The sequence below is a fragment of the Marinobacter sp. KMM 10035 genome (assembly GCF_046537445.1).
GTDB lineage: Bacteria > Pseudomonadota > Gammaproteobacteria > Pseudomonadales > Oleiphilaceae > Marinobacter > Marinobacter sediminicola.
Window position 1 is genome coordinate 403,701 of sequence record NZ_JBBVMG010000002.1, and the last position, 57,671, is coordinate 461,371.

The window sequence follows — 57,671 nt, forward strand, 5'->3', positions numbered from 1 at the left end:
AACCGATAACCACCGAGGTTCTGGCTCCGGAGCCGGAGCTGGCCTGACGGCCTTTGTGCCCGCTGAGAAACTCAGGGTTGCGGGCACAGAGGAATTTCGAGGTTCAAAACGAAAAAGGCAAATCAGTAAGTTACTGATTTGCCTTTTAATATGGTAGCGGGGGCAGGATTCGAAGGTTATGAGAATGACGCACAGCGTCCACGAAATATGTTCTTAATAGCCATTAATTGACCAAAATCCACATGTTAACTATGATTTTAATAATTAGAGGGCGCAGACGAGAAGACGATTAATGACCAATGACAACATTCGTGCTGGGCACAAAGTGTCAGAAGGAAGCTCGAACAAAGTGACCGTAAGGCTAAAAACTAGCATAACGGAATTACGGAGCTGGGCCAAGCGAGAAGACTTAGCCGAAGCGTTTGACATAATAGCGCAAACATTTGGGCAAACAGAAGCTTTCACTGTCATTGGGAACTTGAGCCAAGAGCTTTCCCACCCTGAATCCACTGTGGTTTTAAACGATTGGGCAGACAACCCTATCGTTACCATGCTATCCAAAATTCACACTACCTATCAAAGTTCCACACACGTTAGTACCCATTATCCGCCCCTCTCACATAGCGGAAACACCACTCAAACGGCCAGCACGCTCAGGCAACTGGGAGCCGATATCGCTAAAAGACATTTTTTACTTTATCTGATCGTAACCCCCCTATCGGGTGGATGTTCAGATCACGAATATCTGTTGCGGCGAAAGCTGCGAGTCTGGTTAATCATTCAGGCGGTGACTCGGTCTGCATATCACCAGTGCCCGCACGACACGAACATACAGAAAGTTGCAGGATACATCACCAAAGATATCCACGACGCGAACTGGGAAATAGTTGATGCCCTGCTCGATCGCACTGAACAGTTATTGCCTCGATCGTCTTCTCCTTATCAGTATTTTTCGATTGCTTTGGAGCAAGCTGCCCTTGAAGTAAAACAACGTGATTTCGGACTCGGCCCGACACGATTCCTAAATGCCACTATTGATATTACGAGAGGGCATTGCTCCCCAATAAAACCTGAATTAGAAACAACGACCGTATTGACAAGCTTTAGCCAGGCACGCACCAAACAAAGACCTCCTCCGTTTCTACAAAGCAATAACACAATATACGAGGAAATCGAGCTCCGCCCAGAAAATTCAGTATTCCACGACGATGATCAAGCAGCAATCGTTCATGACGTTGACCCAGCTGCGACTCCGGCTCAACAGAGGCTCACTGGACAAAGCATTCTTATACAGAACGCTGAACTCTCTCACTACTTGCCATGGAGCTGGGGTAGAGCGCTTCCGCCAGAAACAAGTGATCTCGAGACCTGGATCGAAAACGGCCTTGCTTCAACAGAAGAAGAGCAGCAGCTTGGAGCGGCAATTGTTTGGTTAGCGAAACATTTATCCCGATCGCTCGCATTCCTGATGGAGGTCACAATCAGTGACTCACCAAGCTCCGAATGGACGCTCTCAACAGACTTCAGCTCTATTCAGAGACAACCTCCAAGACGCCACGACGCCTGGTTTCCCAAGAGCAAAGCTGAGCAGGCGTCTATTGCCCCTTTTGTAGATACTCTATCTGTAAAGCTGCCACTTCCTATTCAAACCGCCCTGAGCTCTGCTTTTGTAAAAGCTGAAAAGCAGACTCCGGATTTACACGAACTCTGGCACGTTATTATTCCGGAAAAACCAGAAAGCTGGTTCAGTGAGCAGGCTCGCAAACACTTTCCTCGCCTTTCAAGTGGCAAGCTTGCAAACGTTCAGCCGCAAAAGACATTCGAATTGAGCGCCGACCACTCTCTGGCGCGCTTAATTTCAGCGCACCCACGCACCGCACTCCCGGCGGCATGTGGCTATTCAAACTGGGATATTGAAAAAGTTGAGTCAGGATTCGGTTTATCACTCAATACACAAACGAACGAGCGCCAGCAAAATGCCAGCTTACTGGGCAGTTTACTTGTTCCTCTGGAGTCAATGCTAGTTGAGCAAATCAGGCGCGCTACCGAAGCAATCAACGCCAATCCAATTGAAGGCAGCATCTATTACCACAACACGCTCACCCACTACACCGTCATGGCCTTGTATGCTGCAACTGGCTGCCGTTATTTATCAGATCCGTTCGAGTCAGCATCGCACTTCTGCTCCTCTCTGCCCTCTGTTTTCATTAACGATAAGAATGATGGAGGCGTTCACAGCGGCCGCTTGGTGCCGCTACCGAATCGTGCGGTTTCAATTGTGAAAGCGTATAAAAAGCACTTGGTCCACCTTGCGGAGGCAGCAGAGCCTGTTCGTCCAGATCTAGCGCAGAGTATTCGAGACCTACCGTCCGGTAAGTCTACCGCACTGCCTTTTTTCTTCCTTTTAGACAGTCACTGTCGATGGCATTCAGTGACGGAGCAGGAGCTTCCGGGCAACTCGCTGTTCGACTGGCCATTGCCCCCCAACCTATTCCGCCACGGGTATGCGCAGCAGCTTGCCGTAGCCGGAGTGGATGCAGAAGTAATTGAAGGTTGGATGGGGCACGCAGAGCGCGGTGCGGCCAGTTATGGTGATGTTTCGCCGCGGTGCTGGGCCGATGATTTTTATAATTACCGAAGCTCTGTTAATACCGTCTTCGATCGCCTCGGCTTTGAAGTGCCATCCAGTGTTGGTCGATTGCCAGAAATACAGAGTCCTGCGTCTAAACACTTCTCTTACCGCGAGCCGTCAAGGTTTGGCCAAAACAGGCGCGCTGACAATCGTCGCATTGCCATAAAACGCGCCATTAATGACGCCAAAAAAGACCTGAACTTTTTAGCGGGCAACAAGCCAATCGATGAGCTTGAGACTGATCAGATTCAACAGATGGTCAATTTGATGATATTGCGCGAAAACGGGCTTCCCCACCCACAGGCCGCAATCCGTTTATCTGTCTTAACTAAACAGCTGGAAGCTTCTGAGAACCCGAAAAAAAGACACGTTCGAAAGCGCATGGCAATGATCAAGAATGAGCGCTCTTTGGTCTCTGTCCATTGCCCTAGGGCAATGGATCTAATGCCAGACCTAATGAAATGGTCTGACCAAATCAAACGGGAAATATACAAATCAAAGCTCTCAAAATTCGAATCGCTTGCAATAGCGACCATGTGTCTAGCCATTGATAAAAGGCTTACATACGCACGCTTGCTAAACGATGTGATCCAAGGGAAAAACTACCGTCTCATACAGCACAAGAAGTTGATCTTTCTAGAATACAGTGAGCGCTTAGACGAGGATGCCGACAACTTTTTTATTCCCGTTCAACGCCATCAAATCGACTACAAAACGGCCAGTTTGTTGAGCCATGGCCGCAGGATCAAAACTACCATCGATCTATGCAAAGCCAATTACCCGAAGCGATTGCATCCATTAGCAAACGTGCTTCAACGCTTTCACCCAAATAAAGAGCCTGGTACAAACACAGCGACACTAGGCTGGCTTATGCCGGAACTACAACGCGTAGTATCACAAGCAAACCTGGCCCAACTGCCAGGTGTTGTTGCAGGGGCTCTCAGTGAACGAAGGCCGCCAACAAGCCTGTATATTTACGACTATTTGAGGCTGCGCGAAGGCGTTCGGTACCAGCTCCCAACTCCAATAGCAGACTCAGCACCGTTCAGGGGGCTTAAGCCATTTTTAGCTCCGACATTGGGCAAAGGCCCTGCCAATAACGAGCGGCTTTTCCAAAATGCGAAAGCCTTTTTCCAAGGCATGCGCCAACTACTGGATTGCTATACCAAGCCTACAGCAAAACAAACAGCTAAAAACCTGGAAACATTTTGCCAGGCAAAAATGACGGCGGTGAGCCCGGCAGTCCTCCTAGTTGGTTACTGGTTAGTTCACCTAATTCGAGCTGGCAAGGGCCGCAAAGAGACACGCCACAACCCCTATGCGGCGAGCTCGCCGCATCGATACCTCAGCGCTCTGGCTGAGGCATTTCAAGGGCTTGCTTTTAATGTTGACCTAACCAAACTCGATGAAGATGAAGCAACAGAGCTTTGTTCTGACATGCTTACATTTACTCGAACAAAGCAAACGGATGTTGCGTACTTTGCAGCGCGGTTACAGGAGTTCTTCCGCTGGGCTGGGGAACAAGGAATTGCAGAACCTTTGTGGGATGATCTGGATTTAGGGGACTCATCGCGGACGGTTAAACCCGGGCTTTTCACTGAGTGCGAATATTTACAATCCATGGAACTGATACAGAAACGACCTTCGGAACATCCAGACCATCCTTTACTGATCAGCTTTGTTCTCCTGCTCGGTTTTCGCTTTGGGCTCAGATCCAGCGAAGCCATCGGTCTTATGCGGCAGGACTGGTGCGAATCAGGCAATCTTGTTTGGATTCTGGTCAGAAATAACAAGTATCGTGAGCTCAAGCGTCCGAGCAGCCGAAGGGCCATCCCGCTACTCTTTGAGTTAACGGATGCTGAACAACAGCTAGTGGATTCCGTGTTAGGACGCTACGAGGCCATCGCCGCCCGGAAAAACAACCTTCCCATTCTCTGTCAGGTGGTCAAGGGGAAGCCGACCATTACGCCCCTACGTAGCGTTATACCCTCGGCCATCGCGAGTGTATTAAAAGAAGTGACAGGCAGCTCAAAAACCTCTCTGCATGATGCCAGGCACTCATTTTATAATCGGCTCGCTCCCGAACTTGAGGGCTATGAGACACCTGCTACCAAGCGCCTGAATGCAAATATAGATTCTGATTCAGTTAGAGAGGTTATCCTTGGAGCAACACGCACTGTATCTCGACGAAGCACCATGGCTTTGGCGAGAACCATGGGTCATAGTACTCCTCATACGGGCATACGATCCTATGACCACCTGATGACAGACTGGGCCGACGCACTAACGCCGGTGACCAGTTCTCGAACGCATCGCCTGCAAAACGCAATCAACACTGCGGATTGGCCGATACAGAAGCCATTACTGCCTTCCTCAGACAAACCACTCCTATGCCGAAACCTGCCGTCTCCAGAAACAACTGTCGCAGCGCTTCGACTTATGTCTCTGGGCTATAACACCGAACGCATTGAGACGCGTATGAGGTTAGAGCCTGGATCGACAGACCTCCTGGACAAGCTCGTGGAGCGAACTAATCGTAAATTACGATTCAGAGTGCTGGACGCGGAAACGGAAAAACCGGTTTGGATCTATGGCGCGGAAAAACCACGCCTGCTTTTGAAAAAAATCAATGACGGTGCCTGGACTCGTTTTATTGAGCAGGCTCAAAACTTCGCCAAAGCGGATGATCTGGATTTGGAAAACAGCCTACCATGCGCGTCCGAAATGCCAGACCTGGTCGGCCGAAATGGGCACATTCTTGTGGCTAACCCTGACGAATGCCAACTGGTAAAACTGATGCTAGAGACATTCCATATTCCTGAAGCTCAGTACCGCATTATTGCTCGCGCAGACGATCCTGATACGACTGAACTCCTAACAGATTACGGTTGGAAGGTGTCTCAGAGCGCAGGGCATCAGCTCGACTCACATCAGGTTGGGTTCAAAAGCGCCCAATACCGCGGAGCGTCATCTGGCGGCCTGATTTTCAATCAGGCCGCTGTGGGCTGTGTCAGGAATCGGTATGAGCTGGTTTTAGCGCTACTGATCACGGCGGCAGCTTACTGCCTGCGTTAAAGGAGGGCACATCTTTATCTTCGCATACATAGAGATTTTAAGTTATTGAGGTGTTAGCCCAAAATTCTCTTCACCCTTGGTATCAGCTGGCGCTAACTCGACAGAGTTCAGTCGCCATTGATCTTTTTTACCCGTGGCACTTGTGATCCGGCAACCGCGATATCTGACCCGAGAGCGTTCTAGGCGTGCCCGCGCCAATATGTCGTAGACCTCTGTGTGGCGGCATTGAAAACTGATTTTTGTCGTCTCTGAGTCTGCCCCATCAATGATTTTCAGAAAAGCCAGATTAGAAAACTCATCGTACCCGGCCGACCATGCCAAACCATCTAGAACTTCCGTCACGGCTTCCCCACTAGCAACATGTGGCAGTTGACCACTAACGGCCAATCCGGCGTCATCGTCCAAACTGCTATAAACTGCAAACTCGCTAGTAATTCGTTTCCCTGAATTTTTCACCGAAAATACATGGCACTCCTCTGATAACAGAGCCAACTCTCCTTCAGTTAAGTGATGCGTCAACGATTCATGAAACATCGACGACTGAGCAGTAATCTCACTGGTGATAAACACCATTGCCGCCCTAAATTTACTGATTTTTCTCTCGTTGACTCCTGCCCCCTGCAAACTGAAAACAGTAAATAGCGGGAAGCCCGTTTCCTTGCTCGGATCCAGGTAGAGCGAAGTCGTTACGACCAACTTTTTTTCCTTACCAAAGTGACGAGCCAAAGCATTCAGCGTATTGCTAACAAAATCCTCATAGCTGCGCTGTTTAGGGTCGGCGGCTAACTCGCACCCCTTCGTTTTGACCAGTTTTCCTACCAACTCCATACGGGGCGGTATTGACGGTCGGATAATCCCTACCGCCTCCTTTAAGAAGCTGCCATCGCTCACTATTACCTGTCGGTCTGCAAGTTCATGTTCCATAAATACGGCCTCAAAATAACATTTCAAAATGGCAAGCTCACCTAACATCACCGAGTGATCCTGGATAGCTGGCTACCATTCATCCCAGGTCCATTTTTTCAGGGTTTAGCAGCCGAGTTGTGCATGAAAGCGGCCCTTTTCAGGCACTGTTTGTGGTGTGTTAGGCTGATGCCATAATCCGCAAGGACGGAATCTGGCTGACTCCACAACGCTGTAAACAAGAAATTAAAAAGGTGACGAGAACGCAGATCTGCCCCAAAAAGCAGAGAGCACTGGCGTCAGATGATTTGCCGGATATGTTCGGAGGGGGCGGAAAGCCGGTTTGGTTAGAATGTCGATATGGCCGGGAAGGCCGAACTCTCGAAGAGTTGCAACAACCATGGGAAGGTTGTGTTTCTGTACTATGCCCCGCAAAACTCTGGCTGTAAATGCGGTATTATTTCAGCTTGGGACGCAGCTCACACCGCCAGCCCAGACCACTGCACTGATCATCCACGCATTCATTGAGGCCAATCTACGGTCGTTGCTGCAGGTAAACACGTGCAAGCTCTGCGACCCGCCCAACTTCGCCACTCCGAACCAGATCCATCGGGGTATCATTGGTAAACTCTGGTTCATACCGTACCAATAAAAAGCGTATGCGTTCCATAGCTGACCAGCCCGGTGTTTCGCCCAAAAAATCCAAAAGGCCCGGAATCACGCAGCGCTTTTTGTCATCGAACTGGAAACGGGGAAATTGCAAAACATTTGAGGAGGTTCGAAAGCCAAGCATCTGGACATTTCCCAGCCTTTCTAGCACCGTCTTTTCAGAAACCCCCAAAAAAACCGCCACCTCAGAAATAGAAAGGGTTCCTCCCGAGGTTTCAATCAATTTCATAAAACGAGCTGCCCCCTTAGAGATCATTAACCCCTTCTCCTCGTTCCATTTCAATCTCACGAAACCACTCTGCAAAATAAACGATTGAACATTCAGTCTACCCCGCGGCAGCATAGCGACTTGTCCTCAAGAATAGCAGCTCCCGCATTTATTTCGAGGAATCCAAATTTCCTTCTCCCAGCCTAGCTATGCAGTTGTAGCATGACTATTTCAGAGAGAGTTTTGGTGCAGCGGAATAGACACCGTGGGTTATGTAGACACGATGGCAACGACAAACAAAACGGAAAGCAGCCTGAACGCACTCCGATTTCCGGAACCTGCCCCGCTCAAAAAACATCAAATATTTGCCCCCACACCACTTGCAGATAATAAACCTCATGAGATGGTCATAGCCAACACACCAAATATCAGGAGCCAGGCTATGAATCACAACTACGTATCTATTTCATTCCCGCGACAGAAAGTGAAGCTGTCGGACTGGGAAATTTCGCAGATAAAAGAGGCTGTCGACAATCAAACCGCTCACATCAAAAAGCTCATAGTCAGAGCGGTCGCGGCGATAAATCAAGGTGCCTCCCCGCCAGCGAAAGCTGCTATGAAGCCAATACAAAATCTGCAGGGTGCGCATCTGCCGGAGGGCTGGGTTGCCCCTGACTTAACCTACGAACTCGAAGAACTGTTCAAATACACTCAGAGTTCCAGTGAACCTGCTGCAGCACAGGATTCCCTGGATGAGTTAAAAGCGATTTTTTGGTGTATCGATCTTAGCGGTTCCGGTGGAGAAGCAATTGTCCAAGAGTTGAACGCCAGCCTAGACCGGCTTGTTGAACTATCAGATAACGGGCTCTGCCACGCCATAGCTGGTCATTGGGTTATGGGCTCTATCGAGCCTGACGATCATGACGACAGCTCGAACCATGAATTCTGGCAACTCATACACCAGATGGCGGCACTCCCATTAGAGGTGCGCCAATTAATGAGCATTGGGCTCCCGGACGGTGACGCACTGCATGTTAGGCCGCCAGCCAGCTTCTACCTATCCTTGCACTAGCCTTGGTTGCCAGCCAACTGTTTCTCTGGGGCGGCAGAGAATTTAGAGCCATTAGCAGTGCGATATACTCAATGCTAGGAGACGTATTTGGAGAAGCACTTTGAGGTATGTTTGTATTTATGACACCCACATTCCTAGTCTGGGCATTCAGGCTGGATCGCGGGCAGGCTCTCCATGATCGGTGGATGCAGATTCCCGACAACACCAACATGCTCATTACTCACGGCCCGCCAAAAGGTATTGGGGATGAGGCGTCCCTGGGGATTTCGGTGTCAAAATGTAAGATGCGTGGATTTGCTGCGCCGCATTCAACAGTTACAGATGAAAGCTCATATTTTTGGCCACGTTCATGAAGGCTATGGAGCGTAAACTCTGGGAAAGACCCGGCTTATTAATGCCAGTAAATGAACCGTTCGATATGAACCAACGAACCCGGCGATTGTTTTGGATATCTGAACCGGAGGACACTATTTATGACCGTTGAGGAATTGATCAAGCACCTGAATCGCCTGCCTGCTGATACACGGGTGCTCGTTGAGGGCTATGAAAATGGCTATGACGATATTGTTGGGCTGCAGAATCTGGAAGTTTTTCAATACAAAACGGCACAGGAATGGGACGGTGAATACAAGACGACCGGTGTGCAGTCTGGTTTTCGGGATAAAGAGACCTTTCCAGTAGTAGTAATTCAGGGTCGCCGCGGACATTTGAGGTGAAATGATGAGTATGGCAGCAGGTACGCTCACGGCAATGGCGATAGGCATTACCGGTGGTGCGCTCTTAACTACATGGTGCCTGTGGTCTCGGTACCAGGAAATAAAAGAAATGCGATACGATAACCAGCAGCAGGATGAGGAGAAGTGACCAGCCGGGTTATTCTCTTCGTTCCGTTCACACTCAGCGGCCGTCTCTACCAGCTAGCTATCTGACCAGTCCTTTAATACTGCGATTAACGGCCTCAAGAACTGCTTCAGAAGGATTTTGAAGTAAGTAATCCCGGATAGAGAGATGCGGAAATTCGGGGAACAGATTTGTGGAACGCTGAAACCACTCAAACGCCATCTGTTTATTTCCGTCAGGAGTAATCTCTACCAGCCCTCTGTAAACCCCAAGCAGCAATCCAAGTCGTTGGGCCACCCTCGTTGGCACCGGCTCTTTCCCAGTAAGCCAGGCGTCTAAGGCGAACTCAGATTCCGCTCCTGAAAGGCGCGCAAGTTCTCGCTCATTCACGCCAAAGTCTTGGCGGTGCTCCAGAAACCATCGCAAAGCCGCAACGCCGTGTTCGTTCGTCAGCTCCGTCAAGAAAACGACCCCCGCTCAATTTTCGCTAGCGCCTGAGATATCCAACAGCGACCCTCATAGGTATCGACCAACTTGAAAGGCTCAACACCTCCCAAGGCTGCTACGGGAAGGTGCAACCAGCGCATGGCTTGCGCATTGGACTCCCATACAGACTCACATAATCGTAACAGCCGGACAATATCCAGGATGATCTCCGATGTTCGTGAATCCAAATGCTGTTTGTTGAAAAGAGACTTCACCTTCTCTGGGGATACCTGCAGAGCCGAGGCAAACAGGTCAACATTGCTGCTAGCATCGACGGCACTTGCCAGCCAGGCTCCGGGAATACCGCCCCTCACGGCTTCGACAAAAGCTTTTGGATCATCGAAAAGCTCCACTGGTATCACACCAAGCACCAGAGGCGTTTCCATAAAATCGTCACCGGCGCGCTTTACAGTGTCAAAAGACTCATCCCAAACGGGGTCGGTTGGACGGTCATAGTGTTTAACCGATCCTTTAAGCCTTTCCAGCGGATCAAGCTCGTGCGGGAGCGGTTCAGCTAACTCATCTGCATGAGCATTGGCGGGGTTCAGGCCAGCAAGAAGCTCCTCTTCCGTCATGCGTTTTTTGCTCATACCGCTCTCCAACTTTATCTGAGTAGTTCAAACAGGTTACGGCTGCTTTCCTCTTACCACAATATCACCGCAAACCAAACTACCAGTTCCTAAAAGCATCCTTTCGATAAACCTTGCCATCATTCGACCAATAATGACCCAACGCCTCTTTACGATAATGGGTACCATCACTGCCTTAATTAATGCCGGGCAAAGTGGTTTCAGCTCCAACTCGCTCAGATGACATAACGATCGGAAAAAAATGAGCTACATAACCGCACTATCTGCTTGGTGAAAGGCGTGGAAGGCCCCTTTTGCTTCGATTTAGAAAAGCTTTGACTTGGCAGCGGATACTTCGTCATGGTCATACACTGGAGTAACGTGTTTACATTATCGCGCTAGAGTGAATCGCATGCTGAAAGTAGCTGCTTGGCATAGGCTTCTGCTGCCATGCGCACCCAGCGTTTCGTTGCACTTAACACGATCACCATATGAACGCCCACAACTGCTAACGCAATGAGTGTCGCCATGCTTATCTGTGCGAAGGATGCTTGGATATTCTGATTAAATGAAGTGAGCCAAACGGTGGCCACAATCAGTGCCATATCGACTAGCAATGCGATAGGCCGCAAGGCCCAAAAATTCCTGCGAAAACCGTAATTCATGTTTTCTTCGAATATGAGCTTGGATTCGTCTTTGCCCCGTGTCGCTCTCAAAAGCCAATCGTTTGCTGATTCGTAAATGCTGTCGGCTGTGGAAGGATCACTTGATTCCTCGTCGGCTCCGGGTAATTCTAGGTTCGGAACATTTGCAGATAGAAAAGTGTGATAGCGCTCCTTGGTGATTTTATTAAGCCGGGTATCCCGATGGCGCAGCATGGATACAGATGGCATGCCGTCCCAAGATTGAAAAAGCTTTGGCTCCAACCGTTTTCCAAGGCCGCGTCCAACTTGGGTGAGCCAGGTCGCGCCACCAAAATATGCTGCAATGCCAAGCAATGTTGCAGCTTTTGATTCCACTCCGGGAAAGACAATTAGTGCGACTAGCCCGACTGGCAAGAGTGCGAGTAGTGCGGGCTGTAATCGTGCGCGGCGGTTATAAGGATCTGTGACCAGTCCGGCAAGATTCATATCGAGCCCTCATCGTCAGTAACCCGATCTGCGAGGACTGCACGGTACTCCTCCTTTGTATGTACCAATAAGACAGAGGGCGCAAGACGCGCCAACCCCATAGCCTTTGCTGTCTGGTTGTCGAGTTTTGACGGCCCGCTTGGCGTGAGGTGGCTGTGCCATGTGCCAAGGCTATACAACGTGGCGTTCATAGTTTTGGCATACTCCTCAAGAGTACGATTAAGCCCCTTTACACCGAGTACAAATTCGTTCCGCGAGCGGCGACTGTCTTCGGGTGCAGGGAGTACATCGACCACGTAAAAAGTCCGTGTAACCTCGTCCTGTCGTCCGAGGAGCACGCCTCCCGTTTCAACATCGGTCCAGTGGGCCACTTCCCGCTCTATTTTTTCGTGAGCGCGAGCGCTTAAACGAATCGTCCAGCCTGTTTCGTTTTCCGTCGTGATGATGTGAACCGGTGCAACGGGGGCATGTTCCCAGTTAACTCCCATTCCGATATCCGAGAGTCTACCAATCAGGAGTTCACCCTGCGCCGGCAATCCGCTCTGTTGGCGGGATAGCAAATACTCGGACATGCCCGCCGCATACATCGAAATCCTCCCGTCAGAGACCTGCATAGTCGCTGAGCCACACCCCTCGCCCACGATGACACGAGGAAGCTCCATGTCGTCTCCATCAGGGTAAAGCCGTAACCTTATCTCCTCATCGACATTAGCGAGAGCATACAGTTCTGTGAGAATGTCTCCGATGTCAGGGTTACGATTAATACCCTCAGCTGCTATGACACCCAGGTGGCCATTTCCATATAGCAAAACTTCGATTACTCGATGCTGCAGCGTTTGTATGCACAGTGCAGCGCGAGCGCGCAGTGACGCGGTTGTATTGATGATTGCCCATGTATTCTTGTGCCACGCTCGTTTTGAAAGCGCACGTGTGTGGAGCACATCGACGACATCCTCTGTGACTGCGTTTGATTGTTGCGATAATCCGGCAAGAGCTTCCCTTAGCTGCCTTGCTTTCATCTCCATCGACAGGATTTGCAAGTCGCCGGTATAAGGGATCATCGCATGACGGGCCGCATTGTGCGGTGACATCATTGCCGAGTCTATGATCACGTCGGGACCTCGGCCAGCCCTGCCCATATGTAGACCTACTTTCGATCCGAGACTGCCTGCACCGATCAATGTCCAGGCAGGAGGGCTGTCCTCAGGGGGTAACCCCGACAGCCTCGTGAGCAGTTCTGGCGTAATTTGATCACGGTGTGCTGACGGTCTTACCGGCGTTTTTTCGCCTTGAGGAAAGGCCTCTTTTGCGTGGAAGTCCAGCGTATAGCAGCACAGTTCAATGTTACTGGTGGATCCGATTATATTGAATGGACGGCGCGCGCATAGGATAATTCCTAATGGGGATGACTCGGCTGCCTCGTAGTTCTTAACGCATTGTGCCAGCCTGTTGAGGCCACCGTTAAGTTCCTTCAGGCACCCAAATTCGCGGGCCTTTTTCTTGAGCCCTCTGAGATCATCGACATTCTCCGGTACGTAGACATCACAAATAATGGGGTTACCAGAGGGCTGCTTACCTGGCCATACGATCAATGCGAGACTTTCCCCGCGCTGATGTTGATCGTTACCAGTCATCCCAGTGATGGCGCTTTTTAAGGATCTCTCATTCAGAGGGTACTGATCATTGAACACTTGACCGTGAAACCAATGTTCTTTGCGCCGAAAATAGCCCATACGATTGAACTGGAATCCGCCACTGCGATCTACGTTCTTCCGGAGGGCATAGGCATCAGCGACTAAAAACTCATTGAAAACATCTCGCCTAACCGGCTCCCAACCTTGGCCTGGGTCGATGAGCCCCCCTTCGGCAGCGTGTTCGAGCCATGAAACTGTCTGGTTCAGTATTCCTGCAATACCGTGTTGCTGCATGAACTCCGGCAGTTTGCCATCCTGTATGCAAGGCACCGGTCGTTTATCGAGTGTGAGCCAAGGCTGGATATGGGCAAGGTCGCGGCGAAAATCAGCGCGCAATGAAACCTCTGGCGGGTCTATCGGAAAAAGAGGTGGGAAATCCAGACGGATAGGCTCATAGCGATGAACTCCTGACGGGCTTACCCCACCAGCCCGCCATGCGTTGGGCATAGGCACTTCAATCAGCAGCTCAAGCTGTATGCAGTTGCCTTGTATGGCAGGGGCATTCACCTGCTCCACCTGCGGGTGAGACGCTACGACTGCACGTGCGCGGGAAACAGCCTTGACCAGTTCGGGGCACCTTTGGTCCGGATTAACCATGGCCAACCGGTTGACTCCCAATTACACCAGCTCCCACGATGGTGGCGGCCGCAAGAACTTTGGCGCGAAGCTTTGGCCCGTTACCTCCGATCTCTACTTCCAGCGTCTTGGGTGAACTATCCCCCACGCACTCGAATGCTCCGTTGCAATCGCCGGCTATCTCTTCGTATTCACGCTTTGCGCGAATGCACGGAGGATCGTTCCTATCGTCCAATACCGGTTTGCTACTGGCGATCAGTGTCGCACCGGGATTGGCCTGACTCAGAGCATTGCGAGCCTCCCAACAGACCCTCGCACTTTCGCCGTTATCACTCCAGCTGTCATAGGACAAGCTGCGCCAGGAGCAGTGATGGGGCGTGAGCAAAACGTCATAGGTGAGCACATCAGGGTTATCAGCATGACGTAACCAGAGCTTTTCCCATATCGCGACCTCGGCGTCACCACCGGTTAGATAGAGGCATTTTCCTGGCTCACCATCTCCAGCCAACGAAAACTGGAGAATTGTGCTTGATTTGTTTTTAGAGAGTTTCTCCTCTTTGTCATTGACAGGTAGTGGCGCCAGTAACCGGGAGTTGAAACTGGCGTCTTCGGCCCCGTTGACCCGGCTGAAGGTTTCGTCAATTTTCACGAGAATGCCTGTAAGGTCGTCCGTTTTGCCGTTCTCGTCTTCGCCGAGAATGAGAATACGTTCTCCGTTCGCTGCAATCTTTGCTTTACGATAATGCTCAACGCGCCGTCGTGCTTCGCGATTCCAAGCCTTCGCATCTTCACACAGTGCGTGGTTTCGGCTGGCACGACGAAAGACGATTGGAGAGGACCACATTTCGCAGATCAGGATTTTGTCGTCATCCTCGACCCATTCATTCGGAGGGCCGAGGTGAAAGTGATTGACTAACCCCCGACAGTGGTCTTGATCGGGGTGACTGAGAAGGAATGTGTCAACGTAAAGCCGCCCCTGCTCATCACGAGGCAATATCTTCCGAAGCTGGGCCGAGACATCTGGATTTTCTCCATCGGGATCATCGGCATCGGAGCGGATATTTATGTCGATAAGAATGAAACGACCAGATTCCAGTTCGATCAAAGTCATGTCGCCATTATCTACCGGGAAAAACCTCATAACAGCCGTCATTAGAACCTACCTCATCCCGAGTTCCGGATTGTAACCAAAACCAAAAAACACTATATATTGCGTCAAACTGCCAAGTCAAACACCAAATACGAGGTTTTTTTCGCAAAATATCGACTTGCTTCGTTGGTAGCAATTAATCCATATGACTATTTTCGCTTATCTCTTCCATCGCTCTGGCAGCCCTCATCGATAAAACGCACAAAAACTGCTCGTTTGCTCCCATCTGTCGTTTATACAACCGGGCAAGCCACGACAGAACATCTATGTCGACCAGAACAATCGCACCGCTCGTCAGGTTTCTGACTAAGAATAAGTCGCTCGATACTCGCCGGCTGATTCGCGCTTCCGTCAATGTCTAGTTCGATTCGTTTCAAAGCCGCCGCACAAAATTGCCCTACTCATAGCATCTGTCCGACTTCTACCCTTTCTGCCCCGTGTTTTCCTGAACACAGGATGCGTCGGTGCAAACATTGGACGGGTCGCTTTTTCTCGAGCTTTCTGGCGTTTTTCCAAGTTGACCTGCCGAACCATTTCCTCCTTCCTGAGTTGATCTCGCACCAGCGCAATAACTGTTCTAGGCGATCTCGACTTACTGACTAATCGAGCGAACTGCTCGGCAGAGGAAGCATTGCCTTGTTGCACTCTTCGCCCAATAGCAACTAGTCGCGCCAACTCGGCAGAGCAGGCCTGAGTAGATACCACATGCATAAATCACCTCCAGCGTTCTTATTTGTTAGCAGACAACATTTCGTTATTCGTTTTGTTGCTAAAGATTATGAGCCGGGAAAGTGGCAGACACTTGGATTAAAAGTGATGAAATGTGTCAATCCTTTTGGTGCGCATTTCAAAATTTTTACGGGGGGATGAGCGAGCAGCAATATTCTCAACGCATCTTTAACCTACCAGGCACATGCCATATGATTGGGGTTTAAGTTCTTCTGCAAGGAATGCTCATTGGACTATGATGCCCTCAGCCAGTTGCGCCGCCTTCATCCTACATGGCGGCTTTTACTGGCGGATCACGCCCCGTTAATTATCAGCTTCCTCAACCTGGTATTTATTCAGCCCAATGAACGCTCGATTGCCGAGTCGCAGCTGCAGTCTCGCTTGGAAGACCTGCTTTTTCAGCTTCGGGCCAACCACGGCGAGGATTCATTTCCCCGCAGCGCAAGGGATTACCTCAACGACTGGGCAGATAACGACAAGGGTTGGCTGCGTAAGTTCTACCCACAGAATAGTGATGAAGCCCACTTTGACCTGACCCCCGCCACTGAAAAGGCCCTCGGCTGGCTGGAGAGTCTTAACCAGCGCCAGTTCGTCGGCACCGAGTCTCGCCTGAAAACGGTCTTCGACTTACTACAGCAGATGGTATCCGGTACCGAGACCGACAAGCAGGCCCGGCTGGATGACCTCCATGAGCGCAAAGCGGCAATTGAACGGGAAATCAGGCAGGTGGAAGCCGGCGATATCGCCATAATGGATGAAACCGCCCAGCGCGAGCGTTTCCAGCAACTTAATGGCACCGCGCGGGAACTGCTCTCGGATTTTCGTGAGGTCGAACAGAACTTCCGCCAGCTGGACCGCCAGGCACGGGAGCAGATTACTGCGTGGGAAGGCCGTAAAGGCGATCTGCTGGAACAGATTTTTGGCCAGCGCGATGCCATTTCGGACACGGATCAGGGGCGCACCTTCCGGGCCTTCTGGGATTTTCTGATGTCACCCTCCCGGCAGGAAGAGCTGTCCGAAGGGCTGGAGCGGGTTTTCGAGTTGGACGCCATCCAGGCCCTACAGCCGGACCCCCGGTTCAAACGCATCCATTTTGACTGGCTGGATGCAGGTGAGCAGACCCAGCGCACAGTCGCCCGCTTGTCGCAGCAACTGCGCCGTTTTCTGGATGACCAGGCCTACCTAGAAAACAAGCGCATCATGCAATTGATACAAAGCATTGAAACCCGTGCGCTGAACGTGCGTGATGAACAGCCCAGCGAAACGATCACGTCGATGGAATCCACCCAGGCCGGAATCAACCTGGCTATGGAGCGCCCGCTGTATTCGCCGCCGCTGAATCCGGTCATCGAGTCCCGGGTAGAAGCGGGAGACGAGTCGGGCGTGGATCCGGATGCCCTGTTCAATCAGGTACTGGTCGACCGAACCAGGCTGGAAGCCCACATCCGTGACGCACTGCGCGGCCAGTCGCAGGTCACACTCGCGGAGGTTATCCGGCGCCATCCATTACAGGTGGGACTTGCGGAGCTGATCACCTATCTCACCATGGCAGGCAATCAATCCACCGCCAGCTTTGACGAAAACCATCAGGACACGATTCAATGGATGGATGAGAATGGCAGCTACCGCCGCGCCCGTATTGCCCGCGTGATCTTCACCCGATAACCTGTTACCGGACAGCCCTTTTCAGTGGATACCGACCTAACCATGACCACAGCCGAAACCGAATACAGCAGCCAGGGGAAGGCACTCTCCCTGGCGGTGATCCGATTACTGAAAGGGGTAATCTATCAGGACGATGACCCCGGCCTGTGGCAGAAGATTATTAACCTGCAACCACGAATCCGGGATTACGTGGCGGTGATGGGGCTGACATTTCAGATTGACGAATCCGAAGGTTACGCCTGGCTCGCGACCCTTGAAGAAGACGAGGACACCACCCCCCTACCCCGGCTGATGAACCGCCGCCAGCTCTCCTACCCGGTCAGCCTGTTGATTGCCCTGTTACGCCGCAAGCTGGCCGAGGCAGACACTACCGGCGGTGAACTACGTCTTATCCTAGACCGGGAAGAGGTGATCAATCTGATGCGCACCTTCCTACCGCAAAGCTCCAACGAAGCCCGGCTGGTGGATCAGATCGACGGTTACCTCAACAAAGTCGCCGAGCTGGGTTTTATCCGCCGCTTGCGGGATCAGCGGGACAAAATCGAAGTGCGACGGATTATCAAGGCGTATGTGGATGCCCAGTGGCTGAACGAATTTGATCAACGCTTGCAGGATTACCTGAGACACATTACGCCCGATTACGACCAGCCCGGGATCAATGAGGACGCGGACTGATGCAGGAACAGTTGCTGGATTTTGTTGAAAACGACACCCGCGCCGGCTTCCGGCTTCAGGGCCTGGAGGTACTCAACTGGGGCACCTTTGACAACCGGATCTGGCGTTTGGAAGTGAACGGCGAAAACGGCCTACTGACCGGTGATATTGGTTCCGGCAAATCCACACTGGTGGACGCCATGACTACGCTGCTGATCCCCGCCCAGCGGATCGCCTACAACAAGGCCGCAGGCGCGTTAAACAAGGAACGTACACTACGCTCCTACGTGCAAGGCTATTACAAATCCGAACGCAGCGACACTGGCCACAATGCCAAACCCGTCGCCCTGCGTGACCACAACAGCTATTCCGTGCTCCTGGCGGTGTTCGGCAATGAAGGCTACGACCAGAAAGTGACTCTGGCGCAGGTGTTCTGGCACAAGGATAAACAGGGGCAACCGACTCGCTTCTATCTGGTAGCAGAAGATGCGCTGACCATCCGCGAACACCTCGCCAACTTTAACAACGACATCAAAACGCTACGCAAGCAATTGCGGGACACCCCGAACGTGCAGCTGTTTGATACCTTCAACCCCTATGAAGCCGCATTTCGTCGCCTGTTCGGTCTGGAAAATGATCAGGCACTGGAGTTGTTCCATCAGACTGTTTCCATGAAGTCTGTTGGCAATCTCACCGACTTCGTACGGGAGCACATGCTGGAAGCCTTTGATGTCCAACCGCGCATCGATGGATTGCTGAATCATTTTGATGATCTCAGCAGGGCCTATGAAGCCGTGCTCAAGGCCCGGGCCCAGGTCGAAGCGCTCACGCCCTTAGTCGCTGACTGCGGCCGTCATGAGCAAAGCGCAAAAAGGCGCGCTCTTTGGGAGCACTACAGAGAAACCCTGAAAGCCTACTTCGCCAGCCACCGCCGCCGCCTGCTTGAGCAACGTTTAATCAACCTTGAAGCAGAACATGATCGCCAGAGCCGCAACCTGGACAAGCAAGGCATTACATTGAGAGAACAGCGAGGCCGGCGGGATCAACTCAAAGGTGCAATTTCAAAACAAGGCGGGGACCGGTTGGAGCAGCTTGCCGTTGAAATCGACCGGCTCGACCAGGATCGCCAACGCACCCAGCAAAAAGCCAACGACTACGCCCGCCACGCAGCCAGCCTGGATCTGACGGAACGTCCGGATATCGACACCTTCTCACGCAACCTCACCATGCTGGGGACACGCAAAGACGAGCTGGAAAACCAGTCTGCTGAGCTGGAGAACAAACAGAACGAGCTGAGTTTCTCGCTGCGGGATTACCGGCAACAGCACGAAGAGCTTGGTAAAGAACTCGACTCCCTGCGCAAGCGCCGTTCCAATATCCATTCCCGGCAGATCAGTATCCGGGACTCTCTTTGTGATGCCCTAGGACTTGAGGCAGATGATCTGCCTTTCGCTGGCGAGCTGATCCAGGTACGGGAACAGGAAGCCGGCTGGGAAGGTGCCGCCGAACGGGTGCTTCACAACTTTGCCTTGTCCCTGCTGGTTTCGGACACCCATTACGCAGCAGTCGCGGACTGGGTGGAGAAAACCAATCTACGGGGCCGGCTGGTCTACTTCCGGGTGCGCCAGCAACACACCAGTGTGCCCCCGGGCCTGCACCCCGAATCACTGGTGCACAAACTGGACATACGGCCGGATTCCGAATTCTATGGCTGGCTGGAGCAGGAACTGGCGCGTCGTTTCGACTATGCCTGCTGCAAGGATATGAGCCAGTTTCGCCGGGAATCACGGGCGATCACCCCAACCGGGCAGATCAAGACCGGCGATCTGCGCCATGAAAAAGACGACCGGCACAACCTGAATGACCGTAGCCGGTTCGTGCTGGGCTGGAGTAACGAACAGAAAATCGCCACGTTGGAAAACCAACAGTCTGATCTGGAGACAACCATCCAACAACTCGGCGAACAATGGGCGCACATCGGTGAGGAGCGTAAGCAACTGACCGCACAGCGGGACGCCATCACCGCCTTGCTCCAGATTCAGGACTTCAGCGATATCGACTGGCAAACCCCGGCGCAGGCCATGGCATGGCTGCAGCAAGAAAAACAGGCGTTGGAGAGCGCCTCCAGCCAACTGCTGACCCTCACAAATCAACTTGAAGAACTGGAAGCGCGCATCCAGGACACTGAAGAGCAGGAGAAAAAACTCAACCGCGAATTGGGCAGCACGGAAGACAAACAGGAAAACGCCCGCAACCAGCTGATAGAAGCGCAGACATTGCTGTCCAATGAAGCTGACCTGAGCGACGAATTCACCGCGCTGGATCAGCTGCGACTTCAAGCCCTGGGCGAGCATCAACTCACGGTGGAGTCCTGCACCAATCGCGAGCAGGAGTTTCGGGAATGGCTGCAGAGCAAAATCGACAATGAAGCCAAGCGCCTGAGAAAGCTTGAGGAAAGAATTCTCACGGCCATGAACCAATACACTCACGCCTGGCCGCTGGACACCCAGGATGTGGATGCCAGTCTGGACGCAGCCCCGGAATACAGTGCCATGCTTGCCAACCTGCAGGCAGACGACCTGCCCCGCTTCGAGCAGCAGTTCAAGGCCCTGCTCAACGAAAACACCATCCGGGAGATCGCCACTTTTCATGGTCAACTAAGTAAAGAGCGCCAGCAGATTCGTGAGCGTATTGACCAGATTAACCGCTCCCTGATCGACATCGAATATAACCCCGGGCGCTACATCTTGCTGGAAGCGCAACCCAACACCGACGCAGACATCCGCGAGTTCCAGGAAAGCCTGAGAGCCTGCACGGAAGGCACCATGATGGGAATCGAGGGAGACCAGTATGCAGAACAGAAGTTTCTTCAGGTAAAGGCCATTATTGAACGCTTTCGTGGCCGTGAAGGCACCAGCGAACTGGACCAGCGCTGGACCCGTAAAGTGACCGACGTGCGTCAATGGTATGCGTTTGCCGCCTCTGAACGCTGGCGGGAAGACGGTAGCGAATACGAGCATTACACCGATTCCGGCGGCAAGTCCGGCGGGCAGAAGGAAAAACTTGCTTACACAGTTCTGGCCGCAAGCTTGGTATACCAGTTCGGGCTTGAGTGGGGCGAGGTGCGCTCCCGCAGCTTCCGCTTTGTGATGATTGACGAAGCCTTTGGCCGGGGTTCTGACGAATCCGCCCGTTTCGGGCTTGAGCTGTTCCAGCGGCTCAATCTGCAGCTACTGATCGTAACGCCGCTGCAAAAAATCCACATCATCGAACCCTACGTGTCCCACGTGGGATTTGTATACAACCCGGAAGGACGGGAATCCCTGTTGCGCAACCTGACTATTGAAGCCTACCGGCAGGAGCGCGCGGCAAGAGAGAGCATTCAGGTGCAATGAGCAATTCCAACTGGACGACACTGGCGGACATCCGCGAGCAGCTGGCGAAACGCTGGCGCAAAGGCGAATTGCTAAGGGCCACTCACCAGCCGGATACGCTCTTCCCCCTCCGCCTGCTCATTAAAAAGCCGGGGCCTGGCGAACTGGTAGACCAGTTTGATGCTGCAAGAAGCTGGATTAACCACTGGCAGACCGCAGCAAGCCAAGATCTAGAATTGGAATGGCAAACCGTCAATAACCGTCAGCTCGGCCGCAACTCGTTGCCGGTGGCTGTCGTGCTGCCCACCCTCGAGGCAGCGCTCAGGCAGATTGGTCAGCTAAACGCGACTCGTCAATACCAGTCGCTGACCGGTGAGATCAGCCACCAGTTTCCCGAACTCGCCGACTGGTGTCAGCTAAAGCCACTAGCAGTTCTGGCAAAGCAGCACGAGTGGAAAACATTACTGGCAATTCTGACGTGGATGGCGGCGAATCCCAGACCTGGCATCTATGTCCGCCAACTCGAAATCCCCGGCGTGCATACCAAGTTTATCGAGCGTAACCGAGGCCTGCTGAGTGAATTGCTCGACCGGGTTTTGCCAGAGCATGCCATTGATGCCAGCGCCAGTGGCGCCCGCCACTTCGAGCAGCGCTATGGCTTTCTACGCAGACCCGTGCGGTTGCGCCTGAGATTTCTGGACAAGGCTCAGGATATTAGCGGCTTACGGGACATTGAAATTCCGGTAGATAAGTTCCAGACGCTATCTTTGCCAGTCGATACGGTCTATATCGTGGAAAACGACGTCACCGCCCTGGCCTTTCCAGACACGCCCTCGTCAATTGTGATCTTCGGACAAGGCTATGGCATCGGCAAGCAACTTGCCAACGCAAGCTGGCTAAAGGAAAAGAACGTGATGTACTGGGGCGACATTGATACCCATGGTTTCCGGATTCTCAACCAGCTTCGCGACGCCATACCCAACAGCCGCTCACTGCTCATGGACGCTGCAACCCTCCGGGGTCATCAGCATTTATGGGGCATCGAACCGTCCCCTCATATAGGGGAGTTGCCGAACCTGACAGAACACGAGCAAGCGGTTTATCAGATGCTGAGTACACTTGAATCAGGAAAGAACCTGAGGCTGGAGCAGGAACAAATTTCGTTTGCGGCTTTGCAGGAGAAGTAGAGTTTTCCTAAGTCATACCAAAAAATTCTGCACGAAAACATCACGCACCTCTGACCGCCAAACCTTGTCCATCCTGAATACGCTGATAAAGGCATACACCATTTTCTCACGAGTTGAGATCTCCATGGAATCCGGTATGACTCACTCGCCGTCACATTCTGCGAACAGAGGCCGGCTCATATCCTCATCCGCTGAACCTTCAAAGGCTAGCCATTTCTCGACGATCGCATCAAACTCTCCGCTAGACCACAAAATACGAAGCCCCTTATCCAATCTTTGGCGGAGAAGTTCTCCACGGGGGTTTGTATGGCTAAAGAGCACATGGTAATAGCTGCGACTAAAGGGCTTGGGGTAAAATGTGAGCTCTTCCGCCTCCTCCGGCGCTATCCACTGTTTGATCATCGACATCCCGACCAACGGGTCCATCGGAAACAGATCAATACGCCCAGCCAGCAATTTCCGAAAGTTAGTCTCGTCTGATGCTGTCATTTCGGTGCTCACAATGCCTTGATCCGCAAGATTCTCAAACATTTGATTGTAGCTATAGTCCTGAGTTACACCCACGGACATCCCCTTCAAGTCTTCATACGACACCCAATCAAACTCCAAGGATCGCCGATGGAAAAACACATAGTGATACGGAAGAACTCCGAAAGAATAAAGAAAATCGTCTGACCGTTCCTCAACACACGACCAAGCAGCAGTACCGTCAAATTGATCTGACTTGGCCAACATCAAGGCACGGGACCATGGCAAAAACGTAAAGTGGGTACTAAGTCCTTGGGTTGCATAGGCCTTGGTGATTAGCTCGGCGAGCATCCCACCATTGTTAGCAGATTCATCGAAATACGGTGGCCAGTGTCCGGTGGCAAGCCGAACCTTACCCGAAGCTTGTATACAAAAGACAGGGAAGGCTGAAACGACGAAAAACACAAACACAACCACCCTTGGTAGACGGAGCAATAGATTAGTTCTCCCGCTCTGAGCAATCAGCGTTGAAATCGGTGACCATTAAAGATAGTCAAAACGGAGATTCTTCGCCACATGCAAAACCCAAAGCTTTTTTAACCTACGCCCTCACTCAAACAACAGATACCACTTGTGACCAAACTCTTTACTTTGATGCATCGCTCTGCCGGCAAAATCAGCTGTAGTTACAACAACATATCCGGGGCGAAATTCGATCAAAATTACGAGGGAGTCAGTAGGTGTCGCTTATCAAATTGAATAGATATTGAACCCTCCGACGACTCATTCAAAGAATTGAGTCGCGGAATCCGATCACTCTCACGCGACTTTGGCGGTTAGCCATAGCGTGGAGAGCGTCACCGGGGTTCCCGGTGTGCGGTCAGACTTTTGCTGGGCCGCACGGGCACCCGACTTGCATCGATTGCCCTGAAAGTAAACAAGTCCTCGGGCGGCGATATTGTAGGCCGCGTTAAGATCCGCATGGTAACGTTTACCGCTGACAAAGGTGCAAAGACTGTAGTTGACAGCATCTCGTTTGACCCGCCCCGAGCCGTCATAGGCTAAACTGGATGTGCCTCGAGCGTAGACCAGCGCTGAGCGCAGCCCAACTTCTTGCGCCTTACTCTGAATCCGATCCGCCAGCATTCGATGAAACCACCGGTGGAAGCGGGCTTTCATCGGGGAGCGTTTTCGACCGGCTTTCGGCCTCCAGCCTTTCAGGTTTTCCGCCACGACGGCTTGGCAGTCATGCCTCAGTGCTAGGTCAACCAGTTTCCGGCTGATCTGGTGAGCTTCGTTGTCTGCCAGCCGCTTTAGGCGCCGGTGGTCCTGGCTACAGAAGCCTGCCGGTAATCGGCTTCCATGCCGGGTGTGCTTCCGGGCGCTAGCTCGGATGCGCTGCATCAGTCGATACTCTCGATCTTTATCACTTCGCCGGAGAAATCCCCGGGCGTGGACAGCGCCTTGATCATCGACCACGGCCCAGGTGGCCGCTGTGTTGATACCCACATCCACGGCCAGCACGCGCTTTGGCGTCCTGACCGGTGTCACCGGCTCAAACTGCTCCGGCAATGATAATCCCCACTGCCTGCCGTTAAAGGTCAACATGGGTGACTTCGCTGTGCCTTTTCCGCGATATCGGAGTTCTCCAGACAATCGAAAGCTCATCCAGATCCAGTCCTTTCGGTACCGGACCTTGATAAAGGCCTGTGTGGTCTCGGCATTCAGCTTGATGCACTGGCCGCCATACAGACTCGGAAAGGTATTGGTGCTGGCGGTCAGCTTCGGCGGCCGAACATGCGGATACCGGCGCTGGCCATCCAGCCAATCACCGTACCGGCTCATGAATGACCGGACCTGGCCGACGGCATCCATGATGGCTACCCGTCGCAGATAGGAGGGGAATTTGTAGTAGCGGTTTTGAAAATACCGATATCGAACGACTGGCCGTTGTGATGTGGGATGAATAAGGCCCTCGATCACGGCCACCGCCTCATTGCCTTTGGCGGGGCCAACCGACGGCCAGTGCGTGAACGCCACCGTCATCAGATCCCGCACCAACCGACGATACATCGCCAGCGTTTCGGCCAGCACTTCTTGCTGGACTGGACTGTCGGCGTGTATTTTGAGTCGGTCTGAGCGTATAATCATGATTACATATTAAGTTAGGTGGGTCGCTCATGCAACCGAAGACAACCCTTAAAACCCGTAGTCATGCAGCTTTCCGGTTGAACTACCATCTCATACTGGTAATTAAATACCGACACAAAGTGATCACTATTGAGATGCTGGAAAGAATGCGTGATATTTTTGCGGATGTACTTGGGAAGTGGGGCTGTGATCTGGTCGAGTTTAACGGGAAGGATGATCACGTTCATTTGTTGATCGATACACATCCGGCGCTGGATTTGTCCCGATTGGTGGGAAACCTGAAGACGGTCAGCGCCCGGCACATTCGCAAGGAGTTTGCCGAACATTTGGAGCCGTATTTTTGGAAACCGTATTTTTGGTCACGCTCCTATTGCGTGAGCACCACTGGCGGTGCATCCCTTAAAACAGTAAAAGAATACGTGTTAAGTCAGGAGAAACCAGCCACCTAAACTAGCGACTCATTCAAAGAATTGAGTCGTTGAATGCGGCGGCTTTTTGTTCAACGGAAAACTAGGCGCTAATCAGACCTTCCGTAGCGAATATTACAGCGCAACCACATCCTGACTACTTATCAAGCCACCTCGTAAACAGGCCTTTCGACCAGCTGGCTCCACCATGTCGCCGACCTTCATCAAGAAAGGTTTTGGTGGCCTACTGACAACTGTATACTCTTACCAGTGGCGCGACGCCCATGCATTCCGCCCCCTGCTAGCATCAGGGGAATTTGATATGAAACTGATGCGCGTTGGCCACTAGGGAGCTGCATCCTAGGCAGTTTCTAACCTATTTTCGGTCATCGTGTTGCCTTGGTCTACCATTGCTAGTTTGAACCCTCCCCTCCGCCGGTCTGACGGGTAGGCGGCGCTATCGCTTACCGAGGCCAAGTCCTCACCCAAGCTATTCCGGAGCCCATTACCTACCACTCCGGGTACAACGATTGTGACGCTCGCTCAGAGGTAGCCGCTTCTCTGCCACCATGACGCTGATTACTATCTTTGCGCCCTAGATGCTGCTGGTAGCAACTCTTCCCTACTGGACCCATTCCGGGGGTTGGGTAGCCTGCAAGCTATAGGGCGGATACTTGCAGGCTTCCAACATCTCTGAAATTCGCTCTACTGTTTACCTACTTCTGAGTCTAAGGAGTACAACGATCCCAGAATAGGTGTTACTCAGTATGCATCCTACAAAGTCGATTCAATCTGCACCTATCAGTGCAAACTCCGCATCTTTGTTCATTAAAGCCCACCAGCGGCCTTCATGATTACGATCATAGCCAACTAATGGAGTTTCACTACAACTTTCACTCCTTACAGGAAGCTTTTGAAGATACTGACTAGAGTAGGCTCCTTCCACCAGGCACTGCCTATCTGCGAGAGGAGCCCAGTCGCCTTGAGCTGTTTTGACGGCCAGGTTCAGTCTTTCATAGTTTTTTCCTCTTGGCGCGTCAAACTGCACCACATAAGTATCGGAAACAGCCTGCTCAAGATCCCACCCCTTGGTAGCAGTTGGAGGCAGTGTCACGGGCGCTTTAGCAGTACCATCCGGTTGGCTGCCAGGTAGGCCGCTGTCGATCTCGATATCCTTCGGTGCACCGTAGGCACTGCTAAACGTGCCGGTTTGGCCCTGGGTGCCGCTGATGATCATCACCTCACTTTGTGTGCCTTCTTCCGCGGGAGCCCAGCTCATAGTAAGATGTTCTTTCAGGTCGATCGTCGTCTCGGGTATAACGACTTCGGAGATATCATCCATATTGGGGATCAAGCGGTTGTTACCGTTCAGGTTGGGCGTCCAGCGCTCGTGTACCTGAAACAGGAACTGATAACCGAGGCGGATCAGATCGTTCTGGCTCTCGGCGCGGCTGAACCCCTGTGTCCACCCCATACTGCGAGTTCTGCTCTCTACCCGGTTAAACGTGTTATTTACACCGTCCAGCAACTTGGCAACACTACCATCGGCTGCAAAACACTCGTTGGTTCGATAGCTTGGATTGAGCACCATGACCGGTCGGGTAGCATCCGGTATTGAGTTTGGATAAACCAGACGTTCACAGCGATCGGTGGTGCGGGTGAACCTATCGAGAAGCGTCCAGTTGGGGCTCTCCAGTTCTTTCGGGCCATCTTCATTGGACGTGATCGTGTGCTCGGCGAACCAACTAGCGTAGTCGATCCGCTGGCCTGTGAAGGTAAGCAGGCTAGCATTAGCATCGAATGTATCGGAGCCATTTTTCATGGTATTCATTTTCTGCTGGATAATGGCCTGCACCAACTCCCGCTCACCATAACGGAACTCGTAACCCTTGTAGGAAGCATTGCCTGAAATGATCTGGGTGTACTGGGGCAGACGATAATTCCGGTCATCCCTGGTCCAGGAGACGGCTTCAATGCCAACCGATGCCTCGATGACAGAGCGCTGGTACATGTGCTCGTGGCCTTGAACCCAAATGACATCATGCTTGGAAAAGAAATGGCGAATATCGTCCCACTGGTGCAGCAAGCGATCGTCGTTCTTGGTGCCTTCTACAATCATCTCGCGGGTTTCGCCGTACTTGGCGCCGATCAGACCGTCGTGACTTGCAATCACCACATGGTCAACCTTGTCGCTGTGCTGCTCCACGACGCCCTTGATCCACTGAAATGCCACCGGCAGGTGGTAGTAGCGAAGCGCAATGATCAGAACGTTGTCACGAACAACGTAGTAGTCCAGATACTCAGCTCCACTCATGTGGACGGCATCCTCGGGGATATAGTGCTTCATGTTTTCGATCCACTCGACAGTATAAGCATAACTATCTTCGTGGTTGCCCATCAGGGGCAGGAACTCGATGCCCTGGTCCCGGTATTTCTCCGCAACACTGGTCCATTGCTCGAATTCACGGGTAGTGCCTTGGTCAGTGAGATCGCCTACCGGGATTACTATATCCACCCCCTCACTCGCCAGCTTGGCCAGTACCGCTTCCATCGGGTGCACCGACACATTGTCGCCGCCGCCCTGAGTATCAGGCAACAGCCCTATCTTAAGTGGAGAAATTGTTGCCATTGGCGGTTCATCATCAGCGGTATCCGAATGTGACACTCCCGAAGATGAATCGTTACAGCCAGCCACTGCAAGCGCAAATAGAAACAGCAAAAAGTACCGCATCCTTATCCCCATCCAGCTATTTTATAGTGAGATCAACTCGGGAGCGTGACAGAGATTTGTGACAAATCGATTTCAGGGCCGTTAAGAGAGAATGACGATCCCGTGACTTGCTCCCAGCAGTTGCAAATAGTGGAAACGCCGCCTTACCTATCTATATCAAACTTGCTGAAAAATATCAGGTAGCGGATTATCATAAACGAGAAGGCGCAGCCCCAATATCAGCCAGCTGACGACACCTGCCATGAGCAGTCCAGAATGCCCCCTCCACTCCGATTTTTGCTTATACGCCAGTAGCCCCCTCTGTTTACGCTGAAGCCTAGCCCAACTGTTCGCGGCTAAATCCAACCCCGCCCAAATTGACGCTATGCGCGGCGGAGGCCCCTGGTTGTTGGTTTCAACACCGAATCCAGCCCAATAGCCGTTGCATGCGGCGACTTACGCATGTTCAGCCTCGTATCTTCCTACAAGTTCGATAACTCAGCCTTTGGCGCTGTCTACAAGGGTTATACCCCCGGCATTATCACCAAGATGCTTAACGAAGCAATTGAAGAGATCAATGAGAATCAGCTGGGAGAAGTGCGAGCAACAGAAACCTCCCGAAGCCCCTGCCGACGCATTATGGGATCATTCGGCGTTCTGCGGGGAAACCAACATTCGCGAATTCACCATTAACTGTATTGGTAGGTGCCGGTGGCTTAAGCCTAGAACCAGGTAACGAAGGTGCTTTTCATTATACTGGCGACGGTGGTCGATGCCGATTGGATATTTAAAGAATTTCGGCAGACCTTGTTTTAAAACTTCACTATCGCCAGCAGGAATAGCATATGAAACCTTCACCGCACTGGGCATTTGAGGCATATCAGCGCATTCGCTTTCGGCTTCCAGAGCTGGTTTCAGAAACTGTCACACCACAACAAGTGCCATCTCTGGAGGCTATTAGCGATCGTTTCGATGGCTTTATTTTCGATGCCTTCGGTGTGCTCAATGCGGGCAACAATGCCTTACCTACAGCAGTCGCGCGGTTCCACGATCTGCAGTCGATGGGCAAGCACTGTTTAGTACTTTCCAATGCCGCCTCGGCTCCCCAAAAGGAGCTGGTGCGGAAATACCGCAACCTCGGCTTTCCAATTACACCAGACCAGCTAATTTCCAGTCGCATGCTGATGAGCGATGCGCTGGCATCCGAACCAGAACGAACATGGGCCATTATGGCGCCTACATCGGCGCACACCGACCAACTGCCCTGCCGCGGCTTTATCATTGGCGATCTAAAGGCAAAAGCCAATCGAGAAAGACTCGATAACGCCGATGCCATAGTGATGTTAAACGCTCGGGGATGGACCAGAGAGCTGCAGCAATGCTTGGTCGACAGCCTTCACCACCGGCCTCGACACGGTGTTTTTCGGAAAACCCTTCAGCAATGCCTTTGACGCAGCCAAGAGCAAGCTGTCTTCAATACCAACTTCCAGATTGCTGATGGTGGGGGACACCTTGCACACAGATATTCTCGGGGGGCGCAACGCTGGCATAAGCACGATGCTCGTAACCGCCCATGGTGCGCTCAAAGGTCTGGATGTGAATGCCTGCATCGCGGCACCGGAGATAATTCCAGATTTTATTGCCCCGGAAATTTGAGACACGTTTTCCTCCCCCTCCGAGCATGAGTCACCCCTGAAACAAGCACCAACATGCCCTTATCCCTAAATCTTCCCTGCGATTCCTAGCACCGATTCTCCCTTGATTGCATATCGACCGAGTGATGTGTGATCAAGCCTTGAGCCACCGAAACGTCATTAATATGTAACTGCTTTGAAATAAGTGCTTTGTAAGCTTGGGCTACAAAGCTTGAGGCAGCTATCAGGTTGGCTGCCACAGAGAACCCTACTAGCAAGAAAATTTGCCAGTATCGTTTTCACGAAGGCTTTGGGTTCATGTTGAGTTTTGCGAGAGAAAACATTTATACCGGGGCTTTGCCCCGGTTTTTTTCTACCCAGCCCCTAGCGTCTGCTGTGCTCAGGACGTGTAGGAAATCTGGATTAGTTCCAGCAATTATTGTTCATCAAACTAATAGATCGTGGAGTTAAGATAAATGAAAAAGCTATTTTTGGCTGTTGCTGTATCCACTATGGCCGCGGGATCTGTTAATGCAGCTACCATCTACGACAAAGACGGATTTGTTTACAAACTGAACGGTGACTTTCAGGTTCAGCTGCGAAAGAAAACTGGCAACGACACCAGTGAATATGTCGATTTTGATGATCTGGAGCTGAAAAACTACGTTAGTTACGACCTTAACGACGATATGAAGGCTTTCGGGCGTTTGGATTTTGATCTCAAGGATCATGCTAATGGCAAAGACGTAAACAAACCGATCGAGGAGGCGTACCTCGGTATTCAGTATGGCGTCACCTCTTTCTCCTTCGGTAAACAAAACTTCGCCTCAGACGAGTTCGGTGTCGAAGAAGCTTATGAAGTACCCCTAGAGGACGATCAGTTTGCAGCCGTAGGCACCGATGGTGACGACACACTCCGTGTTAATATCAAGCTAGACAACGTCTACATCGCGGCGAGCTATGAGTTGGAAGCTAAAGACAAAACGGGCAGTACTGCTATTACAGGTGAGTTCATTGACTTGTTTGTCTCCACCGAATTTACAGGTCTTACGTTGGCAGCGGCGTACCAGCAGCACTCTCCTCTTGTGGGCGAGTCCCTGGATACTTGGGGGCTGAGCGCTGGCTATGATTTTGGTGTTTTCGGGCTTGGGGCAGATTACAGTGTTACAGATGATGGCAACACAAATAAAGATACAACCCTGTACAACGTAGCTGCCACCGTTGATGTGACAAGCACCACGGGAGTAGCCATTGGCATGCAGAATCAGGAAACAGATGGAAGCGACGATGTTACGGCCTGGTATGCCAACGTTACCTATAAATTCCCAACGCAGAAAAATGTCAGCGTCTTCGCAGAAGTTGCTGATACCGACAAGGACAATGCTGACATGGGTTTTCTTGCAGGTATGCGCGTGAAATTCTAAGCCATTGCCTTATAATTTGAGAGCATCATTTAGTGCGACTTGCTCCAGATATAGTTAAAAAACCGGACTCTGTCCGGTTTTTTAACTATATTTCTCCCGAATACAGGATTTCTCTAATCGGATGACAGAGCAACCGTCACACAACTGAGTCACCCCGCCGCATTTATTCGCTATTTTTCCAAAAGAAATATAACGACCTTTAGAAAAACCTTCACAGAGCCTGGTCCACAGCCGCTTTGTTGTTTTTACATTACTTGCGATCAACTGGCGAAATTCGTTATTTTCCCTGTAACACTGGAGCATTAGCTATATTATCCAGTGGCCGTATATCTCTTTGTCTTGCTGGCTATCTACCCGATGTTTCATCCAGTCCGTGTAGTTTGGGAGTCGTTTGCTTTCGATGGTGAACGACACCTGCCTGCCAGGCCCATTTCGGTGATTTGCTGACGCTAGATTCTGAATGCACTTCTGCTTCTTCGGACAGTGGCGGTAATGAAGCATCCGACCCTCGAAGTGCCCCCCGATCTTGCCATTCTCAGCTGCCCTTCGGCCCCGGTAGGTCAGAGTTTCACCAGTCGGGCAAATACAGCTAAGGTTTACGGGATCGAACTGGAACTCTCTGGCTGCATGGGTGTCTTTCCACCCCTTATCCGAGAGATTCTGATGCTGCTTACCGTATTTGTCTTTCAGCTCCGCGAATTTCGGGTCGCGGCTGCGGAAGCGGTTGTCGGGGATGTCGTCGTTGATCTCGCTATCGTGCAGGTACTGCATGTTGGCTTCGTTGGCGAAGCCAGTATCAGCGGTGACAACCGCGCCGGCTTGGTAGATGTGGTCAGCAATGCCCAGCTTTTTATAGCACTGCTGAACCGTGTCCAATGCGGGCGTTAAGGTGTGGTGTACTTGCCCTTAGCTGAAGACCCGGGCATCGATGATGACCTGCTGTTTCTTGTTCACCATGGCAACGCGCTTATAGCCCAGGATTGTCCCCTTGCTGGTGGCCATCTTGCGGCTTTCGTTACCGGTGACATTGCTCTTCACTTCCTTGCATCGTTTCCCCTGACCCATCCTTGGACTGCTCGTCTTTAGTAAACGATCTACTTTGGAGATCGCTTCATCCAGCGACAGAATGGTGTTGGCGCAGCGAATGTCCCGATCCAATTCCGCCTCAACCGGGGACAGGTTAACCGATAAAAGCAGGAAGCACTAGAAGCTTTTTGGGCTGCCACAAGAAGCCGTTAGAAAAGGCTGTTTTCCCTGACAAAAAACTGCCCGGTTCCGCCCCGCATTCTTCGCTTTATAGAGGGCAATGTCAGCGCGCTCAAGAAGGTGAGCTCGAGCCTCCCCTCCAATTGATACAGCAACCCCCATACTGGCGGTCACTCTCCCGGTGCCCTCAGGTAGAGGAAACGTAGCTTTAGCGATTGCGACTTGAAGGCGTAGCACAAATTCATGAGCAGCCAAACTATCAGAGTCGCGCAAAAGAATAGCAAACTCCTCCCCGCCTATTCGCCCCATAATGTCGCCCCCTCGCACAGTTCTCCGCATCAAACTTCCGAAAGTGCAAAGAACATCGTCACCAGCAGCATGGCCAAAGCTGTCGTTTATCCGCTTGAAGTGGTCAAGATCGCACAAGATCATAGCCATGGGTCCATGCGTTTTGGCAATATACCGATCAGCGCGCTCTTCGAAACCTCTACGGTTAAGAATACCCGTCAGGCGATCAAGGTCACGCTCCTCCTGCAATTCTTCAATCACATCAGTTATCGCCGCCGCAAGAATAATGAAGGCTAAGGCCGCACCCAAAACGGCGAGAGATAGCTGTAATGTGCGCCAAAACAACGTTTCACCAAAGAGCTCTGGGGTTCCTGGGAAAGACGCTTCCACAGTCATGATTGTGCGGGGGAAGAACTGGACAGCAAACACAACAAGTGTCCAGAACAGCGCCTTATCAATCATGCGCCCTCTGCTCAGTTTGGTTACCCTTAACGCGGTGACAAAAAAAATCAGGCCCACACCAAAATTCTGAATGTAAATACGCATGGTCAAATTCCAATCAACATAAATAAAATACCAAATCAAAAAACTGAACATTCCGAAAACCAACACGGCATTAAGCGACCCGAACCGCTTACCCGAGTGCAATAGAATGCCTTCAGCTACTGCAAGCACAGCGTAAATATAAAAAACATTGGAAATAATCGCATTGAGACCAGAATCTGCCGGCCGGCATAATATCTGAGCGAGCACCCCTAGAGAAAATGAAAAGCAGCCGCTAGCAAGCAGCAGCAAGTAATGCCTCTTCCGCTCAAGCGTCCAAGCCCACAGAAATGCAACACCAAACACTCCTAGCGTGCCTGGTGCGACTAAAAATAACGCCAGGTGACCAGCCTCCTCGGTCATCGTAATGCAGCCCCTAATCGAAGGGATTTTAATTTATACATCACTCGCCCAAAACACATGATCCCCTGCACCGACTCTGTTTTAAACTATAAAAGGTGTGCCGTTTGCGCCCGAACAAGTAGGAATCTAACCACCCCCAACACCTTAACGTGGCCATAGCACCCAGCTTTGGAGGATCCAAACGCCCATGCCGAACCATCTAAAACTGCAGTTTCCAAACATCACTACGATTAACTACAGCTTCCTAGTCGCTCGTTTTTTTCATCGCTAATCGCTGACCCTCCGGCAAGGCAACCTGCCTCATAAACAAAAACAGGCACTGCCCGCTAGGGCATGCAGGAACGCTTGCCGCAACAACTTATGGTATGTGGAACTGGCTTCGGGCGGGAAAGTGGAGACTAGAGCTGTATCTAAAGCTACGTTCCGTGTCTTTATCTGAACGGAAGTTAGTTTAACAAGACCAGATACCGTATGCCACAGCTAGATCGCCTCTGGTATCAGTTTGCCTATACGGTGCAAAATCGACAAAAAATAGCAGCTCATTCAATACCTAGCTCAAACTTTTAATTCTGATACCGGGGCCTTGGAGCTAAAATTATGCTCGTCAAATGGCGGCCATATGATCGTTGGGCTCTCAGCACCGAACTTGCATGGCCCTGAGCGATTGGAAAGATTGGCTCTCGGCTTAGTATTACTGACCCTGGCCAGTTCAAGGCTACCTGGTGGCAGGTCTCAATGACTTAAGAACGGGGTAAGCAATAAGATTAGTGTGAAGCATTGGATCTAATACTTTAAGCGCCTAACACAAGTTCGAGATATCCCAGAGTGCGTAGCAACACGTTTCATTCGAATAGCCTTTAGGATGCTCTATTCTTTTAGCATTAAAATATCTCGAGGTGAAGATTCTGCGCCAACGCTGCCACAAATTATATTGCTGCTTATTCTAACCATTCTTTCTGCATTCCCCGACCTCGCGCTAGCTGAAAATGCCACTTCTGAGGCCTGCCTTGGCAGCAAGCATTTGGTCATAGAAATTCGGTACTGTGAACACGAGGCTATCAAACCGAATAGTCATCCGTCCGAATTGCGAGCAGGTTTTTTGTATGAGCCAAGTGTTGTGAGAGTGGCTGTATCCGCTGAAGTTAGCGGCTTCGTTTCGTCCGATTACGTCACAATTGGATATAGACTCAACGCAATCAAAGACTCGTCCGACACGCTCTTGCCTCACTGTACTGGCACACGAACGACAAGTAGTGGAAAAATCTCGGGAAGTGGGCAGCTATTGCTAAATAAAGACATGCGGATCCATCTGTTTGGCGCGCATTACAAAAGTGCCTCAGGAATACTCCACATCAATATTTCAGCGAGGTTGTTGGAACTCACCAGTTCTTGAGGGCCGGTTTAACAGTTCCAATAATTGCAACCGAAGCTGTTAAGGGCGTGCGGTAGCATGCCTTCGATCAAAAATAGAGTGAATCAGTAATGGTCGTTATAGAAACAGACCATGCCGTTTCAGTTCGAGCAACTGAGAAGGCTGGGAGCGCCTGCTACACAATGCAAACGTTTCATTATGGGAGGGCTCGGTTTTATCGGATGACGAATGAAGTCCGCCATCAAAGGCCATGCTGAATTAGTAGTATCTTGGATTCAACAACTCAACTCCAGTAGAGCTCTGGATTAATTTCCTCAACCATTACAGGCTCTACCGGAACTTGCGACACTCATTGTTCAGCATCTGTGTTCTTTACGGTTTCAGATCGCAACTTATAGATACAGCCCATCTGATACCAATCTACTTCAGTACCCCTCAGCAATATCCGAGGTGGGGGGCGCTGTGCGAGATCAATCGAGAAAACTGCACGGAGGCCCAGAGGGTAATATGTAATTGCAAACGGAACAGCTAAATATCACTCTGAGACGGTGCAAGCATCGTACTCGTTATCAACCTCACCACGCCCAATGCCCGGCCGGTAACTCTCCAGTTGCCGCAGTGACCCATGCTTTGAGTCACTCGATAGCGCCAGAGTCGCGGATGTCATTTGCGGCTGGCATACTGGCTTCTTTGTTCCGGGTGGAACATAACATTCTCCGGCCGACCATGTTGTTGCCGGGCATGATCCAGAGAATTTACAGCTAGGCTGCATACATATTATCAGAGCCAGACACTCAGCCTCCACACGGTTCCGCCGTTGGCGGTATTCGTAGTAACTGAAGCGATTGGCATAAAACGCATTACAGATCGTTTTCGTTGGCATTTGCTCAGTTAACTGGTCTGTCAGGGCGTACGATTCATCTCGTCCGACATCAAGACAGCGTTAGCCTATTTTTTATGTCTTTTTCCTGCTCAAGGCGTTCGTAGCGGGCTTCCAACTCATGAATACGGTAGCTACTACGGGGTGAATGCTTTGCCCTACGGAGTGACACCGTCACGTTTCTCTGACGGCTGGATAACCCAGCGTTGAATAGCGCTTTCACCAGTCTCCAAGGACACACTCGCCCGCGGAATTGTGTAACCCCGATCCAGCACCAGGCTAGCTGCTTTCTGTTTGAATTCAGGAGAAAGGAACGTCGCTTTTTGGTCATCAGACGCCTCGTTTATGGTGGCGATATTTCCGCCTACGTTGGTGATCGGAGTCATCGAGCCACTACGCAATGGCTGTGTGCGAGCGCAGCGACTTGCCTGCCAAGGGAACGGTAGTCGATGTCTGAAGGTAGTAAGGCACGCGCGATCCATTAAACTAATTAACAGCTTATAGAAAACTGATATAATGATATGATAATGTAGGTGTTGAGATCGAAATAAATGCGCCTCTGAGTGATTTTAAGGAGTTCTATGTAATTTGTGCAGCTGGTGACCAGTTGTTTTTAAAAGGTTCGTTTTCTGTTATTTGTGTTGGTGAAAAATTAAAATCAATATTAAACATTAAGTTGACACTTAATTATGACTCTTGATAAATCAGCGCTACCACTATACAAAAAGTTATACAAAGAGATTAAAAAAAATATAGAAAGTAGGACTTGGGAAGAAGGTGATAAAATCCCGTCGGAAAAAGAGCTTTGTGAAAAATATAATGTTAGTAGGATCACGGTTAGGCGCTCTATTAGTATGCTGGAGTCCGATGGCCTAATTAAGACAGTGAAAGGGGCGGGAAGCTTTGCTCAAAAAATAAAGTACGACCAGACTCTATCTAAAATGGTAAGTTTCAATAAAACCCTTACTGAAAAAGGGGTTAAAGGATCTACAAAAGTAGGGAGAGTAGATTCTATTTTTTCAGGTTTTTTAATTGGTGGGTTATTAAACCTATCAGCTGAAGAGTCGGTTTTGAAGCTGACTCTAATAGGAGAGGGTGATGGCAAGCCAATAGTGCAATACGAAAGTTATTTTCCTTTATCACTTGGGTTTAAAATTTCTGAAAAAGCCAAAGAATTCGAGAAAAGAAAACAAGCGTTCTCTACTATTGATTTATATAAGGAAATAGAAGGGGATAGGCCGAACCGAATTAAGCAAACACTAGAGGCCACTGTTTCAGATGAGAATTTGTCACGCTCTCTTAAAGTAAAAGAAGGCACCTCAATTTTAAGGGTCACTTCTGTAATTTACTTTAATGAGACCCCTTTAGAATATCGTGTAGCGTGCTACTTAGGTGCGGAATATAAATTTTCTACTGAAAGAACTCTCCAAGATGCTTACAGTTGAAAGCTTGGCCAGCTCTGGTTCTTCGTGATTGGAATTGATCGATATGCGGTTCGGGCTGGCCCCACTTCCGTAAGCCAATAAATTCGTACCTTTTTTGCGCGTACGGTCGAGCCACGCTGATTCCTTGGTCGCAGCAGGAAAGTTATCGATCGCCTTCGCTCAGATCTTTGAACTGTAAGTTCTGTAAGCGCCCTTAAATTGACCGGACGGCACTATCAGTGCCGAAACCCTATGTGTCCGCGTAGTTGTGTGTCACAGCAATGCCGTCCTGACATATAGGAGTTGACCAAACTGCATGAGAAATCGTTGACGTGATGGAGGAACCAAGCTGACCTGTTCTCCTTTGGCTTAACCGTTGTCTTAAGCAGCGGAGGAAAAGGCTCTTAAGGTAAGAGCGGAGAGGGCGGGTACAAGCGAGCTATCGTTAGGGTGCCGAAATTGACAGGCGATATCAAAACCGGGGGCCACAACTAGCTCTGGGAATAGCTCGTCGGAAACCTATTTTTTGGGATAAGCCGGTATCTTGCATATTAGCGAAAGCAGGTTACTGAAGCGGCAAAGGCTGAGAATCCGCGAGAGCCGGTCTGGTGATATCCGAAACTTTGGCCTGTCTGAGTCGGTCACCCTGAGTCCGGAAAAGGCGGTCAAATGTGAAAGAGCTTATAGCTAACAAACGACATCTACGTTGACAGACTCTGAGAGCCGCGCCCACCAAGGTGCAACGCGACATCATGTCTGATACGCAAAAAAACCGCACCGATAATCTGGTGCGGCAAGAATTGGGTTACTTACCCGTGCAGGACAATATTTACAGACCGGTCAGAACTTGAGTCGCCCCCCGATTAGTACAGTGTCAATATCCTTAAAGTCCGCACCAGCACGATCCAGCGAGTGGTTGTTGTAGCCGGCATAGGCTTCAAACCACTTGATCGGGGTAAAGACATAGCCAACCCCCACGGTTTCCGCAGAGTCGCCCTTCTCAACGCGGTCTTCTGTTTTCATAAAGTGGATATCAAACGCATGCTTGCCGACTTTATAGCCTACCTTGGCGAGGTAAAAATCAGCATCCGGATTAGCCGGGTCATCGTCACTGGTGGTTGAATAGGCTCCCGTGAGGTTGATACCCGTGTCATGCAACCACGACAGTGAGCCCCCAAGGGTTTCAAAATCGTCAGCTACGCCGCCTACATTCCTGACTGAATAACCCAGAGCGCCTTCAATTTTCCCGCCGAGCTGACCCGAAAACCTGACGCCAACTTCGGTCACATTGTCCTCACCCCTAATGCCCTGGCTTATCACTGGTTTAAAGGCGCCCAAAGCGGGTAGATCATACCTTACACGGCTATAGCGGCTCTCGAAGTCCTGGTCACTCATTGCGGCCCCGAGCCCGACCCGCGTATTGGTGGCCGCGTCAAGAAAATCCAGACTGCCACCCACCAGCGCGGGATTGGTCCAGGAAATAACACCTGTGCCAGACAGATCCCGTTCGATATTTCCGTTCGCTGCCCCATCACCTTGACCGAGCGATACTTTACCAAAGTCGCCTGAAACAAATATGTTCAGGTGACGCTCTTTAAATTCGCCACTTATTGATCGTTCTTCGAGAGACACTTTACTAGAGGGGTTCTGCTGGTACCCCAGTTCCACATGGGCGCCGATTGTTAGATCTGTGCCATCCAAATTGCCTTTCAGTTTGGCTCCGATCCGGCTCCCACTGTTGTCGTTATCGACAATGAAGTGCTCACTGCCATCACCGCTGTCTCCATACATAAGGCCATAGTTTAATTGGCCAAAGACATCAACAACGATGTCCGAAACAGGCGCTTCACTTAAAATATTCGGCACTTTTGACTGCGCAACCGCAACGGGAGCGGAGAAGCCGCAGACAATCAATGCAATACAAGATACTAGGCTTTTTGTGTTCTCGTTTTTCATTTTAATATTTCTCTTTTAATGGTAATTTTTTATTTTCGTTAAGATAATAGTTATTATCTATGTGCTTATGGTAAATAATTAATTGTTGTTTTTAATATCAAATTTCAACCCATGTTCTTTTGAAATATAAATATGAAGTAGTCCAACAAATACAGCGAATGTGGCAACGTACATGCTAATACTCTTCAAGTACAGTGTGTAGCTTGAAAGAGCAGCTGCAGTCTCCCCGCCTATTGTTAAAGCGATAATAAACATAACTCCAATCAAAAAGGCGAGAAAGAGCGTAAGTGCACACAAGACTGAGAATAAAACTAGGAGTTTTTTCATGGTTCTTTCCTTTATAAAAATATAATTGGCAGGATTCCAGCAACAAGAATCATAGTCATTAGGAGGTGTGATGCTATCCACACTAGAGCCAACTTACATGTCATTATGAAATCCGATTTAGCTATGCCCATAGCGACAAAAAGTCCAAGGGCAAGTGGAGGAGTCATACCTTCCATTGCACCTGTCATAGCTGGCAGCATAATTGCTAATTGCAAAGGATCTCCTCCCAGCGCACCAAAAACACTAATCATTGATCCACCGAGAATAGCGACTTGTGCGGACCCTGGAAGAACCATGCCGAGTATGCAAAAGAATAGTGGAAGGATTATGACCAGTGCACCGACACTGAGATCTAAAGAAACAAACCAACTTTGTATCTCATCATTAGCCCCCATGCCCAAAAAAGCTTGAGAGAGCGAATAGGCCAAATAAATTGTTGCTGCAACAGGCACTATATTAGGTAAAGCGGTTCGTAGTATGATCATTATTTCATTGACCCCAAAGACAGTATCGCCCTTCTTTGAGATTAAAATGGCATATGCAGCAGCAATACCAGGCGTGAACATCATTACTGATTTTGAGAAGTACACAGCGCCGTCTACCCCAAGCCGACTAATTAATATGTGATCTGGAAGGGCGGACAGAAATAAAGGTATGAATATGAAAACTGGCAACAAAAGCGCGTGCCATCCATCTCTAAATGACTCTTTAAATGAAGGAATATCTTCTTTTGGTATGGGTTTAACATTCTCAATTTTGCATAGAATCATTAGCGTTAGAATACGCTGTAGTATGAACCATAGCCCAACTAAATATGAAGCGATAAGCCAGCTTCCTAACGTCAAATTTCCTGGTGCAAATGAGTCATAAATGCCAAAAGTGAGAAATATTATTCCAGCGGGTGGTATTACGTTGCCGAGCATGCTGGCTGACATTTCTGTAGTGGCTGCCAAGTGGGGGGTAAAGCCGGACTTCTTCATTAACGGTATTGTGAATACACCTGATGCTGCTACGTTACCAGGTCCAGTTCCCGACAACGAAGCCATAAATGCACTTGCAGCAAGAGCTACATAGCCAGCCCCTCCACTGAACTTTCCTACTAAAGCTAGTAAAATATTTACAATTTTTGATACTGCATGAGTTGCATCAAATATTGCGGCCAAGGCTAAGAAAGCAAAGATCGTAAAGAAAAGAGAACTGTTTGCAGGAAAAATCAAGTAATCAAAAAAGCTAGACCACTGTCCAGTAACAGCGACTATACCTAATAGGGATAAAGCCATTATTTCATACATTGGCCTTTTGAAGAATATAAACAAAACTGCCACGAAGGCAATTAAGGAAAGCATTAACATTAACGCAAATGGCATAGTGGAACCTTTATTGTTTTAGGTGGCTGATTTTCGTGTTGCATTCCGTTGTTGGTGGTTTGGGTGGTTGAGCCGAATTTTTAGGTTATTTTCACAAACTATTCTTCCGTTAACTCACAACGATATTTCCATTTTAACTAAAGGCATCAAGCTACCTAGTGCGATAGCCGCAAGTATTTCTCATAGCGCGCTTGATGCGCTTGCACGAGATCCTGATATAACATGTCATAACATCTTCGAATGTTCGCAAATAAAAATGCAGCTAGTCAATATAATTTACATTCCATTTTCGCCTAACGATATTCCATGCGGGAATATAGGGGATGTTGTTAGGAGGGTTTGCAATTGCTGAGCTGACATGAGTGTTTGTCCAAAGCCGAGCATGCGGGCTGCGTATTGCAGGTATCATGTAAAGCGTTCCTTGCAGGGCTGGGGCGCAAAGCACCTTGCGCAAGTTGTGTTTTGCGGTGGTTGGTCGTCAGCTTGGCTCATTCTTCCAGGTAAGATTTTTCAGTCTTTTTGCGCGCTCGCCACTGCTGAATCTGGTTGGCATAGAATCAGGATGTTGTCCTAGGTGATTCATTTGCTCGACGAGGGGTCAGAGAGGTTTTGCGATCGGTGGGCTGCCTTGCGCCGGGGCTGCCGCAGGCTATGGTCATGATCAAGTGCACTAGCATATTGGAGTAGGTTCATATCCACTATCCACTATTCACTGTCGGTGATAACGACCACCTAAGGATTGGCTTTTAGCAAGGGCGTGGTAGCACGGCGCTTCGAATGTGTCCGGTGATGCTTATCATTAAGCTCAGTTGTAAGGGCGACCGTCCCGCCTTTAAGTTGACCTCAGGGCGCTTGGGCTCTGTCCATCGATTCAGACTGCGCCCCAGTTGTGCTTTATACGTTCAGCGGCACGTATAGGCTTCGATCCGAGCGCTGGCGCTATGAGGTAAAGTGTCTGGACTTCATGTCTGTCTGTTTGCCCTTAGCCCCTAGAGGTAAAGTACAGGAGGAGGGATCTAGTGCCAGCATGCGGCGGGATGCTAGTGCATTAGCAATCTGACGCCAAATACATGCCGTTCTCTCGGGTACAGATTAGAGTGCGGCTCACGTTGACTTTGCGCCTCCACGACATCAGGTGGTGGTCGGTGCACAGGCCTGTCCCAGAACGCGCAGTGCAAATGGTTATTGCCGGCTTTGCCCTCCCCTCCTCTAAGTGCAATGACCTATGCACCTCGGCTAGATCACCGCCCGCTGGTAGGCTACCAGCGCCGATCCGCTCGTGCTGTACCCTGTGCCTCTTTCAGAGTCGGCGGTTCTCAAACCAAGTTTTTCTCGCAGAATTGTTTTTTCCTGAACATGTGGGGATGCCCTTTCTTAGATGATTAGCTTTTCCGGCCTTGTCGGGTGGTTAAAAGTCGGCAAAATAATTCACGCTTAAGAAAAGCGGAAAATTCGTTGACGCGAGCCAGGATACATGCATATACTTTGAGCCTGTTATAACAACTACAGTACAGGTGACTGCAAAATGAATAAATCTTTGAAAATTATCTGCCCTAATGGCCATCTTGGCTTTGCTCCACTAAAAACGGGAAGCTTTCATATAGGTATTGAGGCTGGTCCTGATGTGATTGCTGCAGACTCTGGCAGTGATGATATTGGTCCGGGCCCCTTAGGTAGTGATACATGTGCAAGCCCGAAAGCTTGGCAGAGGCATGATCTTGAGGAAATGCTATTAGCTTCCCGTAAGAAGAATGTGCCTATGATCATTGGCTCTGCTGGTGACACAGGTAGTAATAGTCGTGTCGACATGTACGTGGAAATGATCCATGAGATTGCCAAGGAGCACGACCTGCCTCCCTTTAAAATTGGCTGGTTTTACTCTGAAGTAAGTCATCAGTATGTGAAAGAAAAAATTCAATCTGGGTCAGTGATTGAGGGGCTTGACGATCGTCAAGCACTGGATATAGAAACACTTGAAAAAACGGAACGAATTGTTGCAATGGCAGGGGTGCACCCATTCCTAGAACTATTAAAGCAAAATTGCGATGTGATAATTGGTGGTCGTAGTTCCGACAGTGCTATTTTTGCAGCCCCGGCACTGTATAACGGTTTCCCAAAAGCTCAGTCATATTATCTAGGAAAAGTTCTTGAGTGTGCATCATTTTGTGCTGAGCCATATGGTGCTAAAGAAACCGTTCTCGGTGAAATAACGCAAGAAGATGTTTCAGTTACAGCAATGCTCCCTGAACAAAGTTGCACAGTTGCTTCTGTATCAGGACATGCTATGTATGAGCGCAGCAATCCTTTTCATGAATATGTTGCGGGTGGTCTACTGGACATGACCAACTGTCATTATGTTCAAGTGAGTGACAAAACAACAAAAGTAACTGGAATGGAATTCCAGGACGCTACAGAGTTTAGAGTGAAGTTGGAGGGGTCCGGTAAAATAGGAGAAAGGTTTGTTGGAATGGCAGGTGTAAGGGATCCTTATACTATAAAAAATATTGACAAGGTCATTGATTGGGCGCGGGATCAAGTAAAGGAAAAGTTTGGAGATAGTGGTTGGGAACTTCATTATAATGTTTTTGGAAGAGATGGGATTATGGGCGATATGGAGCCCTTAAGGAATTCTCCAGCACATGAATTGATGGTGATTGTTCAGGGTATCGCTCCAACAAAGGAGATGGCTGAAGAGGTCGCAGTCACGGGTACTCGCCAACTTTTTTATGCAAGGCTTCCAGAAGTTAAAGGCACCGCCGGAGGGGTATCGTTCATTTTTGATGAGGTTTTACCGGCAAGCGCGGCTTACACCTGGACTCTAAATCATACAATGGCCGTAGATGACCCATTGGAACTTTTCCCTACCCATACAAAGACAGTAGGCTAAAAATAAGGAACGTAAAATGAAAACTAAAAAACTTTCAGAGCTGGCAAAGACTGTTAGAAGTAAGAACGCAGGAACTGATAAGATTACGTTTGATATTATATTTAAAGAAAAGGAGGAGTACGAAAAAGTAAAATCCTCTAAAGTTATTTCAAGAGAGACTGTAGGTAAAATACTAAACATTAGCCAAGATCGCATTTCGGATTTTGTGGAATATGATCCTGCATTTGCAATAAAGTTCACAATCAAGAGGCTAAAGCCGAGCGGAAGTGCGGGAGATGGAGATATTTTCGGAGCACAGCAATATGCACCATTTCTTGATATTGAGGTTCCCGTATAACAGCGTCGATTTAATTTTTAAAATTTGTTGAAACCCTTAAAAAGCTTCATGGACTTTTATCAGTCCATGAAGCTATTGGCCCGCCTAATTAATTGGCTTGCTTATCACAAATAGAGCTGAGACTTGCTCGCGTCACCGATGTGGCAATAGAACCTACACTGTTATACCATCGAAATGGATTTTCCAGTTTTCGTTTAGAACTTGATATATCGGCGATATGGCGGTCTTTAGTTAGCCAACGCTAGCAAGAACACCCTGTTATAGCGCTCGTCGTTCCAGTTGACCAAACCAGCCTTCTTCCGTATTCAATCACGATGCACTACTGATCGGGGTGAGGTGAAGCATATAACACGGGCGATTCTCCGGCCAGATCTTTATGCCGAGTGTTTATGAGTCGAACTCTTGCCCAAAATCAGGTGGGGATCTTGCTCCTTCAGAGTTTCATGGTCGATCTGTCGTAGGAAGTCGAGAAGTTCCTTAGCTCGATGACACTGAGTGTGGCTAACGCCTGGCTATTAGGGCGTGAAGGAGCGCAGTATGGATACGTCTGACCAAAGCCTCTTTTAGTGCTACTTTTTACACCAAAACAATACTCTTTTGAAGGTAAAGCCCCTGCCCTCACCTCTTTTTAAACTCCGCAATCACTTCTTTGATTTGTGCGAATTATTCTGTCCATTGCGTGATGCATTAAGGAGGAAACAATACTGAAACCGGTGGTACATGAAGAAACTACACTATCAGTGTTAATCATAGATACCGGCGACACAGTAATCAAAGGACAATACAGTTCGAAACGTTTGATAAATTGACCGGGAAGGATATACGGGCAGCCTATTCGCCAACGCATGCCAACAATGGTGTTGTCCAGTGCTTCAGTCCGAAACGATCAGAAGAGCCTCTTGCCATTTTCGACCGGAACACCTGGAGCTACCAATGCTACGGCTACGGCACCCGCTTCAGTTTGCACTCTGGTAACCAGGCATTCAGACACAAACGGACCGATCTGTTTGGGAGGAAAATTGGTCACGGTGAGCACCTGCTTTCCATTAAGCATTTCCTTGTCATAGAGCTCAGTGATCTGTGCGCTGGATTTACGAACGCCGACCAGATTAACGCGCAGCTGAAAGCTACCAGATAGCCGTCGAGATTGCGCAAAGCAAACCCGCTGCTGTTGCCTCCAATCAATAACCAGCAACCCGTGAGGGCGAGCACTACGCCCAAGAGGTGCTGTTTTCGCAAGGACTCGCTAGGTAAAAATAAGGTCATCAGAACGATGAACAACGGCCAGAGATAGGCAAGCAGGCTCACATCTACCGCCGGGGCCAGCGTCATGGCTGCGTATTCCGGCGAACGTGAACACTCATTCCGGCTGAACGTGAACACCTTTTTTCTTAACGCATTACCCACCGAGGTTTGTACCCCGGGTGTTCACGTTCAGTCAATTTCCTGAAGTCGTTTTCTCATGGATTCTCCGTTCAGAGCCCAGCGATGGGCGTTGTGCATCAGCCGATCCAGAATGGCGTCGGCCAGAGTGTTGTCGCCGATGGCCGCATACCACTGGTCGGTGGGCAATTGGCTGATGATCATCGTTGAGTGAGTACCGTGCCGGTCATCCATGATCTCCATCAGGTCGTTTCGATGCGCCGGACTCAGGGCTTCCAGTCCCCAGTCGTCCAGGATCAACAGGTTTATTTTGCCCAACTGGTTCAGGGTTTTCTGGTAAGTGCCATCGGCTTTAGCCTGTGTCAGTGCCAGCATTAGCCGGGAGATTCGGTAGTACCGGGCGCTGAGACCGTTCAGACAGGCTTGATGGCCTATGGCACAGCCCAAGTATGTTTTGCCGCTGCCACAGGGGCCGGTGATCAGCAGGTTCTGTCCTCGCTCCAGCCAGTCGGTCTGGGCCAACTGCGCCACTTGGGCTTTCTTGAGATTACGCCGGTGCTGGTAATCGATGTCCTGAACCGAGTCCCGGAGCTTGAAGCGGGCCTGGCGAACCAGGCGATCCTGTTTCCGGTGCTCCCGGGTCTGGCACTCCCGGTCGAGTAACAGCTCCAGCCGTTCAGTGAACGACAGCTCGTCATAGGTACCCGGCTGGTTTTGTTGATGTTCCAGGGCGGCAGCCATGCCGCCCAGTTTTAAGTCCCTCAGTTGTGTCAGGGTTTTGATCGCGTTCATGGGGTCGTGTCCTAGTGGAAGCTCTTCGGGCCACGGATGTTCTCGTGGTGCTGGGGCAATTCTGTGTGCAGGGGCAGTTGTTCCGGCAGCTTGTCGCGGTTGCTCTGGAGAATGGCTTTGATGTGTTTCAGGCGGTTCAGGCCTTCGCGGTTTGCGATACGGCAACTGGCGTTCAGGCGTGAACCGGGGTAGGCCTTACTCAGGTTGAGCAGCCCGAGACAGACCCGGTAGGCCTGTTCCGGATGCTCCCGCTCATCCAACCGGTCACTGACCCAGATTAGGGTGTCTGGCCCGATGTCTCGGGCCCAGCTCTTGAGACGCCCAGGTGTCCACTGTTGTTGTTTTCGGTGGCGTGTAGGCATGTGTCCAGGCTCGGTGGTGATGCCGAACTGATGGCTGCGAGGGTGACTGGCAATCTGCCGTTGCCGGAAGTAGATCTGTACCAGACGTTCACTCGCATGGATCTCCACTCGCTCACCCACATACTGGTGTGGTACTGAGTAATGATGCTGGCTGAACTCGATGTGGTAATCGATATTGACCCGGCAGCGTCGGATGTCCACGTACTCATAAGGGTGCTTCGGTAACGCCCTCAGCGCGGGTTGATCCAGCGTCTTGAAGGCCTCCTGCCGGTTACCCGGGAGTCGTTTGAACGGTCGGCTATTCAGGTCTTCCAACAGTGATCGGATGCACTGATTCAGATCCGCCAGGGTGAAGAAGGTGTGGTGGCGCAACCGGGCCAGTATCCAGCGCTCAACGATCTGCACGCCCACTTCCGCCTTGGATTTGTCTTTGGGCTTGTAGGGCCTCGCTGGCATCACTGCGACCTGATAGTGCGCCGCCAGTTGCTGGTAACTGGGGTTCAGGTCCGGATCGTACCGACAGGCTTTGTTGACACCGCTGCGAAGATTGTCCGGTACCACCATCTCCGGAACACCGCCAAAAAACTCAAACGTGCGCACGTGACTCAACAGCCAGTTCTGCAACTCCTGAGTCCAGGTGGCTTCTGCATAGGTGTAATTGGATGCACCCAGTACGGCGACAAACACTTGAGCCGTGCGGATCTCGCCGGTTTGTGGGTTGACGATGGGAACGGTGGGGCCGCAGTAATCAATAAAGCATTTCTCGCCAGCCTTATGGGTCTGGCGCATGGAGCGCTTTTGCTGCTTCAGCCAGTGGCGGTAGCGATCACAGTATTGCGAGTAGCTGTAACACCGGTTGGGGTATCGAGCGGTGTACTCCTCCCACAGTAATTGTTTGGTGACGACTTTACGTTTGAGTTCCTGGTAAACCGTCATCCAGTCGGGCACCTGATAACGTGACGATGAGGTGGGATCGGAGCCGGGATAGAACATGGCCGCCAGGCGGCCATCGTCCAGCTCCTCTGGCAATGGCCAGGCAATCTCTAAGGCATTGGCCCGAGACAAGAGCTTCTGGATGGATCCGACACTGGTCTTGGTACTGGCGCTGATCTGCCGGATCGAGAGCCCGGCTTCCAGCCGAAGACGAAGTACTTCTCTGATTTTGCGCATTGGCATTCTCTTAGCTGGCATGACCCTGACCCCAAAAAAAGGAATCAGAGTAGCAAGCCGTTGAATAACAATGCGTTAAGAAAGATTCCGCTTGAACGTGAACACCGATTCCGGGAAGGTGAACATCGTTTCCGGAAAATCACCGAAAAGTGTTCATCTTCAGCCGGAATGACTGTTCACGTTCAACCAGAGTCGGTGTTCACGTTCGTCCGGAATCGGTGTTCAGGATGGGCCGGAATATGCACCTTTATACCGGGTCTTCCGAAGGGGCTTCGCAGTGGCAATGAGAGCCTGTTTGATCTAATACGCCAGGAAGATGTACTCCTTCATCATCCGTTTCAGTCTTTCTCTCCCGTTGAGAGTCTGTTGTCTGAATCGGCGCATGACCCTAATGTTCTCGCTATCAGGCAAACTCTCTACCGCACCGGGGCGGACTCACCCATCGTTAACGCCTTAGCCGAAGCCGCTCGCAATGGCAAAGAAGTAACGGTAGTAATTGAGCTCAGAGCCCGTTTTGATGAGGCGGAAAACTTGGCGCTGGCTTCCAAACTTCAGGAGGCGGGCGCGATTGTGATTTACGGCGTAATGGCCTACAAAACCCACGCAAAAATGATGCACATTGTTCGCCGGGAGAACGGCGCCCTTCGCTATTATGCGCATCTGGGCACCGGCAATTACCACTCAAAAACCGCTAAGCTTTACACCGACTACAGCCTTTTTACCGCTAATGTAACCCTGTGCGAAGACGTCAATATGGTGTTCCAGCAGCTCTCAGGGATGGGTAAAGCACGCAACATCTCCACCCTGCTTCACGCGCCTTTTGCTCTACATAATGGTTTGTTACAACTGATAGCCCGGGAGGCCAAAGCAGCCGCGCGGGGTAAAAAAGCGCATTTGATCATCAAGTGTAATTCGCTAACGGAGCCAGAGTTGATCCGCGCTCTGTACCGCGCTTCTCAAGCGGGTGTGCGTTGCGATTTATTGATCCGGGGCATGTGCTGTTTGCGCCCGGGGGTACCGGGGGTTTCTGAAAATATTCGGGTACGGTCTATCGTCGGCCGTTTTCTGGAGCACACCCGGGTGTTTTATTTCCATAATGAAGGGCAGCCCGAGGCCTGGGCCTCCAGTGCCGACTTTATGGAGCGCAATATGTTTCAGCGAGTAGAAACCTGCTTCCCCATCTTGGATAAGAAGTTGGCACAACGGGTGCGAAAGGATCTGGAGACCTATCTGGTCGACAACAGCCAAAGCTGGGATTTAATGGTTGATGGTACGTATGTGAAGCGAACCCCGATAAAAGAAGCTGCTGCGATCAGCGCCCAGGAAACGCTGCTGTATACCCACGCAGCACAGGCTTAATATCAACTTAACCTCTGGGCTATCTCCTGCCATAAAGTGGCGTAGGCCACCGCTGCAGGCGTGCGGGCAGCAAACTGGGATAAAGGCGCCTGCACAATGCCCATTCTCTCAACCACACTGGAACTCGGGATAACCGTGTTCAGGAGTAGTTTATGCTCAGATGAAAGCTGTGCCATGACGTCCAGGTGCAGCGTTTTTCGACGATCTGCCAGCGTAAAAAAAGGCCATACTGAACAAGGGCAGTCCTGCTCATCGAGATGACTACGCAATTGTTTGAGTGTGCGCAGGGAGAGCGTCGTCGGGATCAACGGAACCAGCAAGGCATCCACGCTTGAGAAGACCTGCTCTGAAAGCACCGAAATGCTCGGCGGGCAATCCAGTATAACCAGGTCGTAGTCATCCCTAATGGGCTTGAGTAGTTTACGCAAGTGACTTGGCTTTCTCTCATCAAGCAGTTGATCCAGCTCCCGGGCGTCGAATGAGGCCGGTAACAAGTCCAGCCCTTCCACATCAGTTCCGTAGATCACCTTTTCAAACGAGGCCTTGCCCTTGATGAGCTTGTCTATACCGCCTTTCACCTTGGGCTTTGCCCGTAGATAGTAGGTTGTAGCAGCTTGAGGGTCGAGGTCCCAGAGCAGCACCCGGTAACCGTTTAAAGCGGACTGTGCCGCAAGGTTCACTGCTGAGGCAGTTTTTCCTACCCCGCCTTTGATGCTGTACAACGCTAACATTTTCATGGAGACCTCCAATGTCGGTGGTGGAAAACATTGTACTTTGTTGGAGCCACACTACCATCCATTTGCATTATTCGTAGCGCATACCTGCTGCCACTGACCAACAGAACCCCAAAGACTTGCAATCCTCCGAAGCCAGAGTCTATCTGGCCCAAGTTTATTCCCTTTTAAGGGAAACCATGGTGATCATCACTTCAACAGCTTCTCATATAGTTTGGTAAATTCTTGCAAAGCTCAACCACGTCGGATTTCAAAAGAGTTTTTTAGGATCTAATATCACTCTAGCCCAATGGTAACGAAAGACTCTCCTTCAGCTCCTCCATCACGATATAGCTTTTTGCATTCTTGACCCCAGGCAGCGTTAGTAGCACATCTCCGAGTAATGCTCGATATTCCGATATCCCGCTGATCCGTGCTTTTAGCAGGTAATCAGAATCGCCGGACACCAGATGACATTCCAGAATATAAGGCAGTTCCTGGACCGACTCGCTGAACTTTTGAAATGAATCAGGCGACTGGTAGGAAAGGGCAATTTCCACGAAAACCAGCATTTTGTAACCCAGAAGCATTGGATTCAGACGGGCGTGATATCCCTCGATATAGCCGTCTTTCTCTAGCCGTTTTACCCTTTCGATACAGGGGGTCGAGCTTAGGCCGACCTTGCTCGCAAGGTCTATGTAACTGATCCGACCATCATCTTGCAGCGTTTTTAAGATACGCATATCCAACTTGTCGAGAGATCGCTTTCGTCCTTCATGCATAACAATATTTTCCACTCTCTATTTCTATTTATTTAGATTTTAAACCTCAAATTACATTAAAACCAGAGCTTAATCTTGGCAATTTGATACTAGACTAGTGATTAAAATTAATTTTGGATTCAGATGAGAGCCGTCTATGAAAGTTCTAGTTTTAGGCAGCGGCGTTATCGGGGTGACGACCGCATGGTACCTCGCAAAAGCCGGCAATGAGGTTACCGTGGTCGATCGTCTGGACACTCCGGCCACCGAAACAAGCTATGCCAATGCAGGCATGTTGTCTTTTGATTATTCGACGCCCTGGGGTGCCCCGGGAGTACCTCTGAAGGCCATCAAATGGATGATGCAGGATATTTCCCCCCTCTACTTTGATGTCAGATGTTTCGATGCCAATACCATCGGCTGGATGATGAAAATGTTGGCGCAATGTTCATCTCAGGCCTTTGATGTAAACAAGGAACGCATGCTACGCGTAGCCCACTACAGCGCTAAATGCTTCCGGGAACTGAACACTGAACTGAAGCTGGACTACGACGTGCGCATGAAGGGTACGCTGGAAGTCTTCCGGAGTCAGAAAGAGCTGGACGGTTCTGCCAGTGACGTGGAGATTCTGCAACGGTGCAATGTTCCCCATGAAATGGTCGATGTTGAAGGTTGTGTAGATCACGAGCCGGCATTGGGCAATGTGAAGGAAAAGATCGTCGGAGGCCTCTATCTCCCAGGTGACGGTACCGGTGACTGCTATAAGTTTACTAACGGTCTGGCGAAGGAATGCCGCAAGCTGGGTGTGGAGTTCAAGATGGGGACCGAAATCCACTCGATTGAAACCACGAAAGGCAAAGTTTCTTCACTGCAGACCAGTGCCGGTGAAATGAAGGCCGACAAATACGTGCTTGCGCTGGGCAGCCACGCACCGAATCTGGCCCGCAGAATCGGTATCAATCTACCAATCTATCCGCTAAAAGGTTACTCGTTGACGATGCCAATTATTGACGAGAGCAAAGCGCCGGTTTCAACCGTCATGGATCAAAAATACAAGGTCGCGGTTACACGTTTTGATGATCGTATCCGGGTCGGTGGTATCGCTGAGATCGCTAACTTCAACAAAGAACTGAACCTGAAGCGCCGGAAAGCAATAGAGTTCACGGTCAAGGATCTGTTCCCGGGCGCTGGTGATGTTGATGGCGCTGAGTTCTGGGCCGGGCTACGTCCCATGACTCCGGACAGCGTACCTATTCTGGGCAATACTAAATACGACAATTTGATCCTCAACTGCGGCCACGGAACCTTAGGCTGGACCATGTCTCTGGGCGCATCCAGACACGTCGCCAGCTTAGTGAACGGCACCACATCCGACCTTGATTCAGACGGGCTATCCATCGCCCGCTACGGCTGATTTTTTGAAACGCAAACAACGTTCCACCCAGTCATCTAAGCATGATCAAAAAACCATCACTGCAACTGAAATTGCACCTGTTAATGTCGAAACTAAAGCCATCATGGAACTGTGAGATCGAATCATGGCCCGAGCAGCAACCTTAAACATAGACCTGGATGCTATTGCGCATAACTACCGCGTCGCAAAATCGCAGGCGCCGAAGCAAAAAGCTCTGGCGGTGGTCAAAGCCAATGCATACGGCCATGGAGCTATCGATGTAGCAAAAAAACTTGAGTCTGACGCACCCGGGTTTGCCGTTGCCTGTATTGAAGAAGCGGTAGAGTTGCGTGATGCTGGCATTCGGAAGCCGATTTTGCTGCTGGAAGGGTTCTTCGCCGCCGACGAGCTGGACTATATTTGCCGCCACGATATATGGACTGCAGTACACAATAACTTCCAGTTAGAGGTCATTGCCTCGAAGGGTCTGGCCGAACCGCTGAATGTCTGGCTGAAACTTAATACGGGAATGCACCGGCTAGGCTTTAGTCCAGATGAATACAGACTCGCTTATCAGCGGATGAAAGATCTGCAACAGGTCAGCGGCATTACCCTGATGAGCCATCTTGCATCTGCCGATGACCTTGCCAGCTCCGAAACCCAGAAGCAGGTTGAACAGCTCAACCGCATCCATCGTGACTGCCCGTCACCTAGGAGCATTGCCAACTCCGCCGCGACCATGAAACATCCCGTGGCTCTTCATGATTGGCAGCGCCCAGGTATTATTCTTTATGGATCCTCCCCGTTTCAGGGCGACGAGGACGTCCAGGCCCAGTTAAAACCGGCAATGACTCTGACCTCAGAAGTAATCGCCGTTCACGCACTGCAGCCCGGTGATACGGTCGGTTACAACGGTACTTGGACCTGTGAACGGCCGACTCGAATCGGTACGGTGGCTATGGGTTACGCCGATGGCTATCCGCGTCAGGCTCGAAACGGCACCCCCGTGCTGGTGAACGGCCATCGCACACAGCTGGTCGGGAGGGTGTCTATGGATATGATGACAGTAGACCTGACCGGTATTGATGCCGATTTGGGTTCTGCGGTGGAATTCTGGGGGGAGCACCTGCTGGCGAATGAAGTCGCGCCATGGTGCGACACCATTTCCTACAGCTTGTTCACGTCCATTACCCACCGGGTTCATCGGAAGGTTAAGAACTGTGTGGAGAGCTAGGCAGGGTCGCTGCATTGCCCACGAGGTAATAGCCACACCAGCTAGCAGCTCCAAGGCCAACCCCCTCCCGATAAGATCCGCCAGAAACGGAACCTTTCACGTGAACGTAATCAACAACAGACCTGCCCCAAGATCTTTAAAATCCAACGCGAGAGCCCAGCATGATGACATCTGAACAGATCATAGCCGCCCTGAACCAACTTATGGCCGAGGGCGATGCCCCAGGCAAAGTGTTAACAAACCCCTCTGATCTTGCCACCTACGGCACCGACTGGACTCGGATCTACACGCCGAACCCATTGGCCATTGTGTTACCTAAAACTACCGCACAGGTTCAGGCGCTGGTGCAGTTTGCCAATCAGAATAAAGTAGCGCTGGTGCCATCTGGTGGCCGTACCGGGCTAAGCGCCGGTGCTGTAGCCGCTAATGGCGAAGTAGTGGTGGCGTTTGACAACATGAACCAAATTCTGGACTTTAACGCCAGTGATCGCACTGTCCGCTGTCAGCCGGGGGTTATTACAGAACAGTTGCAGAATTTTGCCGAAGAGAACGGCTTATACTATCCGGTGGATTTTGCCTCCGCGGGCTCCAGCCAACTAGGTGGCAACCTATCTACCAATGCCGGCGGCATCAAAGTAATTCGCTACGGCATGAGTCGCGACTGGGTCGCTGGCTTGAAAGTCGTAACTGGTAAGGGCGACATTCTGAATCTGAACAAAGACCTGGAAAAGAACAATACTGGCTACGACCTGCGCCACCTATTCATCGGAGCAGAGGGCACCTTGGGCTTTATTACCGAAGCCACCATGAAGCTGTCACGCCAGCCAAACAACTTGACGGTTCTAGTGTTCGGCTTGAACAATCTGGGCAGCACTATGGACGTACTGAATGCCTTCCGTAGTAAGCTGGACTTAACCGCCTACGAGTTTTTCTCGCACCAAGCCATGAAGCACGTACTGGCCCACAGCCAAGTGAAGGCGCCTTTTGATTCCGAAACCCCTTATTACGCACTGCTGGAATTCGAGGCTATGTCTGACAAGGTGATGGACAGCGCCATGGAGCAGTTTGAACATTGCCTAGAAAACGGCTGGGTGCTGGACGGAGTGATCAGCCAGAGCGAAACCCAAGCACAAAACCTGTGGCAACTGCGCGAACGCATCTCCGAATCCATCGCCCCGCGCATTCCCTATAAAAACGATATTTCTGTGGTGGTATCTCAGGTGCCCGGCTTCCTAGAGGAGATCAATCAAGTGGTTAGCAATCACTATCCGGATTTTGAAATTATCTGGTTCGGCCACATCGGCGACGGCAATCTCCACCTGAACATCTTGAAGCCTGAGGATATGGCGAAAAAAGACTTCTTCGAGAAGTGCCAGCAGGTGAACAAGTGGGTGTTTGAAACTGTCGAGAAATATAAAGGCAGCGTGTCCGCCGAACACGGCGTAGGAATGACCAAAAAGGCCTACTTGCAATACACCCGCAACGAAACTGAAATTGCCTACCTTAAAGGTATCAAGCAGGTATTCGACCCTAACGGCATCATCAATCCAGGTAAAATCTTCGACTGACAAGGGTACAAACAAACCCGTTTGGCTCCGCGAAACTGCGCGTAAAGTCCAGCCAGTTATCTATAGTGATGCAGCCCTAAACGAGTTTCTTACAGATGAGACAGCCCCATTATCTGCCTTTTCCAATTGCCGGCTTCATCTAAACTCATATCAAACTGGACGGTATGGGGCTGTCATCCGTAGCCGTCCGATGGGTCCATAAACACCCGTCCCAGACGAGGAAAGAGTCCGCCATAGGTGGCGTGGATGTCAGAAACCCCAAGCTTTCCTTCAGAGACAATACCTAAAAGTGTAGCAACCTTGCCGGGCTCGGCTAGGCCTTCAGTTACAGTCACCGTACTGTAATTTTCTGCGCGTAAATTAGTACCCGCTTCACCGCCATCCAGTCGTCACCTAGCGGTTTGCACCACCATGTGCATGCCAACAGTGCTCCAAACGCTCTGGCCCACCCCGACGTCACCTTCCGCGAATACAAACTATTGCTGGATGTCGACTTGGAGTTCCTGAAATCCGCTGGTCGCCGAGACTTCGTTCGAGCATGAGGACAGATCGGCTGATTACACACGCGAGGTTGTCAACCGCACTTGTACACGGTGGCCCCATGTCGAAACGATTTCGGCGATTTTTGTTGAACAGAAAAAGGAATAAAGCTGATGTTAAAGAAAATGACGTTGATTACCTCGGTGTTGGCCACGTCCATGTTGGTCGGTTGCAGTAGCGATAATGAGAACAACGACGAAACAGGCAGTGTAGATACAGCAGCGGTGTTGGAGAGCTTTCCGGCGGCAGGGGTATTCCTATCCTATGATGTCCTTCGCAGCGATCTGATTGATGCCAAGACCCTACGGCCATTTGAGGTACGTAATGGTGGTTTCGGCTCTGCAATGACTGCCCATCCAAGCAACCCCACCCGCTTCTACACCCTTACCGACCGAGGCCCCAACGCCGGTTTCACTGGCGACTACGGCAAGGGAAAGAAATTCCCAAGCCCGGACTACACCCCGCGTATCGGTTTGTTCGAAGTAATGGAGAACGGCCAGATAAACCACGTCAGCACCATCCTGCTCAAAGACCTCGATGGTAATAACATCAGTGGCTTGCCCAACAGTGCCGCGCTGGGCGGAACCGGTGAGACCCCCTACTACGACAACGGCGATCCCATCTTGATCGACGACACCAAACCCTACAACGAGACCACCAACCCGTTCAAACTGGATGATTACGGCCTTGACGGCGAAGGCCTGGTTGCACTGAGCGATGGCACCTTCTGGGTCAGCGACGAGTATGGGCCGCACTTGGTTCACTATGATGCCGACGGCGTGGAGATCGACCGTATCAACGCTTATGCTGACGACCCTCGCACCAGTATCAATCTGCCAGCCGAGTTCGCCAACCGCCGCGCCAACCGCGGTATGGAAGGCCTGGCGATCACACCGGACGAAAAAACCCTTGTCGGGATCATGCAATCGACCATGTACAACCCGAACAGCAGTGTCAAGGATCTGGACATCACCCGTATCGTCACGGTTAACCTGGAGACGAAAGAGGTGGGACAGTACCTGTACAAACAGGAAAAGACTCAGAACTCCAACTCAGAGATCGCAGCCCTGAGCGACACAAAGTTTCTGGTCATTGAGCGTGACGGCAGCTTCCTTAATGGTGGCCCCGGCGGCGCCAGTGCCGCCACCCCCAACGCTCAGAAGCATGTCTACCGCATCGACCTGTCGAACGCTACCAACCTTGAGGAGATGACCTCGACCGGACACATAGAACAAGACAACGCGCTAGGCCTGACCATCGACAGCAAGACCCTGGAAGAGGTAGTCCTCGCAGACGGCGGTTGGGCCAGCCTGACCGCTGCAGGCATCGTGCCGGCTGAAAAGAAACTGATTGTAGATATGGTCGCTGCGGTAGGTTTCCCGCACGACAAGATGGAAGGTCTGTGGGTCATTGACGACAGCCACCTTGGCATTCTGAACGATGACGATTTTGCCACCTGGTCCACAGGTGGTGAGCTGGAGCAGAAAATGCTCGACATCAACACCATCGACGGAAGCCGACTGTACATCATCGACGGATTAGATCTGTCCAGCAACTAAGACGGTATAAATAGGGACGACTGGGCCATTGCGCAGTGATCCTGAGAACAGCCAGTGGAAGCTGCCAAGCGCTCAGGGTCCGATCTGGCTTTCCGCTCAAGTATTGTCGGGATGGACCCAGCACCATCGTTCAGTTAGCGCGTCAGCGCATCCCTGCGTTTGAACCTGTAATCCAATGCTTTGACTGTGCCGGAGCGATCCGGCACAGTCTGGTAATGCGCCTGCATCCACTGGCACTGTGCAGTATCGGAAGCCGCGGAGCATGTATATCTGACTTGAGTCTGTATAGTTGGCTACAGCAGTTTCAACATCACTGCCGCCCTTCTCCTACCCGGTTATGCCAAAGTTCTACAGCCATTTAATGAATTCGGGAAAGCAGGAGATGCTTCACTCATTGCTTGTGTTTCGGATTGACGTGCCATTTCCGCCAGTTTCGGCATTGCTGCATTAAGAGCTCTGATGTAAAGCTCGACACATTCA

At 50.7% G+C, this 57,671-nt stretch carries 42 protein-coding genes and 2 pseudogenes (2 of these 44 cut by a window edge); 22 read left to right on the forward strand and 22 right to left on the reverse strand.

Annotated features, from left to right (window positions below; all coding sequences use genetic code 11):
* Together AADB16_RS13765 and AADB16_RS13770 are read left to right on the forward strand one after the other, a co-directional pair.
* A protein-coding gene (locus tag AADB16_RS13765) for a metallophosphoesterase (RefSeq protein ID WP_410804047.1) crosses the window boundary here: on the forward strand, positions 1 to 47 show its final stretch. The gene continues 1,111 nt to the left of window position 1, outside the view; 47 of the gene's 1,158 nt are visible here — the last part of the coding sequence; the start codon falls outside the window, past its left edge; its stop codon occupies positions 45 to 47.
* Between the two features lie 245 nt (positions 48 to 292).
* Entirely contained in the window at positions 293 to 5,707 is a 5,415-nt protein-coding gene (locus tag AADB16_RS13770; protein WP_410804049.1) for a hypothetical protein, read from the forward strand.
* 42 nt (positions 5,708 to 5,749) lie between these two features.
* On the opposite strand, the gene AADB16_RS13775 is transcribed toward AADB16_RS13770, so the two are convergent.
* Entirely contained in the window at positions 5,750 to 6,679 is a 930-nt protein-coding gene (locus AADB16_RS13775) for a hypothetical protein (RefSeq protein ID WP_410804051.1), read from the reverse strand.
* A gap of 466 nt (positions 6,680 to 7,145) precedes the next feature.
* Positions 7,146 to 7,535 carry a hypothetical protein gene (locus AADB16_RS13780; RefSeq protein ID WP_410804053.1) on the reverse strand — a complete coding sequence of 130 codons (390 nt, stop codon included), beginning with the start codon at positions 7,533 to 7,535 and terminating at the stop codon, positions 7,146 to 7,148.
* A 217-nt stretch (positions 7,536 to 7,752) separates the two neighbouring features.
* On the opposite strand from AADB16_RS13780, the gene AADB16_RS13785 reads away from it, so the two are divergent.
* The 3 genes from AADB16_RS13785 (at position 7,753) to AADB16_RS13795 (ending at position 9,423) form a co-directional block, all read left to right on the forward strand.
* The gene (locus AADB16_RS13785; RefSeq protein ID WP_410804055.1) at positions 7,753 to 8,559 is read left to right on the forward strand and encodes a hypothetical protein; all 807 of its coding nucleotides are present in this window, start codon (positions 7,753 to 7,755) and stop codon (positions 8,557 to 8,559) included.
* Positions 8,560 to 9,032: 473 nt separating this feature from the next.
* Positions 9,033 to 9,275, forward strand: a complete 243-nt coding sequence (locus AADB16_RS13790; RefSeq protein WP_410804056.1) for a hypothetical protein — start codon at positions 9,033 to 9,035, stop codon at positions 9,273 to 9,275.
* Positions 9,276 to 9,279: 4 nt separating this feature from the next.
* Positions 9,280 to 9,423: a hypothetical protein gene (locus tag AADB16_RS13795; RefSeq protein WP_410804058.1), complete on the forward strand. Its 144-nt coding sequence runs from the start codon at positions 9,280 to 9,282 to the stop codon at positions 9,421 to 9,423.
* A 57-nt stretch (positions 9,424 to 9,480) separates the two neighbouring features.
* Here the strand turns inward: AADB16_RS13795 and AADB16_RS13800 are convergent, their stop codons facing one another.
* The 5 genes from AADB16_RS13800 to AADB16_RS13820 all read right to left on the reverse strand — a co-directional run bounded on the left by AADB16_RS13800 (position 9,481) and on the right by AADB16_RS13820 (position 15,007).
* Positions 9,481 to 9,861 carry a hypothetical protein gene (locus AADB16_RS13800; RefSeq protein ID WP_410804060.1) on the reverse strand — a complete coding sequence of 127 codons (381 nt, stop codon included), beginning with the start codon at positions 9,859 to 9,861 and terminating at the stop codon, positions 9,481 to 9,483.
* A complete protein-coding gene (locus AADB16_RS13805; RefSeq protein ID WP_410804062.1) occupies positions 9,858 to 10,475 on the reverse strand; it encodes an antitoxin Xre/MbcA/ParS toxin-binding domain-containing protein in 618 nt (205 codons plus the stop codon). The genes AADB16_RS13800 and AADB16_RS13805 overlap by 4 nt, the downstream gene beginning before the upstream one ends.
* Before the next feature lie 377 nt (positions 10,476 to 10,852).
* Positions 10,853 to 11,584 (reverse strand): hypothetical protein, encoded by a 732-nt coding sequence (locus AADB16_RS13810; protein WP_410804063.1) that lies wholly within the window; start codon positions 11,582 to 11,584, stop codon positions 10,853 to 10,855.
* On the reverse strand, positions 11,581 to 13,875 hold the full coding sequence (locus AADB16_RS13815; RefSeq protein WP_410804575.1) for a Mov34/MPN/PAD-1 family protein: 2,295 nt from the start codon (positions 13,873 to 13,875) through the stop codon (positions 11,581 to 11,583). Before AADB16_RS13815 ends, AADB16_RS13810 begins: the two co-directional genes overlap by 4 nt.
* Complete coding sequence (locus AADB16_RS13820) at positions 13,868 to 15,007, reverse strand: metallohydrolase (RefSeq protein ID WP_410804065.1); 1,140 nt, start codon at positions 15,005 to 15,007, stop codon at positions 13,868 to 13,870. Before AADB16_RS13820 ends, AADB16_RS13815 begins: the two co-directional genes overlap by 8 nt.
* Before the next feature lie 954 nt (positions 15,008 to 15,961).
* Here AADB16_RS13820 and AADB16_RS13825 point away from each other — a divergent pair.
* Genes AADB16_RS13825 through AADB16_RS13840 form a run of 4 tightly spaced genes read left to right on the forward strand, consistent with a single transcriptional unit; the run spans position 15,962 to position 22,613 of the window.
* Positions 15,962 to 17,398 carry a DUF3375 domain-containing protein gene (locus AADB16_RS13825; protein ID WP_410804067.1) on the forward strand — a complete coding sequence of 479 codons (1,437 nt, stop codon included), beginning with the start codon at positions 15,962 to 15,964 and terminating at the stop codon, positions 17,396 to 17,398.
* Between the two features lie 42 nt (positions 17,399 to 17,440).
* Positions 17,441 to 18,073, forward strand: coding sequence for a DUF4194 domain-containing protein (locus AADB16_RS13830; protein ID WP_410804069.1), 633 nt, complete (start codon positions 17,441 to 17,443; stop codon positions 18,071 to 18,073).
* On the forward strand, positions 18,073 to 21,447 hold the full coding sequence (locus AADB16_RS13835) for an ATP-binding protein (protein ID WP_410804071.1): 3,375 nt from the start codon (positions 18,073 to 18,075) through the stop codon (positions 21,445 to 21,447). Before AADB16_RS13830 ends, AADB16_RS13835 begins: the two co-directional genes overlap by 1 nt.
* Positions 21,444 to 22,613, forward strand: a complete 1,170-nt coding sequence (locus AADB16_RS13840) for a DUF3322 domain-containing protein (RefSeq protein WP_410804072.1) — start codon at positions 21,444 to 21,446, stop codon at positions 22,611 to 22,613. Before AADB16_RS13835 ends, AADB16_RS13840 begins: the two co-directional genes overlap by 4 nt.
* Before the next feature lie 141 nt (positions 22,614 to 22,754).
* On the opposite strand, the gene AADB16_RS13845 is transcribed toward AADB16_RS13840, so the two are convergent.
* Together AADB16_RS13845 and AADB16_RS13850 are read right to left on the reverse strand one after the other, a co-directional pair.
* Positions 22,755 to 23,546 carry a substrate-binding periplasmic protein gene (locus AADB16_RS13845; protein WP_410804074.1) on the reverse strand — a complete coding sequence of 264 codons (792 nt, stop codon included), beginning with the start codon at positions 23,544 to 23,546 and terminating at the stop codon, positions 22,755 to 22,757.
* A gap of 354 nt (positions 23,547 to 23,900) precedes the next feature.
* Positions 23,901 to 25,232, reverse strand: coding sequence for an IS200/IS605 family accessory protein TnpB-related protein (locus tag AADB16_RS13850; protein WP_410804076.1), 1,332 nt, complete (start codon positions 25,230 to 25,232; stop codon positions 23,901 to 23,903).
* Positions 25,233 to 25,261: 29 nt separating this feature from the next.
* Here AADB16_RS13850 and tnpA point away from each other — a divergent pair, with 29 nt between their 5' ends.
* A complete protein-coding gene (gene tnpA / locus AADB16_RS13855) occupies positions 25,262 to 25,681 on the forward strand; it encodes an IS200/IS605 family transposase (RefSeq protein ID WP_410804078.1) in 420 nt (139 codons plus the stop codon).
* 745 nt (positions 25,682 to 26,426) lie between these two features.
* On the opposite strand, the gene AADB16_RS13860 is transcribed toward tnpA, so the two are convergent.
* Positions 26,427 to 28,268, reverse strand: coding sequence for a metallophosphoesterase family protein (locus tag AADB16_RS13860; RefSeq protein ID WP_410804079.1), 1,842 nt, complete (start codon positions 28,266 to 28,268; stop codon positions 26,427 to 26,429).
* 543 nt (positions 28,269 to 28,811) lie between these two features.
* On the opposite strand from AADB16_RS13860, the gene AADB16_RS13865 reads away from it, so the two are divergent.
* From AADB16_RS13865 to AADB16_RS13880, 4 genes are all read left to right on the forward strand, one after another.
* Positions 28,812 to 29,042 (forward strand): hypothetical protein, encoded by a 231-nt coding sequence (locus tag AADB16_RS13865; RefSeq protein WP_410804081.1) that lies wholly within the window; start codon positions 28,812 to 28,814, stop codon positions 29,040 to 29,042.
* A 152-nt stretch (positions 29,043 to 29,194) separates the two neighbouring features.
* Entirely contained in the window at positions 29,195 to 29,800 is a 606-nt protein-coding gene (locus AADB16_RS13870; protein WP_410804083.1) for a hypothetical protein, read from the forward strand.
* Positions 29,766 to 30,005, forward strand: a complete 240-nt coding sequence (locus AADB16_RS13875; RefSeq protein WP_410804085.1) for an HAD hydrolase-like protein — start codon at positions 29,766 to 29,768, stop codon at positions 30,003 to 30,005. The genes AADB16_RS13870 and AADB16_RS13875 overlap by 35 nt, the downstream gene beginning before the upstream one ends.
* Positions 30,006 to 30,459: 454 nt before the next feature.
* Complete coding sequence (locus AADB16_RS13880) at positions 30,460 to 31,407, forward strand: porin (protein WP_410804087.1); 948 nt, start codon at positions 30,460 to 30,462, stop codon at positions 31,405 to 31,407.
* Between the two features lie 318 nt (positions 31,408 to 31,725).
* Here AADB16_RS13880 and AADB16_RS13885 read toward each other — a convergent pair.
* The 3 genes and pseudogenes from AADB16_RS13885 to AADB16_RS13895 form a co-directional block, all read right to left on the reverse strand.
* Positions 31,726 to 32,574: pseudogene (locus AADB16_RS13885) on the reverse strand (IS1182 family transposase); the annotation flags it as partial.
* A gap of 36 nt (positions 32,575 to 32,610) precedes the next feature.
* Complete coding sequence (locus tag AADB16_RS13890) at positions 32,611 to 33,807, reverse strand: GGDEF domain-containing protein (protein WP_410804089.1); 1,197 nt, start codon at positions 33,805 to 33,807, stop codon at positions 32,611 to 32,613.
* 2,410 nt (positions 33,808 to 36,217) lie between these two features.
* Entirely contained in the window at positions 36,218 to 36,445 is a 228-nt protein-coding gene (locus AADB16_RS13895; RefSeq protein WP_410804090.1) for a hypothetical protein, read from the reverse strand.
* Between the two features lie 303 nt (positions 36,446 to 36,748).
* Between AADB16_RS13895 and AADB16_RS13900 the strand changes: the two genes are divergently transcribed.
* Positions 36,749 to 37,504 carry a GntR family transcriptional regulator gene (locus AADB16_RS13900; protein ID WP_410804091.1) on the forward strand — a complete coding sequence of 252 codons (756 nt, stop codon included), beginning with the start codon at positions 36,749 to 36,751 and terminating at the stop codon, positions 37,502 to 37,504.
* 819 nt (positions 37,505 to 38,323) lie between these two features.
* Here the strand turns inward: AADB16_RS13900 and AADB16_RS13905 are convergent.
* The 3 genes from AADB16_RS13905 to AADB16_RS13915 all read right to left on the reverse strand — a co-directional run bounded on the left by AADB16_RS13905 (position 38,324) and on the right by AADB16_RS13915 (position 41,133).
* Complete coding sequence (locus AADB16_RS13905) at positions 38,324 to 39,439, reverse strand: porin (RefSeq protein ID WP_410804093.1); 1,116 nt, start codon at positions 39,437 to 39,439, stop codon at positions 38,324 to 38,326.
* 78 nt (positions 39,440 to 39,517) lie between these two features.
* Positions 39,518 to 39,766, reverse strand: a complete 249-nt coding sequence (locus AADB16_RS13910) for a hypothetical protein (RefSeq protein ID WP_410804095.1) — start codon at positions 39,764 to 39,766, stop codon at positions 39,518 to 39,520.
* Between the two features lie 11 nt (positions 39,767 to 39,777).
* Positions 39,778 to 41,133, reverse strand: a complete 1,356-nt coding sequence (locus tag AADB16_RS13915) for a TRAP transporter large permease subunit (RefSeq protein WP_410804097.1) — start codon at positions 41,131 to 41,133, stop codon at positions 39,778 to 39,780.
* A 1,525-nt stretch (positions 41,134 to 42,658) separates the two neighbouring features.
* Here AADB16_RS13915 and AADB16_RS13920 point away from each other — a divergent pair.
* Positions 42,659 to 44,020 (forward strand): acyclic terpene utilization AtuA family protein, encoded by a 1,362-nt coding sequence (locus tag AADB16_RS13920; RefSeq protein ID WP_410804098.1) that lies wholly within the window; start codon positions 42,659 to 42,661, stop codon positions 44,018 to 44,020.
* Positions 44,021 to 44,036: 16 nt separating this feature from the next.
* Positions 44,037 to 44,357, forward strand: coding sequence for a DUF4387 domain-containing protein (locus tag AADB16_RS13925; RefSeq protein WP_410804100.1), 321 nt, complete (start codon positions 44,037 to 44,039; stop codon positions 44,355 to 44,357).
* A gap of 1,023 nt (positions 44,358 to 45,380) precedes the next feature.
* Here AADB16_RS13925 and AADB16_RS13930 read toward each other — a convergent pair.
* From AADB16_RS13930 to istA, 3 genes are all read right to left on the reverse strand, one after another.
* Positions 45,381 to 45,689, reverse strand: a complete 309-nt coding sequence (locus AADB16_RS13930; protein WP_410804102.1) for a hypothetical protein — start codon at positions 45,687 to 45,689, stop codon at positions 45,381 to 45,383.
* A 102-nt stretch (positions 45,690 to 45,791) separates the two neighbouring features.
* The gene (gene istB / locus AADB16_RS13935) at positions 45,792 to 46,532 is read right to left on the reverse strand and encodes an IS21-like element helper ATPase IstB (RefSeq protein ID WP_410804104.1); all 741 of its coding nucleotides are present in this window, start codon (positions 46,530 to 46,532) and stop codon (positions 45,792 to 45,794) included.
* 11 nt (positions 46,533 to 46,543) lie between these two features.
* Entirely contained in the window at positions 46,544 to 48,085 is a 1,542-nt protein-coding gene (gene istA, locus AADB16_RS13940) for an IS21 family transposase (protein WP_410804105.1), read from the reverse strand.
* Positions 48,086 to 48,310: 225 nt separating this feature from the next.
* On the opposite strand from istA, the pseudogene ppk1 reads away from it, so the two are divergent.
* Positions 48,311 to 49,423: pseudogene (gene ppk1 / locus AADB16_RS13945) on the forward strand (polyphosphate kinase 1); the annotation flags it as partial.
* 2 nt (positions 49,424 to 49,425) lie between these two features.
* Here the strand turns inward: ppk1 and AADB16_RS13950 are convergent.
* Positions 49,426 to 50,160 (reverse strand): ParA family protein, encoded by a 735-nt coding sequence (locus AADB16_RS13950; protein WP_410804107.1) that lies wholly within the window; start codon positions 50,158 to 50,160, stop codon positions 49,426 to 49,428.
* A gap of 278 nt (positions 50,161 to 50,438) precedes the next feature.
* Positions 50,439 to 50,918 (reverse strand): winged helix-turn-helix transcriptional regulator, encoded by a 480-nt coding sequence (locus tag AADB16_RS13955; RefSeq protein ID WP_410804109.1) that lies wholly within the window; start codon positions 50,916 to 50,918, stop codon positions 50,439 to 50,441.
* Positions 50,919 to 51,054: 136 nt separating this feature from the next.
* On the opposite strand from AADB16_RS13955, the gene AADB16_RS13960 reads away from it, so the two are divergent.
* The 4 genes from AADB16_RS13960 to AADB16_RS13975 all read left to right on the forward strand — a co-directional run bounded on the left by AADB16_RS13960 (position 51,055) and on the right by AADB16_RS13975 (position 57,191).
* The gene (locus tag AADB16_RS13960; protein ID WP_410804111.1) at positions 51,055 to 52,311 is read left to right on the forward strand and encodes a D-amino acid dehydrogenase; all 1,257 of its coding nucleotides are present in this window, start codon (positions 51,055 to 51,057) and stop codon (positions 52,309 to 52,311) included.
* Positions 52,312 to 52,435: 124 nt separating this feature from the next.
* A complete protein-coding gene (alr, locus tag AADB16_RS13965) occupies positions 52,436 to 53,524 on the forward strand; it encodes an alanine racemase (protein WP_410804113.1) in 1,089 nt (362 codons plus the stop codon).
* Positions 53,525 to 53,688: 164 nt separating this feature from the next.
* Entirely contained in the window at positions 53,689 to 55,092 is a 1,404-nt protein-coding gene (locus AADB16_RS13970; protein ID WP_410804577.1) for an FAD-binding oxidoreductase, read from the forward strand.
* Positions 55,093 to 55,745: 653 nt separating this feature from the next.
* Entirely contained in the window at positions 55,746 to 57,191 is a 1,446-nt protein-coding gene (locus AADB16_RS13975) for an esterase-like activity of phytase family protein (RefSeq protein WP_410804115.1), read from the forward strand.
* A 335-nt stretch (positions 57,192 to 57,526) separates the two neighbouring features.
* Here the strand turns inward: AADB16_RS13975 and AADB16_RS13980 are convergent, their stop codons facing one another.
* Positions 57,527 to 57,671 carry the final stretch of an aminotransferase gene (locus AADB16_RS13980; RefSeq protein WP_410804117.1) on the reverse strand. Its footprint extends 1,340 nt past the window's final position, so 145 of the gene's 1,485 nt are visible here — the last part of the coding sequence; the start codon falls outside the window, past its right edge; its stop codon occupies positions 57,527 to 57,529.

Bases quoted from the DNA above. Each gene is read 5' to 3' on its own strand.
- AADB16_RS13865 (WP_410804081.1), top strand. From the start codon at position 28,812: ATGTTCAGCCTCGTATCTTCCTACAAGTTCGATAACTCAGCCTTTGGC.
- AADB16_RS13795 (WP_410804058.1), top strand. From the start codon at position 9,280: ATGAGTATGGCAGCAGGTACGCTCACGGCAATGGCGATAGGCATTACC.
- AADB16_RS13955 (WP_410804109.1), bottom strand. From the start codon at position 50,918: ATGCATGAAGGACGAAAGCGATCTCTCGACAAGTTGGATATGCGTATC.
- AADB16_RS13880 (WP_410804087.1), top strand. From the start codon at position 30,460: ATGAAAAAGCTATTTTTGGCTGTTGCTGTATCCACTATGGCCGCGGGA.
- AADB16_RS13950 (WP_410804107.1), bottom strand. From the start codon at position 50,160: ATGAAAATGTTAGCGTTGTACAGCATCAAAGGCGGGGTAGGAAAAACT.
- AADB16_RS13895 (WP_410804090.1), bottom strand. From the start codon at position 36,445: ATGACTCCGATCACCAACGTAGGCGGAAATATCGCCACCATAAACGAG.
- AADB16_RS13915 (WP_410804097.1), bottom strand. From the start codon at position 41,133: ATGCCATTTGCGTTAATGTTAATGCTTTCCTTAATTGCCTTCGTGGCA.
- AADB16_RS13790 (WP_410804056.1), top strand. From the start codon at position 9,033: ATGACCGTTGAGGAATTGATCAAGCACCTGAATCGCCTGCCTGCTGAT.
- AADB16_RS13860 (WP_410804079.1), bottom strand. From the start codon at position 28,268: ATGGCAACAATTTCTCCACTTAAGATAGGGCTGTTGCCTGATACTCAG.
- tnpA (WP_410804078.1), top strand. From the start codon at position 25,262: ATGCAACCGAAGACAACCCTTAAAACCCGTAGTCATGCAGCTTTCCGG.
- AADB16_RS13910 (WP_410804095.1), bottom strand. From the start codon at position 39,766: ATGAAAAAACTCCTAGTTTTATTCTCAGTCTTGTGTGCACTTACGCTC.
- AADB16_RS13975 (WP_410804115.1), top strand. From the start codon at position 55,746: ATGTTAAAGAAAATGACGTTGATTACCTCGGTGTTGGCCACGTCCATG.
- AADB16_RS13925 (WP_410804100.1), top strand. From the start codon at position 44,037: ATGAAAACTAAAAAACTTTCAGAGCTGGCAAAGACTGTTAGAAGTAAG.
- AADB16_RS13890 (WP_410804089.1), bottom strand. From the start codon at position 33,807: ATGACCGAGGAGGCTGGTCACCTGGCGTTATTTTTAGTCGCACCAGGC.
- AADB16_RS13870 (WP_410804083.1), top strand. From the start codon at position 29,195: ATGAAACCTTCACCGCACTGGGCATTTGAGGCATATCAGCGCATTCGC.
- AADB16_RS13770 (WP_410804049.1), top strand. From the start codon at position 293: ATGACCAATGACAACATTCGTGCTGGGCACAAAGTGTCAGAAGGAAGC.
- AADB16_RS13960 (WP_410804111.1), top strand. From the start codon at position 51,055: ATGAAAGTTCTAGTTTTAGGCAGCGGCGTTATCGGGGTGACGACCGCA.
- AADB16_RS13820 (WP_410804065.1), bottom strand. From the start codon at position 15,007: ATGACGGCTGTTATGAGGTTTTTCCCGGTAGATAATGGCGACATGACT.
- AADB16_RS13900 (WP_410804091.1), top strand. From the start codon at position 36,749: ATGACTCTTGATAAATCAGCGCTACCACTATACAAAAAGTTATACAAA.
- AADB16_RS13850 (WP_410804076.1), bottom strand. From the start codon at position 25,232: ATGATTATACGCTCAGACCGACTCAAAATACACGCCGACAGTCCAGTC.
- AADB16_RS13920 (WP_410804098.1), top strand. From the start codon at position 42,659: ATGAATAAATCTTTGAAAATTATCTGCCCTAATGGCCATCTTGGCTTT.
- AADB16_RS13810 (WP_410804063.1), bottom strand. From the start codon at position 11,584: ATGAATCTTGCCGGACTGGTCACAGATCCTTATAACCGCCGCGCACGA.
- AADB16_RS13835 (WP_410804071.1), top strand. From the start codon at position 18,073: ATGCAGGAACAGTTGCTGGATTTTGTTGAAAACGACACCCGCGCCGGC.
- AADB16_RS13930 (WP_410804102.1), bottom strand. From the start codon at position 45,689: ATGACGCTGGCCCCGGCGGTAGATGTGAGCCTGCTTGCCTATCTCTGG.
- AADB16_RS13970 (WP_410804577.1), top strand. From the start codon at position 53,689: ATGACATCTGAACAGATCATAGCCGCCCTGAACCAACTTATGGCCGAG.
- AADB16_RS13905 (WP_410804093.1), bottom strand. From the start codon at position 39,439: ATGAAAAACGAGAACACAAAAAGCCTAGTATCTTGTATTGCATTGATT.
- alr (WP_410804113.1), top strand. From the start codon at position 52,436: ATGGCCCGAGCAGCAACCTTAAACATAGACCTGGATGCTATTGCGCAT.
- AADB16_RS13815 (WP_410804575.1), bottom strand. From the start codon at position 13,875: ATGGTTAATCCGGACCAAAGGTGCCCCGAACTGGTCAAGGCTGTTTCC.
- AADB16_RS13805 (WP_410804062.1), bottom strand. From the start codon at position 10,475: ATGAGCAAAAAACGCATGACGGAAGAGGAGCTTCTTGCTGGCCTGAAC.
- AADB16_RS13840 (WP_410804072.1), top strand. From the start codon at position 21,444: ATGAGCAATTCCAACTGGACGACACTGGCGGACATCCGCGAGCAGCTG.
- istA (WP_410804105.1), bottom strand. From the start codon at position 48,085: ATGCCAGCTAAGAGAATGCCAATGCGCAAAATCAGAGAAGTACTTCGT.
- istB (WP_410804104.1), bottom strand. From the start codon at position 46,532: ATGAACGCGATCAAAACCCTGACACAACTGAGGGACTTAAAACTGGGC.
- AADB16_RS13775 (WP_410804051.1), bottom strand. From the start codon at position 6,679: ATGTTAGGTGAGCTTGCCATTTTGAAATGTTATTTTGAGGCCGTATTT.
- AADB16_RS13830 (WP_410804069.1), top strand. From the start codon at position 17,441: ATGACCACAGCCGAAACCGAATACAGCAGCCAGGGGAAGGCACTCTCC.
- AADB16_RS13780 (WP_410804053.1), bottom strand. From the start codon at position 7,535: ATGATCTCTAAGGGGGCAGCTCGTTTTATGAAATTGATTGAAACCTCG.